General features: G+C 71.0%; 47 protein-coding genes, 1 tRNA gene and 2 pseudogenes (2 of these 50 running past the window's edge). 30 read left to right on the top strand and 20 right to left on the bottom strand.

Features of this window, described 5'->3' with window-relative positions; genetic code table 11:
• Positions 1–456: the beginning of an aminopeptidase P family protein gene (locus DDP54_RS03970; protein ID WP_109132342.1), read on the bottom strand. It extends 1,086 nt beyond the left edge of the window; only the first 456 of its 1,542 coding nucleotides appear in the window; its start codon is at positions 454–456; its stop codon lies beyond the left edge, outside the window.
• A gap of 108 nt (positions 457–564) precedes the next feature.
• On the opposite strand from DDP54_RS03970, the gene DDP54_RS03965 reads away from it, so the two are divergent.
• Positions 565–1,407: a PHP domain-containing protein gene (locus DDP54_RS03965; RefSeq protein ID WP_109130641.1), complete on the top strand. Its 843-nt coding sequence runs from the start codon at positions 565–567 to the stop codon at positions 1,405–1,407.
• Complete coding sequence (locus DDP54_RS03960) at positions 1,404–2,024, top strand: MarC family protein (protein WP_109130640.1); 621 nt, start codon at positions 1,404–1,406, stop codon at positions 2,022–2,024. The genes DDP54_RS03965 and DDP54_RS03960 overlap by 4 nt, the downstream gene beginning before the upstream one ends.
• A gap of 170 nt (positions 2,025–2,194) precedes the next feature.
• On the opposite strand, the gene DDP54_RS03955 is transcribed toward DDP54_RS03960, so the two are convergent.
• Complete coding sequence (locus tag DDP54_RS03955) at positions 2,195–3,928, bottom strand: DEAD/DEAH box helicase (RefSeq protein WP_109130639.1); 1,734 nt, start codon at positions 3,926–3,928, stop codon at positions 2,195–2,197.
• A gap of 204 nt (positions 3,929–4,132) precedes the next feature.
• Here DDP54_RS03955 and DDP54_RS03950 point away from each other — a divergent pair, with 204 nt between their 5' ends.
• A complete protein-coding gene (locus DDP54_RS03950; RefSeq protein WP_109130638.1) occupies positions 4,133–4,840 on the top strand; it encodes a ferritin-like fold-containing protein in 708 nt (235 codons plus the stop codon).
• Between the two features lie 147 nt (positions 4,841–4,987).
• On the opposite strand, the gene DDP54_RS03945 is transcribed toward DDP54_RS03950, so the two are convergent.
• Together DDP54_RS03945 and DDP54_RS03940 are read right to left on the bottom strand one after the other, a co-directional pair.
• Positions 4,988–5,212: a DUF3107 domain-containing protein gene (locus DDP54_RS03945; protein ID WP_109130637.1), complete on the bottom strand. Its 225-nt coding sequence runs from the start codon at positions 5,210–5,212 to the stop codon at positions 4,988–4,990.
• Between the two features lie 124 nt (positions 5,213–5,336).
• Positions 5,337–5,960 (bottom strand): TetR/AcrR family transcriptional regulator, encoded by a 624-nt coding sequence (locus DDP54_RS03940; protein ID WP_242448210.1) that lies wholly within the window; start codon positions 5,958–5,960, stop codon positions 5,337–5,339.
• An 86-nt stretch (positions 5,961–6,046) separates the two neighbouring features.
• Here DDP54_RS03940 and DDP54_RS03935 point away from each other — a divergent pair, with 86 nt between their 5' ends.
• From DDP54_RS03935 to DDP54_RS03925, 4 genes are read left to right on the top strand one after another with little or no spacing between them, the layout of a single operon-like run.
• Positions 6,047–7,072, top strand: a complete 1,026-nt coding sequence (locus DDP54_RS03935; protein WP_109130635.1) for a DUF3152 domain-containing protein — start codon at positions 6,047–6,049, stop codon at positions 7,070–7,072.
• A gap of 35 nt (positions 7,073–7,107) precedes the next feature.
• Positions 7,108–10,467 carry an ATP-dependent DNA helicase gene (locus tag DDP54_RS03930; RefSeq protein ID WP_347338494.1) on the top strand — a complete coding sequence of 1,120 codons (3,360 nt, stop codon included), beginning with the start codon at positions 7,108–7,110 and terminating at the stop codon, positions 10,465–10,467.
• Positions 10,464–11,159: a UvrD-helicase domain-containing protein gene (locus DDP54_RS18890; protein ID WP_347338493.1), complete on the top strand. Its 696-nt coding sequence runs from the start codon at positions 10,464–10,466 to the stop codon at positions 11,157–11,159. The genes DDP54_RS03930 and DDP54_RS18890 overlap by 4 nt, the downstream gene beginning before the upstream one ends.
• A complete protein-coding gene (locus DDP54_RS03925; RefSeq protein ID WP_197711312.1) occupies positions 11,078–13,936 on the top strand; it encodes an ATP-dependent DNA helicase in 2,859 nt (952 codons plus the stop codon). Before DDP54_RS18890 ends, DDP54_RS03925 begins: the two co-directional genes overlap by 82 nt.
• Positions 13,937–14,016: 80 nt before the next feature.
• On the opposite strand, the gene DDP54_RS03920 is transcribed toward DDP54_RS03925, so the two are convergent.
• Complete coding sequence (locus DDP54_RS03920) at positions 14,017–14,958, bottom strand: phosphotransferase (protein WP_109130634.1); 942 nt, start codon at positions 14,956–14,958, stop codon at positions 14,017–14,019.
• 87 nt (positions 14,959–15,045) lie between these two features.
• On the opposite strand from DDP54_RS03920, the gene nudC reads away from it, so the two are divergent.
• The gene (gene nudC, locus DDP54_RS03915) at positions 15,046–16,020 is read left to right on the top strand and encodes an NAD(+) diphosphatase (RefSeq protein WP_347338492.1); all 975 of its coding nucleotides are present in this window, start codon (positions 15,046–15,048) and stop codon (positions 16,018–16,020) included.
• 42 nt (positions 16,021–16,062) lie between these two features.
• On the opposite strand, the gene DDP54_RS03910 is transcribed toward nudC, so the two are convergent.
• Entirely contained in the window at positions 16,063–16,326 is a 264-nt protein-coding gene (locus DDP54_RS03910; protein ID WP_109130633.1) for a mycoredoxin, read from the bottom strand.
• A 125-nt stretch (positions 16,327–16,451) separates the two neighbouring features.
• Between DDP54_RS03910 and DDP54_RS03905 the strand changes: the two genes are divergently transcribed.
• On the top strand, positions 16,452–18,551 hold the full coding sequence (locus DDP54_RS03905; protein WP_109130632.1) for an ATP-dependent DNA helicase UvrD2: 2,100 nt from the start codon (positions 16,452–16,454) through the stop codon (positions 18,549–18,551).
• 534 nt (positions 18,552–19,085) lie between these two features.
• Positions 19,086–19,436 (top strand): WhiB family transcriptional regulator, encoded by a 351-nt coding sequence (locus DDP54_RS03900; RefSeq protein ID WP_277949580.1) that lies wholly within the window; start codon positions 19,086–19,088, stop codon positions 19,434–19,436.
• A gap of 27 nt (positions 19,437–19,463) precedes the next feature.
• On the opposite strand, the gene DDP54_RS03895 is transcribed toward DDP54_RS03900, so the two are convergent.
• Positions 19,464–20,510, bottom strand: a complete 1,047-nt coding sequence (locus DDP54_RS03895) for a ThiF family adenylyltransferase (protein WP_109130631.1) — start codon at positions 20,508–20,510, stop codon at positions 19,464–19,466.
• A 174-nt stretch (positions 20,511–20,684) separates the two neighbouring features.
• Between DDP54_RS03895 and DDP54_RS03890 the strand changes: the two genes are divergently transcribed.
• Positions 20,685–21,290, top strand: coding sequence for a M48 family metallopeptidase (locus DDP54_RS03890; RefSeq protein ID WP_242448426.1), 606 nt, complete (start codon positions 20,685–20,687; stop codon positions 21,288–21,290).
• Here the strand turns inward: DDP54_RS03890 and DDP54_RS03885 are convergent.
• Positions 21,276–22,697, bottom strand: a complete 1,422-nt coding sequence (locus DDP54_RS03885) for a zinc-dependent metalloprotease (RefSeq protein ID WP_109130629.1) — start codon at positions 22,695–22,697, stop codon at positions 21,276–21,278. The genes DDP54_RS03890 and DDP54_RS03885 overlap by 15 nt on opposite strands.
• 64 nt (positions 22,698–22,761) lie before the next feature.
• Between DDP54_RS03885 and DDP54_RS03880 the strand changes: the two genes are divergently transcribed.
• Together DDP54_RS03880 and DDP54_RS03875 are read left to right on the top strand one after the other, a co-directional pair.
• Positions 22,762–23,853 (top strand): nucleoside-diphosphate sugar epimerase, encoded by a 1,092-nt coding sequence (locus DDP54_RS03880; RefSeq protein WP_242448209.1) that lies wholly within the window; start codon positions 22,762–22,764, stop codon positions 23,851–23,853.
• A gap of 7 nt (positions 23,854–23,860) precedes the next feature.
• Positions 23,861–25,012 (top strand): S16 family serine protease, encoded by a 1,152-nt coding sequence (locus tag DDP54_RS03875; RefSeq protein WP_242448208.1) that lies wholly within the window; start codon positions 23,861–23,863, stop codon positions 25,010–25,012.
• Between the two features lie 34 nt (positions 25,013–25,046).
• Here DDP54_RS03875 and DDP54_RS03870 read toward each other — a convergent pair whose 3' ends face one another.
• The gene (locus DDP54_RS03870; protein WP_109130628.1) at positions 25,047–25,601 is read right to left on the bottom strand and encodes a PPA1309 family protein; all 555 of its coding nucleotides are present in this window, start codon (positions 25,599–25,601) and stop codon (positions 25,047–25,049) included.
• A 138-nt stretch (positions 25,602–25,739) separates the two neighbouring features.
• Between DDP54_RS03870 and DDP54_RS03865 the strand changes: the two genes are divergently transcribed.
• From DDP54_RS03865 to DDP54_RS18090, 3 genes are all read left to right on the top strand, one after another.
• Complete coding sequence (locus DDP54_RS03865) at positions 25,740–28,709, top strand: UPF0182 family protein (RefSeq protein ID WP_109130627.1); 2,970 nt, start codon at positions 25,740–25,742, stop codon at positions 28,707–28,709.
• A gap of 72 nt (positions 28,710–28,781) precedes the next feature.
• Positions 28,782–28,855, top strand: a tRNA-Met gene (locus DDP54_RS03860).
• 330 nt (positions 28,856–29,185) lie between these two features.
• Positions 29,186–29,482: a DUF1778 domain-containing protein gene (locus DDP54_RS18090; RefSeq protein WP_158274445.1), complete on the top strand. Its 297-nt coding sequence runs from the start codon at positions 29,186–29,188 to the stop codon at positions 29,480–29,482.
• Positions 29,483–29,567: 85 nt separating this feature from the next.
• Here DDP54_RS18090 and DDP54_RS03850 read toward each other — a convergent pair whose 3' ends face one another.
• From DDP54_RS03850 to mobF, 3 genes are all read right to left on the bottom strand, one after another.
• Positions 29,568–29,864, bottom strand: coding sequence for a hypothetical protein (locus tag DDP54_RS03850; protein ID WP_109130625.1), 297 nt, complete (start codon positions 29,862–29,864; stop codon positions 29,568–29,570).
• 147 nt (positions 29,865–30,011) lie between these two features.
• On the bottom strand, positions 30,012–30,230 hold the full coding sequence (locus DDP54_RS03845; protein ID WP_109130624.1) for a helix-turn-helix domain-containing protein: 219 nt from the start codon (positions 30,228–30,230) through the stop codon (positions 30,012–30,014).
• A 30-nt stretch (positions 30,231–30,260) separates the two neighbouring features.
• On the bottom strand, positions 30,261–33,263 hold the full coding sequence (mobF, locus tag DDP54_RS03840) for a MobF family relaxase (protein ID WP_242448207.1): 3,003 nt from the start codon (positions 33,261–33,263) through the stop codon (positions 30,261–30,263).
• A gap of 275 nt (positions 33,264–33,538) precedes the next feature.
• Here mobF and DDP54_RS18520 point away from each other — a divergent pair.
• Positions 33,539–33,953, top strand: a pseudogene (locus DDP54_RS18520) (transposase); the annotation flags it as partial.
• 210 nt (positions 33,954–34,163) lie between these two features.
• On the opposite strand, the gene DDP54_RS03830 reads toward DDP54_RS18520, so the two are convergent.
• On the bottom strand, positions 34,164–34,562 hold the full coding sequence (locus DDP54_RS03830; protein ID WP_109130622.1) for a hypothetical protein: 399 nt from the start codon (positions 34,560–34,562) through the stop codon (positions 34,164–34,166).
• Between the two features lie 657 nt (positions 34,563–35,219).
• Here DDP54_RS03830 and DDP54_RS03825 point away from each other — a divergent pair.
• The 4 genes and pseudogenes from DDP54_RS03825 to DDP54_RS03810 all read left to right on the top strand — a co-directional run bounded on the left by DDP54_RS03825 (position 35,220) and on the right by DDP54_RS03810 (position 39,310).
• On the top strand, positions 35,220–36,422 hold the full coding sequence (locus DDP54_RS03825) for a hypothetical protein (protein WP_109130621.1): 1,203 nt from the start codon (positions 35,220–35,222) through the stop codon (positions 36,420–36,422).
• A gap of 16 nt (positions 36,423–36,438) precedes the next feature.
• The gene (locus DDP54_RS03820) at positions 36,439–37,059 is read left to right on the top strand and encodes a hypothetical protein (RefSeq protein ID WP_109130620.1); all 621 of its coding nucleotides are present in this window, start codon (positions 36,439–36,441) and stop codon (positions 37,057–37,059) included.
• Between the two features lie 109 nt (positions 37,060–37,168).
• A pseudogene (locus tag DDP54_RS18515) lies at positions 37,169–37,360 on the top strand (IS1380 family transposase); the annotation flags it as partial.
• 351 nt (positions 37,361–37,711) lie between these two features.
• Positions 37,712–39,310, top strand: coding sequence for an IS1634 family transposase (locus tag DDP54_RS03810; protein ID WP_242448206.1), 1,599 nt, complete (start codon positions 37,712–37,714; stop codon positions 39,308–39,310).
• A gap of 26 nt (positions 39,311–39,336) precedes the next feature.
• Here the strand turns inward: DDP54_RS03810 and DDP54_RS18085 are convergent, their stop codons facing one another.
• A complete protein-coding gene (locus tag DDP54_RS18085; protein WP_158274444.1) occupies positions 39,337–39,480 on the bottom strand; it encodes a hypothetical protein in 144 nt (47 codons plus the stop codon).
• A 53-nt stretch (positions 39,481–39,533) separates the two neighbouring features.
• Between DDP54_RS18085 and DDP54_RS03805 the strand changes: the two genes are divergently transcribed.
• Positions 39,534–40,766 (top strand): IS256 family transposase, encoded by a 1,233-nt coding sequence (locus tag DDP54_RS03805; RefSeq protein ID WP_109130386.1) that lies wholly within the window; start codon positions 39,534–39,536, stop codon positions 40,764–40,766.
• A gap of 20 nt (positions 40,767–40,786) precedes the next feature.
• Positions 40,787–41,215: a hypothetical protein gene (locus DDP54_RS03800; protein ID WP_109130618.1), complete on the top strand. Its 429-nt coding sequence runs from the start codon at positions 40,787–40,789 to the stop codon at positions 41,213–41,215.
• Between the two features lie 57 nt (positions 41,216–41,272).
• Here DDP54_RS03800 and DDP54_RS18810 read toward each other — a convergent pair whose 3' ends face one another.
• Entirely contained in the window at positions 41,273–41,395 is a 123-nt protein-coding gene (locus DDP54_RS18810; RefSeq protein WP_277949579.1) for a relaxase domain-containing protein, read from the bottom strand.
• The gene (locus DDP54_RS03795) at positions 41,341–41,832 is read right to left on the bottom strand and encodes a relaxase domain-containing protein (protein ID WP_277949596.1); all 492 of its coding nucleotides are present in this window, start codon (positions 41,830–41,832) and stop codon (positions 41,341–41,343) included. Before DDP54_RS03795 ends, DDP54_RS18810 begins: the two co-directional genes overlap by 55 nt.
• Positions 41,833–42,144: 312 nt before the next feature.
• Here DDP54_RS03795 and DDP54_RS18510 point away from each other — a divergent pair, with 312 nt between their 5' ends.
• The gene (locus DDP54_RS18510; protein WP_109130617.1) at positions 42,145–42,654 is read left to right on the top strand and encodes a helix-turn-helix domain-containing protein; all 510 of its coding nucleotides are present in this window, start codon (positions 42,145–42,147) and stop codon (positions 42,652–42,654) included.
• Positions 42,651–43,019, top strand: coding sequence for a HepT-like ribonuclease domain-containing protein (locus DDP54_RS03785; protein ID WP_109130616.1), 369 nt, complete (start codon positions 42,651–42,653; stop codon positions 43,017–43,019). The genes DDP54_RS18510 and DDP54_RS03785 overlap by 4 nt, the downstream gene beginning before the upstream one ends.
• Before the next feature lie 200 nt (positions 43,020–43,219).
• Here DDP54_RS03785 and DDP54_RS03780 read toward each other — a convergent pair whose 3' ends face one another.
• Positions 43,220–43,549, bottom strand: coding sequence for a hypothetical protein (locus DDP54_RS03780; protein WP_109130615.1), 330 nt, complete (start codon positions 43,547–43,549; stop codon positions 43,220–43,222).
• A 154-nt stretch (positions 43,550–43,703) separates the two neighbouring features.
• On the opposite strand from DDP54_RS03780, the gene DDP54_RS03775 reads away from it, so the two are divergent.
• The 4 genes from DDP54_RS03775 (at position 43,704) to DDP54_RS03760 (ending at position 49,982) form a co-directional block, all read left to right on the top strand.
• Positions 43,704–45,119 (top strand): IS1380 family transposase, encoded by a 1,416-nt coding sequence (locus tag DDP54_RS03775; protein ID WP_109130614.1) that lies wholly within the window; start codon positions 43,704–43,706, stop codon positions 45,117–45,119.
• A 1,089-nt stretch (positions 45,120–46,208) separates the two neighbouring features.
• On the top strand, positions 46,209–46,823 hold the full coding sequence (locus DDP54_RS03770) for a hypothetical protein (RefSeq protein WP_109130613.1): 615 nt from the start codon (positions 46,209–46,211) through the stop codon (positions 46,821–46,823).
• A 166-nt stretch (positions 46,824–46,989) separates the two neighbouring features.
• On the top strand, positions 46,990–47,856 hold the full coding sequence (locus DDP54_RS03765; protein ID WP_109130612.1) for a DUF1837 domain-containing protein: 867 nt from the start codon (positions 46,990–46,992) through the stop codon (positions 47,854–47,856).
• A 14-nt stretch (positions 47,857–47,870) separates the two neighbouring features.
• Positions 47,871–49,982: a DEAD/DEAH box helicase gene (locus DDP54_RS03760; RefSeq protein WP_158274443.1), complete on the top strand. Its 2,112-nt coding sequence runs from the start codon at positions 47,871–47,873 to the stop codon at positions 49,980–49,982.
• Positions 49,983–50,149: 167 nt separating this feature from the next.
• Here the strand turns inward: DDP54_RS03760 and DDP54_RS03755 are convergent, their stop codons facing one another.
• Positions 50,150–51,274, bottom strand: coding sequence for a tyrosine-type recombinase/integrase (locus DDP54_RS03755; RefSeq protein WP_109130610.1), 1,125 nt, complete (start codon positions 51,272–51,274; stop codon positions 50,150–50,152).
• Positions 51,275–51,815: 541 nt separating this feature from the next.
• Positions 51,816–52,169, bottom strand: coding sequence for a hypothetical protein (locus DDP54_RS03750; protein ID WP_109130609.1), 354 nt, complete (start codon positions 52,167–52,169; stop codon positions 51,816–51,818).
• Positions 52,170–52,420: 251 nt separating this feature from the next.
• Here DDP54_RS03750 and DDP54_RS03745 point away from each other — a divergent pair, with 251 nt between their 5' ends.
• Positions 52,421–56,110: a PA14 domain-containing protein gene (locus DDP54_RS03745; RefSeq protein ID WP_109130608.1), complete on the top strand. Its 3,690-nt coding sequence runs from the start codon at positions 52,421–52,423 to the stop codon at positions 56,108–56,110.
• A gap of 133 nt (positions 56,111–56,243) precedes the next feature.
• Here the strand turns inward: DDP54_RS03745 and DDP54_RS03740 are convergent, their stop codons facing one another.
• On the bottom strand, positions 56,244–57,671 hold the 3' portion of the coding sequence (locus DDP54_RS03740; protein ID WP_197711310.1) for a sugar ABC transporter ATP-binding protein. Its footprint extends 114 nt past the window's final position; the window shows 1,428 of its 1,542 coding nt (coding positions 115–1,542); its start codon lies beyond the right edge, outside the window; its stop codon occupies positions 56,244–56,246.

Raw genomic sequence — 57,671 nt, 5'->3', positions numbered from 1 at the left:
GTCGGAGAAGAACTCCTCGGTGTCCCGCCCGGCCAGCGGGCGCATGTACAGGACGGCCTCGTGGGCGCCGTCGCTGCCGTCGCTGCCGTCGTCACCGGTCGCGGGGTCGAGGACGAGCACCGCATCCGGCTCCTGCTCGGAGCCGAGGCCCGTCAGGTGGGCGAACGCGGAGTGCGGACGGAACCGGTAGTCGGTGTCGTTCGAGCGCGTCTTGTACGTGCCGGCCGGGATGACGAGCCGCTCACCGGGGAACTGGGCCGAGAGCCGCGCACGGCGGTCGGCGGTCTGCGCGACGGCGGGCCCGGGGGAGCCCTCCGTGTCGGGGCGAGGTCCCCAGCCGGACGTGATGAAGCTCCTGAACGCCGCGGAGCTCGGTCGCTGCGAGCGGTTGTCGTTCCGGCTCGACAGGTCCTGGTTGTCGCCCTGGGTGGTCTCCGGTGTCACGTCCGTCGTCATGACCCCCATCTTCCCACCGGCTCGGGGGTCACCTGCCCCGCCCCCGGCGTCAGCCCTGCGGCCGCTGGGGTGCAGTCTCGACAGGTGGACGGGACCTAGGGTGGGTCAGTGCGCATCGACCTCCACACCCACTCGTCCGCGTCGGACGGGACCGAGAGTCCGGCCGAGGTGATGGCCGCAGCCGCACGCGCGGGTCTCGACGTCGTCGCGCTCACCGACCACGACACGACGTCGGGGTGGGACGAGGCGGCCGCCGCGGCCGTCGAGGTCGGCGTCGCGCTGGTCCGCGGCACCGAGGTGTCGGCCCGGCTGCACGGGGTGAGCATCCACCTGCTCGCCTACCTGCAGGACCCGACGCACCCCGACCTCATGGTCGAGCTCGAGCGGACCCGCGCGGCGCGGCTGTGTCGAGGCCGGGCGATGGTCGACCTGCTCGCCGCGGACTACCCCCTGACCTGGGACGACGTGCTCGCCCAGACGGCCCCGAACACCGTCGTCGGCCGGCCACATATCGCTGATGCGCTGGTCGCGGCAGGCCTTCTGCCGGACCGGAGCTCGGCGTTCGCCGGCGTGCTGTCCAGCCACGCGAAGTATTACGTCCCGTACTACGCGCCGTCGGGCATCGACGCGGTACGGGCGGTGCGTGCCGCGGGTGGCGTCCCGGTGTTCGCCCACCCGGGTGCCGAGGTCCGCGGCCGGATCGTGCCCGACGCGGCGTTCGAGGAGCTCGCCGACGCGGGGCTCGCCGGGATCGAGATCGACCACCGCGACCACACGCCCGCCCAGCGCACCCGGCTGCACGCCATCGCCGCGCGGCTCGGACTGCTCGTCACCGGGTCCAGCGACTACCACGGCGCCGGCAAGGAGAACCTGCTCGGGGAGAACCTGACCGCACCGGACGTCCTCGCGGCGATCGAGGAGCAGGGCGCGCTCGAGGTCGTGCGCGCATGAGCGGCGTCGACCTGCGGCTGCTCACCGAGGTCTTCATCACGCTGTTCGTGATCATGGACCCGCCCGGCACCGTGCCGATCTTCCTCGCGCTGACCGCCGCGATGACCCGCCGCCAGCGCATCCGCGCGTCCCGGCAGGCCATCGCTGTGGCCTTCGGAGTCATCGTCGCGTTCGCGACGTTCGGCCAGCAGCTGCTCAGCTACATGCACATCTCGCTCCCGGCCCTGCAGGCCTCGGGCGGGCTGCTCCTGCTGCTCGTCGCCATGGAGCTGCTGACCGGCAAGATGGAGGAGCCGCAGCCGTCCGGCAACGAGGGCGTCAACGTCGCCATGGTGCCGCTGGGCACACCCCTGCTCGCCGGACCCGGTGCGATCGTCGCCACGATGGTCTTCGTGCAGCGCTCCGACGGGTCGATGGGCAACTGGGTCGCCATCGGGCTCGGCGTCCTCGGCGTGCACATCTGCCTGTACCTGGCGATGCGGTTCGCCGGCGTGTTCCATCGCGTGCTCGGCGACTCCGGCACCACGCTGGTCACGCGGATCGCCGGTCTGCTGCTCGCCGCGATCGCCGTACAGCTCGTCGCCGATGCGGTGCGCGCCTTCATCGTGTCCGGCTGATCGTGTCCCGCTGACCGGTCCGGTTCACGTCGGCTGACTCGCACCGGCTGACGCGCACCGGCTGACGCGCACCGGCTGATGAACGACGGGCCGGTCGCCTGGGTCCATGAACCTCGGCGACCGGCCCGTCGGCCGATCTGCGTGCGCGAGCCCTCGACGGGCTCGGTGACCTACTCGGCGGACGCCGCCGACGTCGTGGTCGAGTCGCCCCCGCGCGTGCGGCGACGGTTGCGTGAACGGCGCGGACGGTCGTTCGACCCGGCCGTGTCCGGCCCGTTCGCGCCGGACGGCGCCTCCGGTGCGCGGGTGGCCCCGGCGGCCGGAGCGGCGTCGGCGTTGCGGGACGACGCGCCGTCGGTGGCAGACCGTGCACCGCGCGTACGGCCGCCATCACGGGAACCGCCGTCACGCGAACCGCCGTCACGGGAACCGCCGGAACGCTGGCCGCCGTCGCGCGAACCGCCGTCACGCGGGCCACGACCACGTCCGCCGTCGGTGTGGTGGTCGGACGAGCCGTGCCCGCCGCCCGTGGCGTGCCGCTTGCCCGTCTCGCCGAGGTCCTCGAGCACCTCGGCGTCGAGTCCGGCGCGCACCTGCTGCGCCTTCGGCAGGCGTCCCTTGGTGCCGACCGGGATGTTGAGCTCGGCGTACAGGTGCGGCGAGCTCGAGTACGTCTCGACGGGCTCCGGGATGCCGAGGTCGAGCGCCTTGTTGATCAGGCCCCAGCGCGGCATGTCGTCCCAGTCGACGAACGTCACCGCGGTGCCCTTGTGCCCCGCGCGACCGGTGCGGCCGGTGCGGTGCAGGTAGATCTTCTCGTCCTCGGTGCACTGGTAGTTGATGACGTGCGTGACGTCGTCGACGTCGATCCCGCGCGCCGCGACGTCGGTCGCCACGAGGACGTCGACCTTGCCGTTGCGGAACGCGCGCAGCGCCTGCTCACGGGCGCCCTGGCCGAGGTCACCGTGGATCGCGCCGGCCGCGAACCCGCGCTCGATCAGGTCGTCGGCCACCTTGGCGGCCGTGCGCTTGGTGCGGGCGAAGACGATCGTCAGGCCGCGACCCTCGGACTGCAGGATGCGCGCGAGGACCTCGACCTTGTCCATCGCGTGCGCGCGGTAGACGACCTGCTTGATGTTCTTGACGGTCTGGCCGCCGTCGTCGGGGTCGTTCGCCCGGATGTGCGTCGGCTGGGTCATGTAGCGGCGCGCCATCGCGACGACGGCACCCGGCATGGTCGCCGAGAACAGCATCGTGGTCCGCGCCGCGGGGGTCCGCGACAGCAGCTTCTCGACGTCGGGGAGGAACCCGAGGTCGAGCATCTCGTCGGCCTCGTCGAGCACGACGCAGCGTGCGTACGACAGGTCGAGGATGCCCTGGTTCTGCAGGTCGATCATGCGCCCGGGCGTCCCGACGACGACCTCGACGCCCTTGTTCAGCGCGTTGACCTGCGGCTCGTACGCACGGCCGCCGTAGAGCTGCACGATGCGCACCGACCGGTTGGTCGACGCGGTCGCGAGGTCGGTCGCGACCTGGACGGCGAGCTCGCGCGTCGGGACGACGACGAGGGCCTGCGGCTTGCCGGGCTGCGGCAGGTCGTCGAAGCCCTCCTCGCCGGGCGCGACCACGCGGTGCAGCAGCGGGACACCGAACCCGAGGGTCTTGCCGGTCCCGGTCTTGGCCTGGCCGATGATGTCGTGGCCCGCGAGCGCGACGGGCAGCGTCATCGCCTGGATCGGGAACGGGTGCGTGATGCCGGCGGCGGCGAGCGCCGCGACGATCTCGGGGCGGATGTCGAAGTCCGCGAAGGACGGGTTGGTGGCCTGCACGCTTGCTGCGGTGTCGGCGTCCGTGGCCTGCGAGCTGTCCGTCGCAGGGTCGAGGGTGGTGTCGGTCGTGGTCACAGAGGACTCTTCACTCGAGTGGTGACGAGCCGCGCGCTTCCTGCGGCACGTGGGCCGGGTCGGGAGCGGGCATCGTCACGCGGTTGGCCGGCAGCCGATCGTGAATGTCATTCGCGCGGTGCGCGAGGCGGTCGAGACGACCGGGCAACCGATGTACGGGCCCATCCTACCGGACGGTCCTCCGCGCGGCGGTAAGATCATCCGATGACCCAGACGGCGCAGTCAGGCACGTCCGGCACGTCCGGCTCTCCCGGGACGAGCGGCACGACCGCCGACGCGATCGAGCTGCTCGGGCTGGTCGCCCAGCTCCAGCTCGAGGCCTTCGCCCGCAGCGCCGAGGACTCGGCCGCCGCCCCGACCCTCGACGAGCGCCTCGCGCTGAGCAGGTTCGCCGCCGCCGCCGTCGAGCGCCGCGACCGTGTGATCGACCGGATCGTCGAGCTCGGTGGGGACCCGCTGGCCGCGATGGGCTGCTTCGACCACGTCCTCGACGACTTCGACCTGCGGACCTCACCGAGCACGTGGTGGGAGCGGCTGCTCACGTCGTACGTCGGCTACGGGGTCGCTGACGACTTCTGCCGGATCGCGGCCGCACGCCTCGACGAGACGTCTCGCGCGCTCGTCCTCGACGTGCTCGACGACCACAGCCACGCCGACCTCGCCGTCGCCGAGATCGCCGAGGCCGGCGCGGGCGACGACGTCCTGGTCGCACGTCTTGCCCTCTGGGGCCGACGACTCGGTGGCGAGGCGCTCGGTGTCGTCCAGGCGCTGCTCGGGTCACGTCCCGCGCTGCTGCGGATCGCCGCGGGCACCGACGTCTACGTCGAGGCGGGGGAGGCGTCGGGCAAGCTGTTCGGTGCGCTCACCGCCGAGCACACGCGTCGCATGGGGCGCCTGGGACTGACGGCCTGACGGCCCTGCTCGAGCTCTGCCGGCGCATCGTCGCAGTGCGCACGCTCATGGCGCGCGCACGGTGGTTGCGCGCACGCTGACTGCGCGCACGGCGACTGCGCGACCGCAGACCTGTACGGCCAGCGGCGCGCGTGCGCCGCAGACGCGTCAGATCGTGCCGAAGCCGACCCGTCCCTTGGTCTCTCCGCCGATCTCGACGTAGCCGATCGACGCCGTCGGGACGATGATGTGACGCCCGCGCGTGTCGACGAGCTCGAGCGCAGGCTTGCCGCCGAGGGCCGCGGCGACAGCCTCGGCGACCTGGTCGGGGGTCTGGTCGGACTCGACCACAAGCTCGCGGACCAGGTTCTGCACGCCGATGGTGATCTCCACTGAAACCGTCTCCTCAGAAGTTCTGGCCGGTGCGTCGCGGCGACGCCGGAACGTCCGATGGAGGACCACCCGATGCCTGCCCAGACCGACGCCGAGCCGGTCGGACCGGCTGGCCGGGTCAATCCTAGGCCGATCCCTCGTACTCGAAGTCCGGGCGCACGAGCCCCGCGATGCCCCGCCAGGCCAGGCGGGCCACGAGCTCAGAGGTGATGTCGGGCGTCGGGCCGCCCGAGGACCGGAACCGGTGCGTCGCCGCGGCCTGCGCCATCGCGGTCAGGGCGACGGCGAGCATGCTCGCGCTCTCGGGCGGGAGTCCCGTGACGTCGACCAGCACGGTGCCGATGCGGCGGGCGGCCTCGGTCGACGCGTGCTCGACCCGGGCACGGACGCCGACATCCTTCGTCACGTCGGACTCGAAGAGGAGCGCCGCGGACTCGCCCGCGCCTTCGACGAAGTCGACGTAGGCCCGCACGATCGCCGCCACGACGACGCGGCCCTCGCCCGGCTGGACCGGACCGGCCTCGAGGGGCTCGACAGCGGCGTCGATCGCTGCGAGCAGCTCGATGGCGCGCTGGTCCACGACCGCTCCGTACAGGTCGAGCTTCGACGGGAAGTGACGGTACAGCACGGGCTTGCTGACGGCGGCGCGATCAGCGATGTCGTCCATCGAGACGTGGTGGTAGCCCTCGGTCGAGAACAGCTCCTGAGCGACGCTGAGCACCTGCGCGCGGCGGTCGTCGCGAGACATGCGGGGTCCCCTGCCCCGTCCCTCCCGATCGTCTGTCATCAGGTGATGGTAGCCACGGTGGGTGCCCAGGATGCGATCATGGCTCGATGACATCCCGCCACCGGTCGGCTGCGCCTGCGCGCCCCGGTCGGCGCGCGAGCCGTCGCCGTGGTGCGGGTGTGCGGGCGACGGTCGTGCTCGTCGGGCTGGGGGCGTTCGTCGCCGGCGCCGGCGCCGGCACATGGGCCTCGCCCGACACCGGCGCGGGGGCGGCAGTCGTCGGGGTGTGGGGCGCGATCACGGGCTCCTCGCGGTTCTCGGCCGACCCGGCCGGTGTCCTCGAGAACGACGTCGACGGGACCGACGTCGGCGGTGCGGCCGCAGGCGGCGACTGGTTCACGGACAGTGCGGGGACACCGAGCGCGTCGCGCTCGCTCGTCGGTGGTCGGGGAACCGTGGCCGACTGGGCCGACGGCACGAACGAGGTGATCGCCGCGCCGGTGACCAGCTCCGGTGTCGACCCCCAGCTCGGTGCCGCCGCACTGCCGGCACTCGTGGACGGGTTGCTGGTGACGGACGTGAGCGCGGGACTCCTCTCGCTCGCTGTGCCCAGGAGCGCATCGGGCGAGCTCGTCGTGGTGCCTGGCGCCCAGGCGGCTCCCGGACCGGGGGCGGTGCGGACCGTGCGCATCGAGGTCGAGCGCGGGCTGGCCGTCGACCCGGGCCTGTTCGCGCTCACCGTGATGACCACGCTCAACGACCCTCGCGGGTGGGGGGCAGACGGCTCCGTCACCTTCGCCCGTACCGACGGGGACGCCGATCTGAGCGTCGTCCTGGCCTCGCCGCGGCTCGTCGACCGGCTGTGCGCGCCGCTCGCGACGGCCGGCAAGGTCTCCTGCGGGACGAGCGGTCGCGCGGTGCTGAACGTGCTCCGGTGGATCGAAGGCGCGGCCGGCTGGGACGGCGACAAGGTCGCCTACCGGCAGTACCTCGTCAACCACGAGGTCGGCCACCTGCTCGGGCACCGGCACGAGTACTGCGGCGGGCCGGGCAAGCTCGCACCCCTCATGCAGCAGCAGTCGGGCAGCACCGGGGCGTGCACGCCGAACGCGTGGCCGTTCCCGTCCGCCTGACCGGCGATGTGGGCGGCGCGTGATGTGATCGGGGCGTGAACCCGGGTCCCTCGTCGCACGCGCCGCTGCGGCTCGTGCGTCCTCGGCTCCTGGACCCCGTGGGCGCGGCTTCGGCGGGTGTGGCGTCGGTGGGTGTGGCGTCGGCAGGTGCGGCACAGGGCCACGACTCCGGCGCCGAGACCGGTGCGGTCACCCTCGACATGCCAGGCCCGGTGGGCGCGGCGCTGCTGCTCGACCCGGACCAGCAGGCTGTGGTGGACCGCGTCGCGGGCGGCGGTGACCGTGCGCTGCTCGTGCTCGGCGCCCCGGGGACGGGCAAGACGACGGTCGCGGTCGAGTCCGTCGAGGCCGCTGTGGCGCGCGGCGACCTCGCCCCGGAGGACGTTCTCGTCCTTGCGGCGAGCCGCCGGTCGGCCGCGGACCTCCGTGACCGGTTGTCCGCTCGGCTCCAGCTCACGTCCGGGCAGGCGATGGTGCGGACGGCGGCGTCGGCGGCGTTCGCCGTCCTGCGCGCCCGAGCCGGTCTGCTCGGAGAGCCCGCGCCGACGCTCATCTCCGGTCCCGAGCAGGACCTTCTCCTCGCCGAGCTGCTCGCTGGCCACGCCGAGGGGGACGGGGTGCCCGTCACGTGGCCGCAGGGCGTCCCCGTCGAGGCGTTGGGATTGCGGGCGTTCCGCGACGAGCTGCGTGACCTGCTCATGCGTGCCGCCGAGCGCGGGCTGACGCCGGTCGACCTCGCGGAGCTGGGCGAGCGCCACGGCCGCTCGGCGTGGGTCGCGGCGGCCGTCGTCTACCAGGAGTACCTCGACGTCACGGTGCTGCGTGCGGCGACCCCGGACGTCGGCGCGCGGTACGACCCGGCCGTGGTCGTCGAGGAGGCCGCCGAGGCACTCCTGGCGTGGGACGACGAGGTCGCCGGCGCGCCCCGACCGCGGTGGCGGCTCGTCGTGGTCGACGACCACCAGGAGAGCACCGCGGCCACCGCGCGCCTGCTGCGGGTGCTCGCCGAGGACGGCGCACGGCTCGTCCTCCTCGCGGACCCGGACGCGGCGGTGCAGACGTTCCGTGGCGCGAGCCCGGCGCTGGTCGGGCGCGCGGACGTCGAGGGCGACGGCCCGGGCGAGCTCGGCGCCGAGCGGCTCGTGCTCGGGACCGTCTGGCGGCACGGCACCCGGCTGCGCGAGGTCGTCACCGACGTCGCCGCGCGGGTCGGTGCGGTGGGTGCCGTGGCCCACCGTCGCGCGAGCGCCCCCGACCAGACCGACCCCGGCACTGCGCGGGTCGCCATCCTCCCGAGCGCCGCGCAGGAGGCGGCATACGTCGCCCACACGCTGCGGGCCGCGCACCTCGAGGACGGCACGCCGTGGGACCGCATGGCGGTCATCGCCCGATCGGGCGCGCAGGTGACGGCCCTGCGGCGCTCGTTGGCCGGGGCCAGCGTCCCGGTCACCGTGAGCGGGAGCGACGTCGCGCTCCGCGACGAGCCGGCGGTGCGACCGCTGCTCGAGGCGGTGCGGTGCGTGCTCGCCCCCCCGGCAGCGCGTGCGGGGTCGTCGCGTGCCGCTCTTGACGCCGACACCGCGGCCCGGCTCTTGTGCTCTCCGCTCGGCGGCCTCGACGCCGTGGGGCTGCGCCGCGTGCGACGGGCGTTGCGCGCGGAGGAGATCGCGGGCGGCGGGGGGCGTACGAGCGACACGCTGCTCGTCGAGGTGCTCGAGGACCCCGCGCGCGCAGCGAGCCTCCCGGCCACCGTGCGCCGCCCCGTGCTGCGGCTCGCGGAGCTCCTCGCCGCCGGACGCGCCGCCGCGGACGCCCCGACGGCCGACGCGCAGACCGTGCTGTGGTCACTGTGGGACGCCGCCGGGCTCTCGCCGGTCTGGCGACGCTCGGCGCTCGCGGGCGGGACGTCCGGCGCGCGCGCCGACCGGGACCTCGATGCGGTGCTTGCGCTGTTCCGCGCCGCCGAGACGTTCGTCGACCGCATGCCGCAGGCACCCCCGGGCGCCTTCGTGGACTGGGTGCTGTCCCAGGACCTCCCGGCCGACACGCTCGCGGCACGTGCGCACCGCGAGGCCGTCGCAGTGCTGACGCCCGCGGGCGCGGCAGGCCGGGAGTGGGACGTGGTCGTCGTCGCGGGGGTGCAGGAGGGCGTCTGGCCGGACCTGCGGCTGCGCGACTCGGTGCTCGGTGCGCAACAGCTCGTCGAGCTGCTCGCCGGGCGCGAGCCGGACGCGGGCCAGCTCGGGGCGGGTGCACGCGCCGCGGTGCTGAGCGACGAGCTGCGCTCCTTCACGGTCGCGGTCTCGCGGGCTCGTCGCAGCCTGCTCGTGACCGCGGTCGCCGACACCGACGCCCAGCCGTCCCCGTTCTGCGAGCTGGTCGAGCCGTGCGACGAGGACGTCGACCCGCGCCGGGCCCAGGCGCCGTCGCCGCTCGACCTGCGCGGACTGGTCGCGCTGCTGCGTTCGCGGCTCGAGCAGAGCGTGCTCGACGGATCTCCGGACAGCCGCGCCGCTGTGCTGCTCGCCCGGTTGGCACGTGAGGGCGTCGCCGGCGCGGACCCTGCCGGCTGGCACGGTCTCGCTGACCCGTCGAGCGACGCCCCGCTGTGGCGACCGGACGAGAAGGTGCCCGTCTCACCGTCGAAGGTCGAGGCCGCCGCGACGTGCGCGCTGCGCTGGGCGCTCGAGGCCGCCGGTGGCACGGCCGCGGCGAGCGCCGGCCAGTCGCTCGGGACGCTCGTCCACTCGATCGCGCAGTCACACCCGGCGGGTTCGCACGCGGAGCTGGCGGCCGAGCTCGACCGACGCTGGGGCGAGCTCGGGCTCGGGGCGGGCTGGCCCGCCGTCGTGGAGCGGCGCCGTGCCGAGCAGATGGTGCGCCGGCTCGCGGAGTACGTGCGCGACGCAGGTCGGCCGCTCGTCGTCGAGGGTGAGTTCCTGCTCGAGCTCGACCGAGCCGTCGTGCGCGGATCGGCGGACCGCATCGAGGTCGTGGACGAGGGCGGCCCGGACGAGCCCCCGACCGTGCGAGTGAGCGACCTGAAGACGGGGCGCCAGGCTCCGTCGCCGGCGCAGGCGCTCGAGAACCCGCAGCTGGGTGCGTACCAGCTCGCGGTCGACGCGGGCGCGTTCGCCGAGCTGCCGCCCGGCACCCGCAGTGCGGGCGCCCAGCTCGCCTTCGTCTCCGACGTCAACAAGGGACCGGCGCTGCGCACCCAGCCTGCGCTCGGACCCGAGGACGACGGCCCCAGCTGGGCGCGAACGCTCGTCGAGGACGTCGCGGGACGCATGGCCGCGTCGACGTTCACCGCGACCGTGAACCCCCTGTGCCCGCACTGCCCGGTCCGGCGCAGCTGCCCGGTGCGCGACGAGGGTGCGCAGGTGGTCGAGTGAACGAGGCGTTCACAGCCGTCGGCATCGCGACCCTGCTCGGCAAGCACCCGCCGACCGCCGAGCAGGTCGCCGTCATCGAGGCACCGCTGCACCCGTCACTCGTCGTCGCGGGAGCGGGTTCCGGCAAGACCGAGACGATGGCCGCCCGCGTCGTGTGGCTGATCGCGAACGGTCACGTCGCGCCCGAGCAGGTGCTCGGGCTGACGTTCACGCGCAAGGCCGCCGGCGAGCTCGGCGACCGTGTGCGGCACCGTCTGCGTCATCTCGCTCGCGCCGCCGCCCGCGACGGGCTCGTGCTGCCGGGACTCGTCGGCCTCGGCGGCGTACCCGGCGCCGGACCGGGGCTCCTCGATCTGGCTCGTCCGACCGTTGCGACCTACAACGCGTACGCGGCGTCCCTCGTCGCCGACCACGCGATGCGGCTCGGTGTGGAACCCACGTCGCGGCTGCTCGGTGAGGCGGCGCAGTGGCAGCTCGCGAGCGAGGTCGTCGAGTCGTGGACGGGCGACCTCAACACCGACTCGGCGGTCTCCACAGTCGTCGAGTCGGTCCTGACCCTCTCGGGGGCGCTCGACGAGCACCTGCTCACCCCCGGGCGGCACGGACGGGCATGGAGTCGATCATCGAGGCGATCCGGGCCACGCCCGCGGGCTCACCGCCGCGCGGGCCCTACGCGAAGGTGGTCGAGCTGACGCGCGTGCTCGAGGAGCGCACGCGCATCCTCGACCTCGTCGAGGACTACCGCGCGCGCAAGCGCGCCGCCGACGCGCTCGACTTCGGCGACCAGGTCGCGCTCGCGGCACGGCTCGCGCGCGAGGTCCCCGAGGTGGGTGCGGGCGAGCGGGCGCGGTTCCGGGTCGTGCTGCTCGACGAGTACCAGGACACCTCCTACGCGCAGCTGACGCTGCTGGCAGCGCTGTTCGGCGACGGCCACCCCGTGACGGCCGTCGGCGACCCGAACCAGTCGATCTACGGCTGGCGCGGCGCGAGCGCGGGCGGCCTCGAACGGTTCCCGGAGACGTTCCCGGTCCACGAGCACGCGCCCGACGGCGCGGTGAACCGCCGGCTCGCCGACGTCCATCTGCTGTCGACCTCGTGGCGCAACGACGCGGCGGTCCTCTCGGCGGCCAACCACGTCGCTGCACCGCTGCGCAAGGCCAGCACGCGCGTCGAGGTCCCGGAGCTCGTCACGCGGCCCGGTGCGGGGCTGGGACTCGTGCGCGCGCACGTCGCCGCGACGCTCGAGGAGGAGGCGGCGGCCGTCGCGCGGTTCCTCTCCGAGCGCTGGCGACCCGCGACCCCGGGGACCGAGCGGGTGAGCGCCGCCGTCCTGTGTCGCAAGCGGGCACAGTTCACCGTCCTGCGTCGAGCGCTGCGCGAGGCGGGGCTGCCCGTCGAGGTCGTCGGGCTCGGCGGTCTGCTCTCCACACCCGAGGTCGTCGACCTCGTGGCCGCGCTGCAGGCCGCCCACGACCCGTCCCGCGGGGACGCCCTCATGCGGCTGCTCACGGGTGCACGGACCCGCCTCGGCGCGGCAGACCTGCATGCGCTCGGCGCGTGGTCGGCCGAGCAGGCCGCGGGGCTCGGGCGACAGCACCGGCGGCAGGCCACAACGGGCGGTCCCGGCGAGGCCACGGTCCCGGTCCCGGTCGAGGGTGACGTCGTGGACGAGCGCAGCATCGTCGACGCCCTCGACGGGCTGCCCCCCTCAGGCTGGCACAGCCACTCGGGGCGCTCGCTGACCGAGACCGGCCGGGCGCGTCTGGTCGAGCTCGCCGAGCTGTTGCGAACCCTGCGCTCGCACACCTACCTGTCGCTGACCGAGCTCGTCGGGGAGGCCGAGCGGCTGCTCGGGCTGGACATCGAGGTGGCCGCACGCGCGGGCGCGACCGCGGGCCGGGCGCGGGCGCACCTGGATGCGGTCCGGGACGTCGCCGTGCAGTTCGCGGACGGCGCCGACAGCCCGACCCTCGGCGCGTTCCTCGCGTGGCTCGCGGCCGCTCAGTCCCACGAGAACGGCCTCGACCTGCCCGTCACCGAGCCGGACCCCGACGCGATCCAGCTCATCACCATCCACGCCGCCAAGGGCCTCGAGTGGGACGTCGTCGCGGTCGCAGGCCTCGTCGACGGCGGGTTGCCGGCCATCCGCACCGGCGGCAAGGGCGGCCCGTCGGACTCGGCGTGGCTCACCGGTCTCGGCCGGTTGCCCTACCCGTTGCGGGGCGACCGGGCCGACCTCCCCGCGTTCGCCTACGCGGGCGCGGACAACCCGAAGGACCTCGACCTCCGCCGCGGTGAGTTCCTCCTGGCTGCCGGCAGGCACCAGGTCGCGGAGGAGCGACGGCTCGCCTACGTCGCGATGACGAGGGCTCGTTCGGCGCTGCTGCTGACCGGCGCGTGGTGGGGCGACGGCACCGGTCCACGGCGGCCGTCCCTGTTCCTGACCGAGCTTGCCGACGGGGGCCTGGTGTCCGCCGCCGACTGGTCAGTCGAGCCGTCCGACGGCGAGTCGAACCCGCGGACGGGCGCCGAGACGCCGCCGCTGTGGCCCACCGACCCGTTCGGTGCCGCCGTGGACGGGGCGCCGCCCGCGCGGCGCACCGCTGTGGAGTCCGCTGCCGCGGCTGTCCGGACGGCGATGGCCGCGCCGCCGCCGACCGTGCCGCCGCCGACCGCGCTGCCGCGGGCCGGTACGGAGCCGGGAGCGATCGGCTCGGCCCCGTCGACCGGGGCCGCGCTGCCGGACTCCCCAGGTGAGCGCTGGGACCACCTGGCGGACGTGCTGCTCGACGAGCGCCGCCGCGCCGCGTCACCGTCGAACGACGTCGAGCTGCCCGCGCACCTGTCGGCGTCGGCGGTCGTCCGTCTCGCCGCCGACCCGCAGGCGTTCGCGCTCGCGCTGCGGCGGCCGGTCCCGCTCGAGCCGTCCCCGCAGGCCCGTCGCGGCACGGCGTTCCACGCCTGGGTCGAGGGGTGGTTCGGTGCGGCCTCGCTGGTCGACGTCGACGCGCTGCCGGGGGCCGACGACGACTCCGTCCGGGTCGATGCCGACCAGGGGGCGCTGCGTGCGGCCTTCCTGGCGACGCCCTGGGCCGACCGGACCCCGCTCGAGGTCGAGGTCGACATCGAGACGACGGTCGCGGGCTACGTCCTGCGTTCACGCGTCGACGCGGTGTTCCCCGACCCCGACCGGCCGGAGGTGCCGGGTGCGGTCGTCGTCGTCGACTGGAAGACGGGCGCGCCGCCGTCGGACCCGGTCCAGGTCGCGGCGCGGGAGCTTCAGCTCGCGGTGTACCGGCTGGCGTGGTCGCGGTGGAAGGGCACGCCGCTCGAGCACGTGGGTGCGGCGTTCTGCTACGTCGGCGTCGGCCGGACGGTCCGACCCGAGCGGCTGCTCGACGAGGACGAGATCACCGAGCTGCTGGCCGGTGCCGCGGAGCAGCGCACGGTGCCCGGCGCTGTCAGCTGACGGAACGGGTCAGCCGCGGGAGCCGGGGCGCCTGCGGGAGCCGGGGCGCCTGCGGGAGCCCGGTCAGCTGACGGAGCGGGTCAGCCGAGGGAGTGGGCCGGCTGGTCGGCGTCGTTGGTGTGCTCGTCCAGCTCGGCGAGCATCTGCACCGCGTCGTCGACCACGTCGTCGTTGCCCGAGCGCACGCCGTACAGGAGCCACCGGGCCAGGGCGAGCTCGCCCGCGAGCAGCGCGCGGTCGGTCAGGTGCGGGTCCAGCAGCTCGGTCCGGCGCAGCTGGTACGCCTCCATGATCGAGTCGACGGACTCCTGCGGTGCGGCCACCAGGAGCCAGGACAGGTCGTCGGCGGGGTCGGCCACCTTCGCGTCCCCCCAGCTGAGGATCCCGGTGACGGCGCCGCCGGCAGTCAGGACGTGCTCCGCCGTCAGGTCGCCGTGCACGAGCGTCGGGGAGAAGCGCCACAGCGAGACGTCCTCGAGCCGCTCCTCCCATCGCCGCAGGAGCCGCGGCGGGACCTTGCCCGTCCGGGCGGCCTCGTCGATCTCGGCCTGCCGGCGGTCGCGGTAGGCGGGCGCGTCGTACACCGGGAGGCCGGCGTTCTCGACGATCGCCGTCGGCAGCTCGTGGATCGCGGCGATGGCGCGCCCGAGCGATGCGGCGAGCCCGGGCCCGGGACCGAGCGCCTCGAGGCGGAGCGGGTGCCCGGGGACCTCGGGGTACACGACGGCTCGGCCACCCTCGGGCAGGTGGGCGAAGCCGGCGGCGCGTGGCACGTCGAACGGGAGCTTGCCCGCGTCGACCTCGGCGATGACACCGTCGAGCAGCGCGACCTCGGCCTCGAGGGCCGCACCGGCGCCTGCGTGGATCGGTGCGCGCACGACCCAGCGCTTGCGCACCGAGTCGATGACGACTGCGGTGTCGAACTCGGTGCCGGCGACCTGGGGTCGCCGGACGTCGAAGGCGTCGAGTCCCGGGACGGCGACGGTCGCCAGGGCAGCGAGAGCGAGCGGTGAACGGGGCACCGGCCCAGGATAGGCGCCGCTCCGGGGAAGGGCATGGAGGGCCCGGGCGTGTCTGCGATGTCCGAGTTCCGCGCGTACCGTGTCGGGGTGATCTCAGCCGAGCTCCCGCTGTCCCGGACGACGACGGACCGCGCAGCGGACCTGCGCGAACGCCCCGACCTGGTCGCGGCGCTGCTCACCGACCCGACGACGCTCGTGCTGATGGTGCACGACGGGTCGGTCGTGACCCGCGGGGACGAGAGCCCGGAGCTCGTCCTGCTCCCGCCCGGTCAGGCCGCGCTCCTCGCCCCCGGCGGCGAGCTGCCCGAGGGGTGGATCTTCCTGGGGGTCGACGACGTCGACCGGTTGCCCGGTGTGAGCCCCACCGAGACCCGGCCGGCGGGTGCGCCCGGCTATCTCGCGCGGCTCGTCCCCGATCTCGACGGTGCGGTGCTGCTCGGGGGGGACCGGTGGTCGTCGCTGCGTGAGGTCGGCGCGGTGCTGTCGGCACGGGACGCCGGGCTCGCCACCGCCGCGGTCGCTCTCGAGCGGTGGCACGTGCGTCATCCGCGCTGCCCGCGGTGCGGGGCGGCCACACGGTCGGAGCAGTCCGGCTGGGTACGCCGGTGCGTCGTCGACGCCTCGGAGCACTACCCGCGCAGCGACCCGGCGGTCATCATGGCGGTCGTCGACGAGGCGGACCGCATCCTGCTGGGGCACGGCGCGCTGTGGCCGGAGCACCGGTACTCGACGCTCGCGGGGTTCGTGGAGCCCGGCGAGTCGGTCGAGCACGCGATCAGGCGTGAGGTCCGCGAGGAGGTCGGCGTCATCGTGGGCGCCGTCGAGTACCGCGGCAGCCAACCGTGGCCGTTCCCCGGGTCGCTCATGCTCGGCTTCCGCGCGCAGGCCCTGTCGACCGAGGTCACGGTCGACGCGGTCGAGGTCACCGCGGCCCGCTGGTTCACCCGCATGGAGCTGCGCGCGGGGATCCGCTCGGGGTGGGTCGGGCTGCCGAACAACACCTCGATCGCGCACGCCCTCATCGAGGAGTGGTACGGCTCGGAGCTGCCCGACGCGATCTGACCGACCGCGTTCGTCGGTCGGCGTCGTCGGCCGGCCGGGAGGTCAGTTGGCGAGCCGCGCCCGCACGTCCGCGAGCGACGGGTTGGTCGCCGCCGAGCCGTCGGGGAACACGATGGTCGGCACCGTCTGGTTGCCGCCGTTGACCTGCTCCACGAACGCGGCCGCGTCGGGAAGCTCCTCGATGTTGATCTCGGTGTAGCCGATCCCCACGGAGTCGAGCTGTGACTTCAGCCGGCGGCAGTACCCGCACCAGGTCGTCGAGTACATCGTGATGGTGCCGGACTCGGGCAGCGTCTGCGTGGTCATGGGTCCCTCTCGCGCGTGGGTGGTCGCCGGGTCCAACGCGCGCCGGCCCGGATCCCTTCCCGCGGGGCCGTGACGGTGGGGCCGCGCGACCCGGATGTCAGCCGGGGCTGAGACAATCGCGGACGATGACTTCCGACGATCTCCTGGCCGCGCTCGACGAGGACCAGCGCGCTGTCGCGCTCGCACTGACGGGTCCCGTGTGCGTGCTCGCGGGCGCCGGGACGGGCAAGACGCGCGCCATCACGCACCGGATCGCGTACGGCGTGCGGACGGGGGTGTACCGCCCGACGACGGTCCTCGCGGTCACGTTCACGGCCCGCGCGGCCGGCGAGATGCGCACGCGTCTGCGTGAGCTCGGGGTGGCCGGGGTGCAGGCGCGCACGTTCCACGCCGCGGCGCTGCGTCAGCTGGGCTTCTTCTGGCCGAAGGTCGTCGGCGGGGCGCCCCCGCGGATCCTCGAGCACAAGGCGCCTGCGGTCGCCGATGCCGCGCACCGGCTGAACCTGCCGGTCGACCGGATCTCGGTGCGTGACCTCGCCTCGGAGATCGAGTGGGCCAAGGTCTCGCTCGTCACGTCCGACGACTACGTGCGGGCCAGCGCCGCGATCGATCGACCGGCCCCGGCGGGCTTCGACCGGCAGGCGGTCGCGCGCCTCATCGCGGCCTACGAGGAGGTCAAGACCGAGCGCGGGGTCATCGACTTCGAGGACGTGCTGCTGCTGCTCGCCGCGATGCTGGGGGAGCGCCGGGACGTCGCGGAGGAGGTCCGAGCCCAGTACCGGCACTTCGTGGTCGACGAGTACCAGGACGTGTCGCCGCTCCAGCAGCACCTGCTCGACCAGTGGCTCGGCGGGCGCGAGGAGCTGTGCGTCGTCGGCGACCCCAGCCAGACGATCTACTCGTTCACGGGCGCGACCCCGCACCACCTGCTGACGTTCACCACGGCGCACCCCGGTGCCCAGGTCGTGCGGCTCGTGCGTGACTACCGTTCGACGCCGCAGGTCGTCAGCCTCGCCAACAACCTGCTCGCGGGCGCCGAGCGGGAGTCCCGGATCCGGGGTACGCGCCGGACGGGTGCGAGCGCCCCGCTCGAGCTGATCGCGCAGCGGCCGGCCGGGCCGCCGGTGGGGTTCGCGGCGTACGACGACGACGAGTCGGAGGCCGCCGGGATCGCCGCCCGGATCGGGCAGCTCGTCGCCGCAGGCACCCGACCGAGCGAGATCGCCGTGCTGTACCGCACGAACGCGCAGTCGGAGGCGTTCGAGCAGGCGCTGGCCTCGGCGGGCGTCGGCTACCTCGTGCGCGGCGGCGAGCGGTTCTTCGCGCGCCGTGAGGTGCGCGACGCGCTCATGCTGCTGCGCGGTGCGGGTCGCGCGGTCGACCCGCTGACGCCGATGCCCGAGGTCGTCCGCGACGTCCTGATCTCCTCGGGCTGGTCCCACGAGCCGCCTGCGGCCCGCGGTGCCGCACGTGAGCGGTGGGAGTCGATGCAGGCCCTCGTCGCGCTCGCCGACGACCTCGCGACGGCCGCCGAGGCGGCGGGCGGACGCGCGAGCCTCGCCGACCTGGTCGCCGAGCTCGACGAACGCGCGTCCGCCCAGCACGCGCCGACGGTCGAGGGGGTCACGCTCGCGTCGCTGCACGCCGCGAAGGGGCTCGAGTGGGATGCGGTGTTCCTCGCCGGGATGAGCGAGGGCCTCATGCCGATCTCGCTCGCCGAGACGGACGGAGCGGTGGCCGAGGAGCGTCGCCTGCTCTACGTAGGGATCACCCGCGCACGGGAGCACCTCGAGCTGTCGTTCGCGCGGTCGCGCAACCCGGGCGGGCGGGCGTCGCGGCGTCGGACGCGCTTCCTCGACGGCCTGTGGCCGGGCGAGGAAGGACGGCCAGGTCGCGCGGGCGCCGGTGCCGGCCGGGCCGGCGGCGGTCGGCGGGGGACGGACGTGCAGGTGCCGACGGCGGCCCGGGACCTGACCACGGACGCGGACCTGGAGCTGTACGAGCGCCTGCGCGGCTGGCGGGCGGGGGTCGCGACGCAGACCTCGCGGCCCGCGTACACCGTGCTCGTCGACGCGACGCTCGCCGCGATCGCCCAGCTCAAGCCCGGGTCGATCGCCGAGCTCGCGCGGATCAACGGCATCGGCCCGGCAAAGCTGGACAAGTTCGGGCCCTCGGTTCTCGCGGTCGTCGCGGGCGGCGCCTCCGACGCCACGGACGAGCACTGAGCGTCCCGGTTGCGGCGGCCACGGCCGCCTGCCCCGAGCTCACGCAGCCGTCAACGAAGGCTCGCGAGATCTCGTGCGCTTAATTGGTTGTGCTGTCGGAACGGCCCGCCTTACGCTGTGACACGTCCTTGGTGAGAGGCCGCGCCGACACGGTGCAGGCCCGATGAAGAGAGGGGGTGCGAGTGATGAATCTGACGCTGAACGCAGCTGTCCAGGCGGCAGTCGTCGTTGCGGTTCCCACGCGCTCCCTCGCGCCCACCAGCGGGCTGTTCCAGGGGCGTCGTGCGCCCATCGCCGGCGGTCGCCTCATGACGGCATCTGGCCCGAGCTTCGGCTTCCGTGGCCTCGCCTCGACCGCATCCGACCCCGCACCAGGATCTTGATGGTCTGACCGACCAGATCCAGGCCGCGGAGTCCACTCGGATACCGCGGCCTTCGTCTTTCCCCCGATGTCTCGGGTGGGCGGCGCAGGTTCCCCGGCACTCCGGAACCGACGTGCACATCGCTCATCAGCAAGGACATCAGGAGGACCTCGTGCGGCTCACGACGCTGCTCGACACCGTGAACCAGGGCGGATCCGGCCCCTGGCCACCGACGGCCGTCACCACCACCGACGACCGTCAGAAGTTCGACCGGATGATCGCCGACCTCATCCCGTGCCGCTCGAACGACCCCGAGCTCTGGTTCGCGGAGCAGTCCGCCCAGGTCGAGCTCGCCAAGGCCCTGTGCCGCGAGTGCCCGCTCATGGCGGGCTGCCTGGCCGGTGCGATCGAACGGCAGGAGCCCTGGGGCGTGTGGGGCGGAGAGGTCTTCGTCGCGGGTGCAGTCGTCGCGACGAAGCGCGGACGGGGCAGGCCGCGCAAGGTCGTCGCCCCCGCTGCCTGATGCCGTCCGTGCCGCCGCGGCACGGCGTCAGGTCAGCGGGGTCGGCGCAGTCGGCGTCAGGGTGGTGCACCCGCAGCTCGGGTGCACCACCCAGGGGCGTCGTCGTGGCGCCACGTCCGGCAGCGTGACCTCGTAGGACGCGCCGCGGGTCGCGGGCGACCCGCCGTCGAGGTGGGCCAGGACCTCCGCGGCCGCCAGGGCGCCGCACAGCCCGGCGAGCACGCCGACCTCGCCGCGCAGCACCCCGACCCGCCCCTCGCGTCCCGCGAGCTGGGCGACGACCGTCGGCCAGCAGTCGTCGACGTCCGCCCGGTGCAGGTCCACGCACCGCAGGCAGGGCCCGGCTCCGGGCACGACGAGCGGGCCGACGAGCGCGTCGGCCTCCCGGACCACGACCGACAGGTGGGTCATCCCCGCGGTCATGAGCGCGAGCCCCGCGGCCGGGTCGGCGGCGTCGCGTTCGACCAGCACGACGACGTCCGGAAAGGTCCCGTCGACCGGCTCGGTCCGCACGTCGGGCGCCACGTCGCGCACCAGGCGGCTCGCGACGTGCACGCGGCTGGAGCCCACGTCCCCGAGGCGGTACCCGGCAGCGCCCACGTCGACCGAGGTCACGTGACCGTCGTCGTCCAGGAGCACCGTCCCCACCCCCGCAGCCGCGAGCGTGACGGCGACCGTCAGGCCGAGCGGCCCGAGACCGACGACGCCGACCGTGCGGCCGGCGCGCGCCCGCACGAGCGCTGCGCCGTCGCCGTCGTCGCGCAGCAGGCAACCCACGGCTGCGTCGGCACTGGCGGCGGTCCGCACCCGCGGCCGGCTGCTGGCCGGGGTGCGGCATGTGAGGCGAGCGGTCTGCAGGGCGTCGAGCAGCTCTGTGGCGCGTCCGGCGCTCACCCCGCAGGCGCGCGCCCGGTCCACCAGCGCGTCGAGCTCGGGGTCGTCGTCGAGCAGGCGGAGCAGGCGGACCTCGCCGGCCCCCAGACCGCCCAGGCGCACGGCCCAGCGGGCGTCCGTGCCGATCTGGACCTCGGAGTCGGACCGGCTCAGGACGCGGAGGCCCGGACGGAGTCGCATGGCGACCTTTCTTCGCAGAGGGCGTCGACGCCGCGAACACTGGCACGCCGCGCATCTCGCGTGTGCGCGTCCTCCACAGGCCGTGTCTCGGTGCCGTCTGCGATGTCGCAGGTCGCGCGACCCGCTAGCGTTCTGCGCGTGCAACCGTCACGGGACCCAGCGCGCGAACCTGAGGTGGAGGTCCGCCGATCGCGGAACCGGGTGCGGACCGTGACGGCGTTCCGTGAGGGTGACCGCACGGTCGTCGCCATCCCCGCGCGGTTCACGCGCGCCCAGGAGCGCGAGTGGGTCCGTCGCATGGTCACGCGGCTCGCCACCCAGGAGCAGCGCCGCCGCCCGTCCGACGACGAGCTCGTGACACGCGCCGCCGAGCTGTCCGCCCGCTACCTGGGCGGCAGGGCGAAGCCCTCGAGCGTCACGTGGTCGAGCAACCAGGGCCGCCGCTGGGGGTCGTGCACCTCGATCGACGGGACGATCCGCATCTCCGACCGGGTCCGCGGCATGCCGGCCTGGGTCCTCGACTACGTGCTGATGCACGAGCTCACGCACCTGATCCACGCCGGGCACGGTCCGGAGTTCTGGGCGACCCTCGCCGTCTACCCGCGCACGGAACGCGCTCGCGGGTTCCTCGAGGGTGTGGCGTTCGCACCCCAGGGGGCGAGCGAGCTGGACGACGAGGGCGTCGCGAGCGACGGGCGGGACGACGTCGTGATCGTGTCCGACGGTCCGGACGACGACGTCATCGCGTCCGACGAGCCGGACGACTCAGTCGGTCGCTGAGCCCGGGTCCTCGCCGAGGATCTCCGCGAGCGCACGGTCGATCTCCGACTGCGCGTCCTGCGTGGCGGTCCGACGCGCGGAGTAGCCCGCCGGGTCGTCGAGGTCCTCGGTCGTCGGGAGCAGGTCCGGGTGGTCCCACACGGAGTCTCGGGCGGTGGTCCCGCCGTCGAGGGCGATCTGTGCCCAGAGCGCCGCGGCCTCGCGCAGCCGGCGGGGACGCAGCTCGAGCCCGACGAGCGTCGCGAACGTCTGCTCGGCGGGTCCACCCGCTGCGCGGCGACGCCGGATCATCTCGCGCAGCGCGACGGCGTGCGGCAGGTGCGGCAGGGCCGCGGCGGCGCTGACCTCGTCGACCCAGCCCTCGACGAGAGCGAGGGAGGTCTCGAGGCGGTCGAGCACGGCCTGCTGCTCGGGCGTGGTGTGCGGGGCGAACACACCGCTCGACAGGGCGCCCTGGAGGGCGGCAGGGTCGGTGGGGTCGATCGCGTGCACCGCGTCCTCGAGCGACTCGAGGTCGATGGTGATGCCGCGGGCGTACGCGGCGACGCTGCCGAGCAGGTGACCGCGGAGCCAGCCGACGTGCGTGAACAGCCGGGCCAGGGCGGCCTCGCGCAGCGCGAGGAAGAGGCGCACCTCGTCCACGGGTGCGTCGAGGCCCTCGGCGAACGAGTCGACGTTGCTCGGCACGAGCGCCGTGGACGGCTCCTTGACGAGCGGCAGACCGATGTCGGTCAGACCGAACACCTCGCGGGAGAGCGTCCCGGCAGCCTGGCCGACCTGCATCCCGAACACGGCCGATCCGAGCTGGCGGATGAGCTGGGAGCGGTCGGCGCCCGCGGCGGGGAACCCGAGACCGGGGATCGCCGGAGCGTCGTCGGCCTCGAACTCCGGCAGGGTCTGGGCGAGCGCCCCGGCGAGCGCGGTGGACAGCGAGGCGGCGACCGGCTCCGTCAGGATCCGCCAGGCCGGCAGGGTCTGCTCGACCCACTCGGACCGGCTCAGCGCACGGACCGGACCGCCCGACGGCGGGAGGTCCGTCACGGCGTCGAGCCACAGCTCGGCGACGGAGAACGCCTCGGTGACCTGACGGGCCCGCGGTGCGGCGACGACCGGGTCGCCCTCGGCGACGGCTGCCTGCCGCGCGACGTCGTGCGCGACATCCCAGTTGACGGGACCGCTGCCGGACGCCGCGAGCAGGCGCTGGATCTGCTCGAGCACCTGGCCGAGCATGGCGGGGTCGTCCGGGAGGCCGGACGCGGCGGCCATGGCGGCCGGGTCCATGCCCTGTGCGCGCAGCTGGCGCAGGGCCTCGTCGGTGTCGGGGCCGAACATCTGGCGGAGCATCTGCTCCCATGCGGGCACGTCGTCTCCACCGGGGGTGGATCCGGCGGGGCGGTCGATGCTCATCGGCGAACTCCTGGGACGATGGGCCAAGAAGCTCCACGGTAACTACACGGGACAGGATCGACGGATGGCGCGCGGCCAGGTTCGCTCAGGGCGCAGGGGAGCGGGGGACCCGCACGGTGCCACTCCCGGCGGCACCGACCCGCGCGAGGTCGTCGTCGTCGGGCCGGGTTCGGTGGCTGCGGGCATCGGGGCCTGGTTCTCCGCGGCCGGCAAGAGACCGGTGCGCGTGCTCGACGACCTGCCGTCGAGCGGGTCCGAGGAGGCGCTCGCGGACATCGGGGCGCTGGTCGTCGTGCCGCACCGGGGTGACCTGGCGGCGTCGTGGGCCGTGCCGCCGGCCCGTCGTCGGGCGGAGGTCGTCGACCTGGTGGAGCGGGCTCTCGCGGCGGCACGGTCGGCGCGCGTGCCGCACGTCGTGGTCGTCACGTCGGCGATGGTCCACGGCGCGGCGCCCGACCGAGCCGTGATCACGGACGACGCAGCGGTCATGTCTCCGGTCGGCGGCCTGCCGGAGGGGGTCGTGGGCGACCTCCTCGCGGTCGAGGAGGTGCTCGCCCGGTTCGCGCGGCGCAGCCCGCCGCTGGTGACGGTGCTGCGGCCCGCGGCCCTCGTCGGGCCGGGGATCGACACGATCATGACGCGGCACTTCGAGGCGCCCCGCCTGCTGGCGGTGCGCGGGGTCGTCCGGCCCTGGCAGTTCGTGCACGTCGACGACCTGGCCGCGGCGGTCGCGCTCGTGCTCGATGCCGGGCTCGCCGGACCGTTTACCGTCGGCGTCCCCGGTCCGCTCTCGGCGCACGACGTCGAGGCAGCGGCGGGTCTGCGGCGCATCGAGCTCGCGGCCGCGACCGCGTTCGGCACGGCCGAGCGGCTGCACCGCGTGGGTGCGCTGCCGGCACCGAGCTCGGAGCTCGCGTACGCCGTGTACCCGTGGACCGTCGACTCCGGCGGGCTGCTCGCGGCGGGCTGGGAGCCGCAGCGGTCGAGCTCCGAGTGCCTCGACGTCCTGCTCGAGGGTGTGCAGGGCCGCATCGCGCTCGCGGGTCGGCGGGTCGGTGCACGGGACGCCGCGGCGCTCGGTGCGGCGGGCGCCGCCGTCGCGCTGATCGGGACCGCGGCCGTCTGGCGTCGGGCCCGCACCAGCCGTAGGGGATGATCGGGGCGTGGACGACACGACCCCCGCGCCCGACGACGCCGACCTGGTCGGCACCGGTGCGCTCGAGCCCGAGACCGTCGGGCTGTACGAGTCCGATGCCGCGGCGCCCCCCGGCGCGCGCTCGATGACCCTCTCGATCGCCATGCTGGTCGCCGCGGTGCTCTTCGCGGTCCTCGCCGTGGTGCCGGCCCCGTACGTGGTGAGCTCGCCCGGGCCGACGCGTGACACGTTGGGGGAGCAGGGCGGCACGCCGCTCATCTCGATCGCGGGCGCACCGACCTACCCCTCGACCGGGCAGCTGCGCCTCACGACGGTCTCGGCGACCGGCGGTCCGGGGTACCCGTCGACGGTGCTCGGCGTCGTGCGCGGCTGGTTCGACGGCTCGTCGGCGGTCCGCCCGGTCGAGGAGCTGTACCCGCCCGACGCGTCGAAGGACGACGTCGACAAGGCGAACCAGGTCCAGATGACGTCGTCGCAGGAGAACGCGACGGTCGCCGCGCTCGAGGAGCTCGGCTACGGCGTCCCGGCGACCCTCACGGTCGCGGGCACGACGACGGGCAGCGGCGCGGACGGGGTCCTCCTCGTGGACGACGTCCTCGTGTCGATGGACGGCACGGCCCTGACCTCGTTCACCCAGCTCACCGACACCCTCAAGGCGACTGCCGCGGGCGCGACCGTCCACCTCGGGGTCGAGCGCGCGGGCTCACCGACCGACGTCGACGTCGTGACGACCGCGCGCACGGGCGGCGGGGCGCAGCTCGGGGTCCTGATCAACCCCACGTTCACCCCGCCGATCGACGTGAAGATCAAGATCGACGACATCGGAGGGTCGAGCGCCGGCACCATGTTCGCGCTCGGGATCATCGACAAGCTCACGCCCGAGGACGAGGTCAACGGCAACGTCGTCGCGGGCACCGGAACCATGGACATCTCGGGTGAGGTCGGTCCGATCGGCGGGATCCGGCAGAAGCTCGTGGGCGCCCGCCGGGACGGCGCGACGTGGTTCCTCGCACCCGCTGACGACTGCGCGGAGGTCGTCGGCCACGTGCCCGACGGGCTGCGCGTCGTGCGCATCGCGACGCTGCACGAGGCACGCGAGGCGATCACTGCGATCGGCGCGGGCACAGCGGACTCGCTGCCGACCTGCACGGCGGGCTGAGCGGGCGCCTCGACCGAGCGCCGGTCGCGTTGGCTCAGACCAGCGTGGCCTGGACCGCCTCGACCAGGCCGGGGACGAGCGTGGCCCCCTGGCCGACCGCGTCGTCCGAGTCGTTGCTGCGCGTGCGCACCGCGCACCAGCTCGTGCCGTCGCGCAGCACGCCGACGGCGATCCGCACGTCCTGCCGGTCGGGGTGGGCGGCGAGGTAGGCGAGCGCCTCGTCCGGGTCAGCCGGCAGGTTCTCCTCCGCCGCGGGCGGCAGCACGACGCGCTCGACCGTGACGGCCGCGCCGTCGACGCCCTCGGGCCAGGAGAGCGCAGCGAGCAGCTCCTCGAGGTCGTTCGCTGGAGGCAGGCCCTCCTGCTCGATCGAGGTCAGGTGGTACGGGTCGCGACCGGCGACCGCGAGCACGTGCGGCGGGAGCTGGGCGGCAAGACCCGGCTCGACCACGAGCGCCTGGGCCGTGCGCACGAGCGCGAACACCCGCACCGGACCGTCCCAGCCGCCGGTCGCCACGTGCCGCTCGATCTCCCGCACGGCCTCGGCCAGGCCGGCTCGCGGGGACAGGGTCACGATCTCGTCGCTCATGAGGACATCGTCGCATCCCCGATGTGGGAACCTGGGTCCGCTACCGGTCGTTCACCGTACGTCGGTGCACTGCACCGGCGCCCATGACGACCGTGCCCGCGACCACCGGGGCGCCGCGATGACGAGGACCCTGACGACGTGAGCTTCGGAACACCGTCCGCCCGACCTGCCCGACCCCGCCCGGTGCGCCGACGCGGTCCGCTCGGCCCCACCGTGGCGGTGCTCGTCGCGGTGGTCGTCCTCGTGATGATCCTCGCGCAGGTCTGGACCGAGGTCCTGTGGTTCGACCAGCTCGGCTTCGTCGACGTCCTCAAGGTCGAGTGGGGCACCCAGGCGATCCTGTTCGTCCTCGGCTTCGTGCTCATGGCAGGCGGCGTCGGGGCGAGCCTGCGGGTCGCCTACCGGTCACGGCCGATCTACGCGCCGTCGACGCCCGAGCAGGCGAGCCTCGACCAGTACCGCGAGGCCATCGAGCCGCTGCGGCGCCTGGTGATGATCGTCGGGCCCGCGGTCCTCGGCCTGTTCGCCGGCGGGGCCGCCGCGCAGCAGTGGAGCACCGTGCAGCTGTGGCTGCACGCCGTCCATGTCGGCCAGAAGGACCCGCAGTACGGGCTCGACCTGTCGTTCTACATGTTCACGCTGCCCGGTCTGCGGTTCGTGGTGTCGCTGCTGATGGCCGTCGCCGTGCTCTCGACCATCGCCGCGCTCGCCACGCACTACTTGTACGGCGGCTTGCGGGTCGGTGGTACAGCCGCCCAGGGCCCGCGCACGACGCGGTCGGCGCGGATCCACCTGGCCGTCGTCGGCGCCGTGCTGATGATCCTCATCGGTGCGAACTACTGGCTCGACCGGTACTCGGTGCTCATGCGCAGCGGGGACAAGTTCGAGGGCGCGAGCTACACCGACGTCAGCGCGGTCATCCCGTCGAAGGCGATCCTGGCCGGCGTCGCGGTGTTCGTTGCCGCGCTGTTCGTGATCACCGCCGTGCGCGGCAACTGGCGGCTGCCGACCATCGGCATCGCGCTGATGGTCGTGTCCGCGGTCGCGGTCGGCGGCATCTACCCCGCCGTCGTGCAGCGGTTCAAGGTCGACCCCAACCAGCAGGACGCCGAGGCGCCGTACATCCAGCGCAACATCGACGCGACCCGCCAGGCGTTCGGGATCGCCGACGTCGAGGTCGCCAACTACGAGGCCAAGGTCACGGCCGAGGCGGGCGCGCTGCGCTCCGACGCCGAGACGACCGCGTCGATCCGGCTGCTCGACCCGCAGATCGTCAGCCCGTCGTTCAAGCAGCTGCAGCAGAACAAGGCCTACTACAACTTCACGGACTCGCTCTCGGTCGACCGCTACACGGTCAACAGCGAGAGCCGGGACACCGTCATCGCGGTCCGCGAGCTCGACCTCGCAGGCCTCAACGTCGACCAGCGCAACTGGGTCAACGACCACACGGTCTACACGCACGGGTTCGGCGTCGTGGCCGCCTACGGCAACACGACGGCGACCGGCGGCCAGCCCGAGTTCTGGGAGGGCGGCATCCCGTCGGCCGGGGAGATGGGCAAGTACGAGGAGCGCATCTACTTCAGCCCGAAGTCGCCCGACTACTCGATCGTCGGCGCGCCCGGCGGTTCCGCGAACTGGGAGCTCGACTACCCCGACGACGCCTCCGGCGGACAGGTCAACACGACCTTCCCGACGTCCACGACGTCCGCGGGCCCGAGCATCGGCAACCCGTTCAACCAGCTCCTCTACGCGCTGAAGTTCGGCTCGGAGCAGATCGTCTTCTCCAACCGTGTGACGAACGACTCGCAGATCCTCTACGACCGTGACCCCCGCACCCGCGTCGAGAAGGTCGCCCCGTACCTCACGCTCGACGGCCGCGTGTACCCGGCGGTCGTCGACGGCCGCGTCGTGTGGATCGTGGACGGCTACACGACGTCCGACGGCTACCCGTACGCCGCGTCCCGCTCGCTCGAGGCGGCCACGACCGACTCCGTCACCCAGACGTCGGCCACCATCGAGGCCCTCGCGCCGAAGACCGTCAACTACATCCGCAACTCGGTGAAGGCGACGGTCGACGCGTACGACGGCTCGGTCAAGCTCTACGCATGGGACACGGCAGACCCCGTGCTCAAGGCGTGGAACTCGATCTTCCCGACGTCGCTGCGGCCGGTGACCGAGATCAGCAGCCAGCTGATGAGCCACATCCGGTACCCGGAGGACCTGTTCAAGGTCCAGCGCAACCTGCTCACCCAGTACCACGTGACCACCGCGACCGACTTCTTCTCCGGTGGCGACTTCTGGGCCAACCCGACGGACCCGTCCGCCGAGGACCAGGCCCTGCCGCAGCCGCCGTACTACCTGACGCTCAAGATGCCCGGCCAGACCGCCGCCGCGTTCTCGCTGACGTCCACCTTCATCCCGGGTGGTACCAACCAGCGCAACGTCCTGACCGGCTTCCTCGCGGTCGACGCCGAGGCGGGCAACACCGCGGGCAAGCCCGCCGACGGGTACGGCACGATGCGACTCCTCGAGCTGCCCCGCAACTCGACGGTCCCCGGGCCGGGCCAGGTCAAGAACAACTTCGACGCGGATGCGACGGTCTCCTCGACCCTCAACCTGCTGACCCAGCAGAGCTCGCGCGTCGTGCGCGGCAACCTGCTCACCCTGCCCGTCGGCGGCGGCCTGCTGTACGTCCAGCCGGTCTACGTGCAGTCCTCGACCGGCACGAAGTTCCCGCTCCTGCAGCGTGTGCTCGTGGCGTTCGGGGACAACATCGGGTTCGCGCCGACGCTCAGCCTCGCGCTCGACCAGGTCTTCGGGGGCGACGCCGGCGCGGTCGCTGGTGACGCCGGAGTTGTCCCGCCGACCGGGACGGGTGCCACGCCGACTCCGACGCCGACCCCGAGTGCCACCGCGACACCCGCGCCGACGGTGAACCCCGACGCCCAGGCCGCCCTGACGGCGGCGCTCGCGGATGCCAAGCAGGCGATCCTCGACGGCCAGGCCGCGCTTGCCGCCAACGACTTCGCCGCCTACGGCGAGGCCCAGAAGCGGCTCGACGCCGCCATCAGCGCCGCGATCGCGGCGGAGCAGGCACTCGGCAAGTAGCGGTGCGTGGGGGCGGCCGGGTCGAGCCCGATTTGGCCGCCCTCCCACCGTGCCGTAGAGTGGTGGAACCGGCGCGGGGTGGAGCAGCTCGGTAGCTCGCTGGGCTCATAACCCAGAGGTCGTAGGTTCAAATCCTACCCCCGCTACTAGTAAGACAGCAGGTCAGAGGCCCTTTCTCCCTTCCGGGAGAGAGGGCCTCTGTCGTCGATGTGGGCAAAATGTGGGCAGACTCCGTCCACGATCCGGGCCGTACGCGGGCGGACGCTCGTGGATCTTCGGGATCCCCAGCGCGCTCTCCAACAGCACCGAGCCGTCGAGGCTGTGGTGTGCGATACGCAGATGGTGCGCCCGCCACCTGCCCGGACATCACAGTCAGGCGGCGCGCAGGGCACTCGGCGTACGGTCAGAGTACGTACATTGGTTCCTCGGCTCCGTGGATCGGTGCCGCCACTGCGTTCATGCCAGAGGGGATGACCATGACGAGCCGCACCGCAGCGTCGGTCGAACGAACAGCGCGCCTGAACATGCGGATCTCTCCTGAGGCCCTTGAGACCCTACGAGACGCGGCGGCGGCGCAGCAGCAAGACGTCACGTCCTTCGTCCTCGGCGCCGCGATGGAGCGTTCGCGGACCGTTCTGATGGAGCAGCGCGTGATGCAGCTGACCACGCGCGAGGCCGTGCAGGTCTTCGAGTCGCTCGACCGTGAAGCCCGCGTCATCCCTGAGCTCGCGGCCCTCATCCGCGAGGTCAAGCAGCAGCGGGTCAATGGCTAGTCCCCAGCCGCTACCGCTGCTCGCGTCTGACGCCGTGTCGACCTGCCAGGGGCAGTAGCAGTGGTCTTGTGCGAGCACCAAGCGGTCAGCGGGCGCTGTGCCGCCGGACGACGACTGTGATCGCGGCGAAGGCGGCGGCAAGCAGTAGGAGGGCGAGTCCGCGGACGAGCGCCTCGTGGGCTCCGTGGAGCAGGCTGTACATCCACTCCCACGACGCCCCATCGGGCGTTCCCGCGTTGCGCGCGAACATCTCCGTGACGTACCAGCGGTTGCCCCAGCGCACGAGGTCGGCGACCCCTGCGACGCCCAGGAGGACGGCGGCGACGGAGCTCCACTGAGCGGCGTTCGCGGCAACCAGACCGGTCGTCTTCTCTGCCGCCACGGTGGTCTCGCCTCCTGTGTCGTTTCCGGCCCTGCGATCTCCACACTCTGTCGCAACTTGCTCGACGGGATGGCCCGTTCTCGCTTCCGACTTCGCCAGTCACGACGCGGCCGGTATGCCGCACTCTCATAGGGGCCGTCGGCGCGGTCAGCGAGGCAGTTCCCGCTCTTCACGTCGACGCCTGTCGACGAAGTCCGTAAGGCAGTCGACGGGGATCCGGCGAAGCCGGCCGATGTGGACGGACTCGATTGCGCCACTCGCCATCAGCTCGTAGAGCATGCTGCGTCCGATCGACAACCGCTGGGCGGCCTCGACGATCGTGAGCATGACGGGCTGGGCGTCCTCGATCTGCGTCGTCTGGCTCATGGATGTCTCCTTCGGGTGGGGTGTGCTCGGTCACCTGCTGAGGACCGGTCCGTCGGGCGATGGAGCCCGGGGGTAGCTCGGACTGCTGAAGCCGGTGGACATGGCCGACCTCGGACGCGACTGTTCCGGGTGGAGCGGCGGGATGGGCGGTGGCTGGTTGGGGTGGTAGGCCTCCCAGGTCTCGGTAGCGCTCTGTTCGGCGCGTGAGGTGGCGAGGATGGTGCGGAGGATGTCGAGGGCCGATGGCGACGGCTGGGCTCGGTCGGGCAGGCACTCGTCGGCGGTGGGTTCGGTGATGACGTAGGCGCGGTTGAGGTCGCGGCCGCGAGACATCCCGACGTAGAGGTCTTCGCGGGCCATGCCCGGGGCGGCGATGGTGTGGGTCTGGTCGACGGTGATGCCTTGGGTGCGCGCGGTGGTGGTGGCGTAGCCGAGCTCGACGTGCTCGGCGACGTAGGCGGCGGGCAACAGGACGACGGCCCGGTCGTCGCGGCGACCGTGCGCGCTGGCGGGCCGGACGTGGAGGGACCCGTCGCGACCGATGGCGGCGACGTCCCAGAGGGCGCCGTTGCGGACGAACCCGTCGGGGGTGTGCAGGTGGCGGTGGTTGTGGCGGGTGACGACGCGGTCGCCAACCCCGGCGGTGAGTCCGTCGTGCAGCTCGACGCCCTGGCGGGTGACGGTCCCGGCGCGGATCCCAGCGGCCCTGGCGGCGTTGTTGAGGTCGCGGACGGTGTGGTTGTCGGCGGCCTGCAGGACGGCCGTGTGGCCCTGGGTTCGGGCGTCGGTCCAGCCGGTCAGGGCGGCGGCAAGCATCTGGTCGCGGGTGCCGCCGGTGATGGCACCGTGGGCGTCGTAGGTGTCCAGGACGCTCGGGTGGGCGCGGCGCAACTCGAGGCTGGCGCGGGCTTCCCACGGGTGGGTGAATCGCCACAGGGAAGTGAGTTCGGCGGTGGGTCCGCGGCGGGCGAGCATCGCGAACGCCCCGCCGGCGTCGACCGATCCGCGTTGCAGGTGGTCCCCGACCAGCAGGACCCTGGCGTCGGCGGCGCGGGCTTGGGCGACGAGCGCGGCCAGGGTGCGGGTGTCGGCCAGGGACGCCTCGTCGATGATGACCAGCTGCCCCGGAGCCAGCCGCCACCGGTCCTGTTCGGCCCGGGTGCGTGCCTGCAGCGCGCGAGCGTCCCGGAGAGCGAAGACGTCGGTGGCGATCGCTTCGGCCTGGACGGCGTGGGCGTAGGTGACGGCGCGACCGTGGGCGCCGGGTCCGACAGACTCATACAGCCACTTCGCGGTCGTCTGACACGCCACCCCCAGGGAGCGTTGCAGGGTGTGCGCGGCGGTCGCCGACGGGGCCAGGCCCAGCACGGGTCCGCAGGTGCTGCGCCACGTCACGGCGACCGCGGCCAGAGTGGTGGTCTTGCCTGACCCGGCGGGTCCGACGAGGGCGTCAAGCAGGTGCGGTGAGGTCAAGATCGCCTCGGCGGCGATGCGTTGGTCGCCGGTGAGGGTGTCCAGGGCCAGTCGTGTCCGCACCGAGGCGCTGGTCAGGTCGCCGAGCTGGCGGGGGAGGTGCGCGGGGGTGGTGGCGGCGTCGATGAGGGACTGTTCGGCGGCGAGGAGCTCGGTGGAGGTGAACAGGGACTCACCCATGCGGCGCCGGTCGGGGTCGCGGGTGTCGTCCAGGTGCACGCACGCCGCCTCGGCCGAGACGGTCAGGTCGTTGAGCAGGCGCAGGCGTTCGGTGGGGGAGGCCATCCGCAGCGGCTTCGATGCCCGGAGCGCGGCGGCGCCGAGGTTCCAGGTCGTCCAGATCGACCGTTTGGTGGAGACCTCCTCGACGACCTGCGCGACCATGGCGGCGCGGACCTCGGGGCCGACGTCGTGCGCGTGCAACGCCCGCCCGTAGGTGCCGGCCAGCGCCCGGGCTGCCAGGTCGACGGGCTCGAGGCCGGTCAGGGCGCGGGCCCGGTTCGCCCAGTCCGCCCGCAGGTCCCGCAGCGGGCGCACGACCTTGGGTGGGCGGGTTGCCCGGGCGAGGTGTTGGCGGGCGCGGGTCGTCTCGATGCGGGTCGGCTCGCGCCCGTGCTCGGCGGCGAAGGTGGCGGCCCAGTCGAGCTCGGCGCCGTGGATCTGCTCGGCGCGGGCGGAGAACAGGGCCAGCACGTCGTCGTCGATGCCGTCGACCTCGAACGCCGGGTTGCGCCGTGGCCCACGCTCGCGCCGGGAGAATCCGACGGGCAGGCGCCGGGCGAGCTCGTCGGCCAGCAGGGTGTCGTACAGCTCGGAGACCGTGACGGCCGCGGCGTAGACGGCCTTGCCGTCCAGGGACCGCCACAACCCGTCGGGGCCCTGGACCTTGTTGGCGAGCACGACATGCGTGTGCAGGTTCGGGTCGCCGGCCCGGGTGTCCCAGTGGTCGAACGCCGCCGCGACCATCCCGCGCGTGCCCACCTGCCGGCACCCGCCGTCACCGACCCGGGTCCGGACCACCGTGTGCTCGACGAACGCCAACGCCTGACCCAAGGCCGCCCGGTGTGCGGCGTAGACCGCCGCCCGGGTCGGGTCGTCGCCCAGGCCCCACAGCACCGACACCGACTTCAGCGCGGTGAACGTCAGATCGAACCCCACCACCGGGGCCTCGCCCGAGAAGCCCCGGCCGAGGGGTTCGCCGGTGACGGGGTCGTGGCCGTCGCGGAACACCGCCGCCATCGCCTCCTCGGTCACCCGGTCGCCGGCCCGGACCCGGTGGGCGGGCTCGATGCCCAGGGCGGCCAGGCCTGTCCCGCACCACCGCCCCGGCGGGTTACCGGTGGCCTCGTAGTACGCGGTGAGCGACGCACCAGGTTCCAGGCCGGCATCGCCCGCAGCGACCTGCCGGGTCAGGTAGGCGTACCCGTTACCCGCGACCAGCTTGTGCATCGACATCACCGCCAACACCTCCCACCGACCGGGCGCCGTCAACAGCAGGTAGGCGACGCAGCCCGCAACATCCAGCCCGCAGCCGCCGGTCCGCAGCGACGCCTCACCCATAGGGGTGTCCGCGATGGGCGCAACACCGGGCTGCAGGAGCGAGACCTGGCTGATCCGGCTCAGCTCGGCTACGCCCGGACGTCCCCGGAGTCGTGAGGCATCCGAGGCGCTATCTGGTGCGGCTGGGTCAACGGCAGGCCGGCAGGGCCGCGGCGGTGGAGGCTAGCCTCGGCCTTTCACGGCGATAGCGTGCCGCAGACGTGAAAAGTGCCCCTGACCTGCGATGATGTGTCTTGCTGAGGGACAGATCGTCGCGGATGAGGAGCACCTTCCAGGTGAAGAAGAGTACGGGGTTCTACCCGCGGCTGGTGGTCGATGCGCACGGCGGGTCGGCGGTCGGTCAGGCCGGTGGGGTGCTGCTGACCAGGGCGGTGCGTGCCTCGGGTCTGGACGTCGCGTTGAGCGCGGAGCTGGCCAGATGGCGCAAGCCGTCCGCGGTTCACGACCCCGCGAAGGTGCTGGTGGACCTCGCGGTGACCCTCGCCCTGGGTGGGGACACCTGCTCGGACATCGCAGTCGTGCGCTCTGAGCCGGCGTTCTTCGGACGGGTCGCCTCGGACGCGACGGTCTCGCGCACGATCACTGCGCTCGCTGGTGACGTGGCCAGAGTGCTGCCCGCGATCGACCGGGCCCGGGGCGACGGCCCGAGCCAGAGTCTGGAGCGCGGCAGGGGCGAACGCCCCAGACCACGCCCGCGACGCCCGCTCGCCCTTGACGTCAGACGTGCGCGCTCAGCGAGGCGCGTTGGACTCGGCGCGGGATGCGTCGACGTGCGCCAGTTGGCGCACCCACTGTGGGCTGTTCTTGCCCTGACGCTCGTCGGTGACGAGGCGCAGTCGCGCCGCCTCCCGCTGCACCTTCGGGTCGCGCAGGACCGCGCGGCGGGCGTTCGTGTGGATCTCAGGGACTGGCTGTGTCTGTGCCACCGGTGATCTCCTCGCTCGTCGCAGCTTCGTCGTCTGATCCATCTTCGCTCATCGGGTCGTCGTTCTCTAGGGCCGGTTCCCATGCCGCGACGAGCAGATCCTGCTCGTCGGCGCCGGCGAGGTCGCTGCCGGCCAAGTAGGTCAGGACGGAGTAGCCGCGTGCGACTTTCGCCGGGTCGTCGGACAGGGTGAGTTCGAGCGCCCATTGTGCGCGCTTCCACCACTGCTCCCGCCGGTCGGTGTCGCGCCGCTGGCGAACGGTGCCGATCCCGACGATCAGGGCGACGAGCGCGGCCGCGCCCGTCGCGATCGGGCCGAGGTTCGCGAGAACATCAAGCCACCCTGATGAGCTCGCGCCAGTCGCGGTGATCACCTCACCAGTCTGCCCGACAGGCTCAATGCCGTGGTGCAATCTCGGGCCAAGGCCGCGGCTCTGGACGAGGGAACGGCGCCGGCCGTGCGCACTCCCCCGAAGCTGGTCCCTGCGTGCTCATGCGTTGTCCACTTGTTGCGGAAGCAACGGCGACCTCCCCCCCTCTTGAGGCGACGGGTTGCGGGGCCCCAGGTGTTGCTGCGGCAGCCTGGGGCTGCTTCATGTCTGGGGTCGGTCTAGCGCACCCACGCCAGAGCGCCGACGGCTCGGGGAGTCCTCGGCAAGAGCCGAGTAGGGTCCCACCCCGGCCTCGCCGGCGACACGCCCGTGCGGGGCTCTTCAGCGATCTGCTCTGTGTGGGGTTCGCACCGCGGATTCGCCTGGTGCTGGACGAATGCCCAGGTCAGTGGGCCATTCGGGGGATTCTTGACTCTCAGGGCCCGCACAGGGTCGACCGCGTCTAGCGTGGCGAATGCCGGCGAAGGGTGGGGGCGCCATCGTCGGCCACCAGGTGGGCTGCCCCCACCGAAGGGGGCTCCAACGATGCGTCTACGTCCACTCATCGCAGCGATTGCCGGAGCGGCGGTCGCGCTCGTCGGGTTAGCCGGTCCGTCCTCGGCGAGCGTCTCGCCGTATGACACGGTCACGGCGTCGAGCATGAACAACCTCGTGACGGCCATGGAGTCGTACGCGATGTTCGACGGCAACGACCTGTACACCGGGGTCACCGCCGCCTCGCTGTCGGACTGGGGCTGGACTCCGGGCGCGTCAACGGCGTTGCAGATCACCATCGAGGGCGATGGGCAGTCATGGCACGCGATCGGCCAGGACACCCACACCGGCACCCGCCAATACACCTATACCTCAGCCACCGCGATCAACGGCGTCGGCCCCGGTGGGGTTGCCGTCTCCAGCCCGCAGCCGCTCGTAGTGCCGGCCACCGCTGGCGTGACGATCCATGATGTCGGGGATCAGCTGGATGCTGATGCCTTGACGGCTCTGCTCGTGTCAGGTGGCGTCACGCTGCAGCAGGTGTGTGACGAGACGTTGTTCTTCCCCGCACCAAACACCCTCCAACCGCCGTCGTCGCTGAGCGACGCCACGCGGACGTGCGAGACCGGCGTGGCCTCCGGCGCCTCCCTGCGGGACGTTCTGAACGCGATCATCAGCATCGGCGGCCTTTCCGTTGTGGCCGCGATCGCGATCGCGACCGTCGGAGATGGCACCCACCCAGCCGCCGCGCCACCGTGGGTTGGTACGCCGGAGGGCCCGCAGACACCGCGACCCGTTCCGCTGCCGCTGCCGAACAGCGTCTGGAAGATCACGAACGCGGCCGGCCGGTTCGCTGCCCAGAACAAGATGGACCCGCAGACCGCGGCGGTGGCGGTGCAGCAGTGCATGGCCTATGTGGCCAATGCCTTCGCCGGGCTTGACCCGTACGACCAGTGCTCCAAGTCGCAGATCTTCATGCCGGGTCAGCTCGACGCCAAACAGGCGACCCAGCACGACACCGAAGCTCTGGCTCAGAACCCGGCCTGGGTCCAGCAGAACTACCGCGCTGGCGCCAACAACCCGAGTCCGAGGGGCTGGTACTCCTCGGATCCGATTTGTGTCACCGCAAACCAGGCCGGGCTCGACTGCGACGAGTTCCCCTACTACGCGACCCTCCAGGGCGGCGGCCTTGCTGTTCCTCGTCCATCCCTGAAGGGCGTCGATCCCACCCAGAACCGTCTTCTGGGCACCCGATACAGCTCGTTCCTGGCAGACTGCAAGGTGAACGAGGGGGACCCGTTCCTGGTCATCCCGATCCCCTCCACAGCACCGACCGTGCCCACGCTCGAGGTGTGCAACGGCCACTGACAGTAAGGAGTAGCAGATGACGGGCGTCGAGGTCACGCAAGCGCTGGTCGGGTTCGAGGACCGCCTGCGTGGCCTCGGCGTGCCCGTCGTTGACCGGCTCCGCCCCGGCCTCAGCCCAGAGCAAGTTGGGCAGATCAGCGCCGAGTTCGACGTGCGGCTCTCCGAAGATGCCGCCGCGTTGTGGATGTGGCACGACGGGGATCGCGAGAACTACCGAGACGACCCAACGGCACCCAGCCTCACACCTTTCAAAGTGTTCTGTGGGCTGCGCTCGGCTCTAGAACGTAGCGCCTTCATGCACAAAGTCACATGGACCGACGCGTTCGAGGATCCCCAGCCGTGGGGCCCGGAGTGGGACGCGCACTTCCGGACCCAATACGTCATCCTCCTGGAAGCCGGCGCCAATCCACTCACGATGGACTGCACCGACCCGGCCGCGCAGGACTCACCGACGGGCATCTATGCCTCTGACGAGGGTCTCGGCGCCACGATCTCCCTGGCCGAACGCATCAGCTGGTGGCACTGGGCCATCGACAACGGCCACTGGCTCCTCACCCCCGACAAGAAGTGGGACATCGATTGGACCCGAGCACCCGGCCAGCTCGTCGGGCTACACGTGCGCGACAACGCGTCCTAGCCTCGGCCTTTCACGGCGATAGCGTGCCGGAGGCGTGAAAAGTGCCCCTGACCTGCGATGATGTGTCTTGCTGAGGGACAGATCGTCGCGGATGAGGAGCACCTTCCAGGTGAAGAAGAGTACGGGGTTCTACCCGCGGCCGGTGGTCGATGCGCACGGCGGGTCGGCGGTCGGTCAGGCCGGTGGGGTGCTGCTGACCAGGGCGGTGCGCGCCTCGGGTCTGGACGTTGCGTTGAGCGCGGAGCTGGCCAGATGGCGCAAGCCGTCCGCGGTTCACGACCCCGCGAAGGTGCTTGCAAATGGGACACTCCTCTTCACGACCTTTGTCGCCGCTCTAGGTCCGCTACGTGGGAAAGCGTCCTTTCTGGACGCACCCACCGCTTCCGCGTTCCTGTTTCTCTCCTTCGCATTGCTAGTCGTCAATCCGTTGTACTACGCGACCGCCCGAGCGAATACGGACCTCGTCTTCCGCGCAATTCGAGTAGTACGCCGATTTTCGTCGAGGCGCCAGCGCCGCGCAATCACGTCCTACCGGGCCTGACTCGTGCCACGTTCGGTCCTCGAGGGTGGGCGCGGGTCGCTGACCTGCTGTTTCGTTGTGCGCTCGGGTGCGATGTGGTCACTAAGAACCTCGTCGTGCAAGCCTTCGGGGGTGGTCTCGCGGTTCGTGCGCAAGGTCCGCACCGCTTCGGGAGCGGTCGCGGTCCAGATCGTCACGCGCCGGGGCCGGCAGGTCGAACAGGTCGAGCACGTCGGGTCAGCGCATAGCGATGCCGAGCTCGCGTTGCTGCTGGCCGTAGCGCGTGAGCGGCTGTCCCCAGGCCAAGACGCCCTGGACCTCGGGGACCTGTTGGTGGTCCCGGCGCGGATGGACGACGTCGCGGACTGGACCGCCGAACCGGAACTGCTCCTGCAGCCGGCGACGCCGGCGGCCGGTGGGCGTCCTGCGGCCGTCGCCGCAGGTGGGCGGGTCGTGGGGACCTCCGCGGACCTGTTGTGGAAGGTCCTGACCAGCGAATACACCCGGCTGGGGTTCGACGTCCTGGGCGATGACGGGTTCCGGGCGATGGTCCTGGCACGGATCGTGGAGCCGACCTCCAAGGCCGAGGTCGTCCGCGTCCTGGACGAACTCGACGCACCGGCGGTCAGCCTGCGCACGTTGTTCCGGTCGCTGGCCCGGTGCCAGGCCCAGGACTACCGCGACACGTTGGCCAGGGCCGCGTGGGCGCACTCGGTCCGCACCACCGGGACATCGGTCCTGATCTTGTACGACGTGACGACGCTGCACTTCGAGCGGCCGGACGAGGACGAGCTGCGCAGGGTCGGGATGAGCAAGGAGCACCGCGTGGACCCCCAGGTTCAGGTCGGGCTGCTGGTCGACCCGGGCGGGTTCCCGCTCGAGGTGCACCTGTTCGAGGGCAGCAAGGCCGAGACGACCACTCTGATCCCCGTACTGACCGCGTTCGGCAAGCGGCACGACGTCACGGACCTGGTCGTCGTCGCCGACGCCGGGATGCTCTCGGCGGGCAACCTGAACGCCCTGGAGGACGCCGGGTTCTGCTTCATCGTCGGCTCGCGGATCACCCGGGCCCCCTACGACCTGGCCGATCACTTCGAACGGCACGGCAACTACTTCACCGACGGGCAGGTCCTGGAATCGACCCGGGACATGGGCACCGGCAAGGCGGCCCGGGCCCGGCGGGTGGTCTACCAGTGGAAGTTCGCCCGCGAGCAGCACGACAACAAGGCCATCAACGCGATGATCGACCGGGCCGAGAAGATCGCCGACGGCCGCGCCCCGTTGAAGAAGGCCCGGTTCCTCAAGATCACCGGAGCCACCAAGGAACTCGACCAGGCCACCATCGACCGGGCCCGCCAGTTGGCGGGCCTCAAGGGCTACGTCACCAACCTGCCGACCGCCACGATGGACGGCGCGGCGGTCATCGCGGCCTACCACGACCTATGGCACGTCGAGCAGTCGTTCCGCATGACCAAGTCCGACCTACGAGCCCGGCCCGTGTTCCACCACCAACGCGACGCCATCGAAGCCCACCTGACGGTGGTGTTCGCCGCCCTGGCCGTCGCCCGCCATCTGCAAGACCTCACCGGCATGAGCATCAAGAAGATCGTCCAGGCCCTGCGCACCGCACGCTCAGCAACCATCGAGATCAACGGCCAACGCCTCACCCTCGACCCCGACCTCACCGAGACCGCCCGCGCCATCCTCAACCGACTCGAAACCGGTCACTAAGGCAAGTGGCACGAGTCGGGCCGGGCTCAACTTGCGGTCCACCAAGGCGCGATGGCCGTTGCTGAAGAGCGGGTCAACACTGCCATCGCCCAGGCGCGGAGGGTGGCGTCCCGTGAGGTGGTGTAGTTCTCGATCTTCTTCGTCGTGGTGACCACGACGGAGAAGGCCATCGTGCGATGGTCGGTGAGACCGGACTAGGGAACTCACGGAAGGACATCGCACGATGGCTATGGACCAGTCTGCCCTGCTCGACCTGCTCGCCGCATTGAAGGACACCGACGTCAGCGACCGGATCCGGACCGCGACCGAGCACCTGTATCAAGAGCTGATCGACGCCGAGGCGACCGCGGTGATCGGCGCCGGCCCCTGGCAGCGCACGCAGGCCCGCACGGCGTTGCGCAACGGGTCGCGGGACCGGGTGTTGACGACCACGGCCGGGGACCTGGACCTGCGGATCCCCAAGCTGCGCACCGGGTCGTTCTTCCCGTCCTTGCTCGAGCGGCGCCGCCGGGTCGACCAGGCACTGTTCGCGGTCGTGATGGAGGCCTACCTGCACGGGGTCAGCACCAGGAAGGTCGACGACCTGGTCAGGGCCCTGGGGGCCGACACCGGGATCTCCAAGAGTGAGGTCTCCCGGATCTGCGCGGGCCTGGACGAGGAGGTCTCGGCGTTCCGTGACCGGTCCCTGGCCGACGCGGGGTTCCCCTACGTGTTCCTGGACGCGACGTACTGCAAGGCCAGGGTCGGGCGCCGGGTGGTGTCCCAGGCCGTGGTCATCGCCACCGGGGTCCGCGCCGACGGGCACCGTGAGGTCCTCGGCTTCGACGTCGGAGACTCCGAGAACGGCGCCTTCTGGACCAGCTTCCTGCGCTCGCTCAAGGCCCGCGGGCTGGGCGGTGTGGCGCTGGTCATCTCCGACGCCCACGAGGGCCTGAAGACCGCGATCGCCTCGGTCCTGCTCGGCTCGTCCTGGCAACGCTGCCGGGTCCACTTCACCCGCAACGTCCTCGACGCGGTGTCCAAGACGAACGCCGAGATGGTCGCCGCCGCGATCCGCACGATCTTCGCCCAACCCGACGCCGCCCACGTCGCCGAGCAGTTCGAAGTCATCGCGACCATGCTGACCCGCTCCCACCCGAAGGTCGGGCACATGCTCACCGACGCCCGCGAGGACCTGCTCGCCTTCACCGCGTTCCCCGCCAGCCACTGGAAGAAGATCTGGTCGACCAACCCCCTGGAACGACTGAACAAGGAGGTCAAACGCCGCACCGACGTCGTGGGGGTCTTCCCCAACCCCGCCGCCCTGCTGCGCCTGGCCGGCGCCGTCCTGGTCGAGGCCCACGACGAATGGGCCGCCACCGACCGCCGCTACCTATCCGAGAACTCCATGGCCCAACTCGCCACCATGACCCTGACGACCCAGGAGGTGGACCACACCGAACTCCTCACGGCATGATCTGAGCACTGACCCGCACGGTGTCGAGAAACTCCACCACTCAGCGGGACGTCACCGCGCGGAGGGCTGCAGCCGAGGTCGGGCTGTTGGACATGACCGCTACTGAGTGGCGAACGTCCGTTATCGCCGACGAACCTTCCACTGAAGGCGCGTACGAGGAACTGCAGATTAGCAATTTGGCGAGGCTTGTCGACGACTACGACAGGCAGCCATCGATCGAGATTGCGAGTCGCTTGCGACGAATCCGCGTCTGGATGGCGCACCGGAACCTTGCGAGCCTTCGTCGAATAGGAGCGGAGCTCAACCATCTGGAGGCCATACTGAATGCCGCCGAGGCACACATTGAGGCGGGCCGACTTGATCCTAGCGAGATCGAGTTCGTTGAAGAGAACATCAAGCGCGCCGGAGAGGACTTCATCGTAATGTGGCCGATTCGGTCCAAGGCCTGATCGCGGCGCGTCCACGACACTCGCTTCGCTGGGACCGCCAAGCACGGCGTGCTGGCGCTACTGGGTGCATTGACGATTGGTGGGGTCGCCGGCCCGGGTGTCCCAGTGGTCGAACGCCGCAGCGATCATCCCGCGCGTGGCCACCTGCCGGCACCCGCCGTCACCGACCCGGGTCCGCACCACCGTGTGCTCGACGAACGCCAACGCCTGCCCAAGGCCGCCCGGTGCGCCGCGTAGACGGCCGCGCGGGTCGGGTCGTCGCCCAGGCCCCACAGCACCGAGACGGACTTCAGCGCCGTGAACGTCAGATCGAACCCCACCACCGGGCTCTCGCCCCCGAAGCCCCGACCGAGGGGTTCGCCGGTGATGGGGTCGTGGCCGTCGCGGAACGCCGCGGCCATGGCCTCCTCGGTCACCCGGTCACCCGGCCGGACCCGGTGGGCCGGCTCGATGCCCAGGGCGGCCAGGCCCGCCCCGCACCACTGCCCGGGCGGTTTGCCGGTGGCCTCGTAGTACGCGGTGAGCGACGCACCCGGCTCCAGGCCGGCATCGCCTGCAGCGACCTGGCGGGTCAGGTAGGCATGCCTGTCACCCGCGACCAGCTTGTGCATCGACATCACCGCCAACACCTCCCCCGACTGGGCGCCGTCACGACTGGGCGCCGTCAACAGCAGGTAGGCGCGGATGCCCGCAACATGCACAGTCCGCGGTCGGCAGTCCCGCAGCGATGCCTCACCCATAGGGGTGTCGGGGGAGGGCGCAAGACCGGGCTGGGGGCCCGGCGGGCTCGTCCGGCTCGGCTCGGTTCCGCGCGACCGTTCCCGGTCGTCTACGACCTACGGATCGACGCTCACTCGTGGGCGAGCAGGTCCAGGACGCGTCGACTGACCCCACTGGCCAGGTGATACCTGTAGCAGTATGATGGCCCTGTGGATGCCGCAACGTTGATCCGGACAACGCGCGAGGGCGCTGGTCTGAGCCAGGACGCCCTGGCGGCCCGCGCCGGCACGTCGCAGCCGGCGGTGTCGAGGTACGAGTCGGGTGCGAGCTCGCCGTCGGTGGAGACGCTCGACCGACTCCTGGCGGCGATGGGATCCCGGCTCGAGCTGGTTGCCGAGGTCTCGCCGCGCCGCCTGGACGTGCGCACGCCGCGGATGGCCAAGCTGCGGCTCAACCGGGACCGGATCCGCCGGGCAGCCCACCGCCACGGGGCGTCGAACGTCCGCGTGTTCGGTTCGGTGGCCCGGGGGCAGGATCGGCCCGAGTCCGACATCGACCTGCTGGTCGACCTCGCCGTCCGCACGAGGGGGCTGTTCCCCATCGCGGCCTTGCAGGACGAGCTCTCGGCGATGCTGGGGGAGCGGGTCGACGTCGTGCCGCAGGACGCGCTGGCCCCGCACGTCGCGCAGAACGCTCTGGCCGAGGCGGTGCCACTGTGAGCCGCACCGACGACCAGCGGCTGCGCGACATCGTCGAGTCCATCGACGCCGTCGACCGCGACGACGCACTCCTGCGCGCCCACCCCCAAGACGCCGCAGTGGAGCTGGTCGCACTCGACGCGATCCACTACCGCGTCTTCACGATCGGCGAGGCAGTCAAGGCCCTCTCGCCGGGTCTGCGCGATGCCCACCCCGAGGTCCCGTGGTCGGATATCGCCCGCATGCGCGACCTCATCGGACACCACTACTACAAACTCGACCCGCAGATCGTCCGCGCCACCATTGGCGACCCCATCGCCCGGCTGCGCGCCGCGTGCGAGGCGATCGTGGCTGCGAACTCGGCCTCCGGAGAGCAAGCCGAGTAGCTGCCCTGCCAGGCGACCGAGCGCACGGCGATGACGCCGACACGAGGCGACGGCTGGTAGCGACCGATCCAGGTCGCCTCCCTTCGCGGTTGACAGGCTCGCGCCGCCACTCGTGACCGACGGGTGGCCGATGGGTCCGCCCACGCTCACTCCGCGGCGCTGTGGCCGACCGCGGTCAGCCCGTAACAGCGCGGTCGTACTCAGGTGGTGTTCGCCGAGGCAGGTTGCAGCTCGACCTTGCCGTCGCCACGGATCACGATCTGCTGTTCTGGGCACACCGGCCCGGGGACCACCACCGCCGGACCAGAGGCAACCTTGACTGTCACATCGCCCGGAGTGCAGCCGTAGTCGAGAAGGACCGTTCCGCCCGTCGCCGGGACGATGGCCTCGGTGTCCCCGGTGATGACGGTCACCTCGGTGGAACTCTCGTTGCTGATGCTCAGGTCACCGGCGTCGTTGTACGTCACCAAGGTCACGGCCAGGGCCACGGCGATGAGCCCGCGCAAGACGAGCCAAGTGCGACCCTTCATGGCAACTCCCGAACGGGCTGACCGACCGGACGTCTCCGACGCTAGCCTGGAGATTTCACGGCGCGGTCGTGGCGTAGACGAGGAAAGTGCTCCTGACCTGGGATGATGTGTCTTGCGAGGGACAGATCAGACCAGTTCGAGGAGCACCTTCCAGGTGAACGCTATCGGGTTCTACCCGCGTGTCCGAGTCGATGCTGCGCCGGTGGCCGCGGCCGGATCGGCCGGCGGGGTGCTGCTGACCCAGACGGTGCGGGCCGCGGGTCTGGACGTCGCGCTGTCGCAGGCGTTGGACCGGTGGCGCTCACCGTTCGCGGTGCACGACCCCGCGAAGGTCCTGACTGATCTCGCGGTGGCGCTGGTGCTGGGCGGGGACTGCCTGGCCGACGCCGCGCTGCTGCGCGGCGAGGCAGAGCTGTTCGGGTCGGTGGCCTCCGAGGCGACGGTCTCCCGGGCGGTGGCGGCGCTGGGGGTCGATGCGGACAAGGTCCTGGCCCAGATCGCCCGGGCCAGGAAGCAGGCCCGGGCCGCGGTCTGGGCCGCGGCCGGCGAGCACGCCCCGACGCACCAGATCAGCGCTGCCGCGCCGTTGGTGATCGACCTGGACGCCACGCTGATCACCGCCCACTCGGAGAAGGATCAAGCCGCCCCGACGTTCAAGCGGGGCTTCGGGTTCCACCCGCTGTGCGCGTTCGCCGACCACGGCGCCGAGGGAACCGGCGAGCTGCTGGCGATGAGCCTGCGGGCGGGCAACGCGGGCTCGAACACCGCCGCGGACCACATCGAGGTCACCCGCGCCGCGCTGGCCGCTGTCCCCGGGATCAACCCCTCCCGCCCAGGTCGCAAGGTCCTGATCCGCACCGACGGCGGTGGCGGGACGAAGGACTACGTCACCTGGCTGGCCGGCCGCGGGGTCTCCTACTCGATCGGGTGGACCCTGCCGTGGGCCCACATGCAGGGCATCTACGCCCAGATCCCCCCGGCGGCCTGGACGGCGGCCCTCAACGGCGACGGTGCGGCCCGCGACGGCGCGGACGTCGCCGACATCACCGACCTGCTCGCCGCCGGCGGCCACCTGGGCGGATGGCCGGCCCACATGCGCGTGATCGTGCGCCGCGAACGACCCCACCCCGGAGCCGGGGTGTCCCAGGGGCGCCTGGACGACGCGGGCGGCTACCGGCTGACCGCGTTCGTCACGAACACCACGACCGGGCAGCTGCAGGACCTGGAGCTGCGGCACCGCCGCCGCGCCCGCTGCGAGGACCGGATCCGCGCCGCCAAAGACACAGGACTGCGGAACCTGCCGCTGAAGAACTTCGGCGCCAACCAGATCTGGTGCGCGATCGTGGCACTGGCCTCGGACCTGACGGCCTGGACCCAGCTGCTCGCGTTCGCCACCACCGCGGCCCGCCGCTGGGAACCCAAACGCCTACGAACCCGGCTCCTGCACGTGCCCGCGACGCTGGCCCGGCACGCCCGCACCCTGATCCTGCACGTCAAGGACACCCACCCCTGGGCCGAGGTCCTGACCACCGGTCACCAACGACTGACCGCCCTACCCGCCCCGCCCTGAGCCGTCGACCTCGTCTCTGACCGCCACCAGCACCCGCACGACCGGCCGGAACCGGCGCCCACCGCGACGACACGCGGCCCTTCGTCGCACCCCGATGCCACAATCAGCACCGAACGCCGACAACGACGCCGCGCTCCAGACCGACCGAGCTCCATGAAAGATCCGGGCTAGTGGCAGGGCGCAATTTCACGCCGGGAATCACCCACCCAACACGGAATCCACACAGTGCCGCCGAACCAGGGGGCGTCGTGCGAGGTCGGCGATGTCAGCGACGGCAATGCCGTGCCGTCCGCCATCGTCTGCGGGAGTCTTCGGGACCGTAGGACGCCCAGCCCTTCGGGATTCGGTGATCGAACGCCGGGAGATAGTAGGGCTGCTGTGGCACGTCGGTCGGTCTCCGAGGGAAAGGCCAGCAGGCCAACGCATGGTGCCATATTCGCCTGACAAGGCTCGCCATCGCTCACGCCTCCGATACTCAGGCCGCCCTGGTGCAGTGTGTCTCGCCTCGACCCGGTGTTGCGAGCCGAGACGTCACCGCTCCGATTCCGGAGCCGTCGCGGGCGTGCCGTAACCACGAACCTGCTACGGACCGCCGTCGAGGCCGTAACCGGTGTAGGCGTCGGCCCGGTCTTCAGGTGGACCTCCATGGTGCACGGCCCCTCGGGCTGTCGCTGCCGTTCAGCGAGCGGAGCGAGAGCTGAAGTGCCGACTTGCATCGGAGCGCGGGTGCCGGCGGTCAGACGGCGACGAGAGCCCTCGGCGTGCGGCAGGTGCCCGTCCGTCGATCGACGCTTGGCAACCGATGACAGACCAATGACGGGCGGCGGACTCCTCTTGCACGCAGTCCGAATGACGCATGCGCCCCAACGTCCCGAGGCGACTCTTGATGCCAGGCACGAGCCACGGCACCGCCAGCCGAGTCGACCGAACCCGTGCCCCGGGACGGCCGAGTCACTGGCGGTTCAAGGTCAGGCAGCACACCAAAGACCGCTCGCGACTTTCTCGCTTGCAGTCTTCCGCACCTGCAGCCACAGGTAGGCCACCGCTGGGGTCCACACGCACTGGCACCTGCTTCGCTAGGTTCAACGCATGGATGGCAGTTCGTGGGTTGCTCTTGCCGGGATCGGCGCTGGGCTCAGCGGCACGGTCTTCACCCAAGTGTGGCAGCGCCGGGGAGAACGCGAGCGCGCCGTCGAGTCGCGCGAGGTCCGCGTCGGGGAGAGATGGTTGGAACTGCGCAGGGATGTGTACCTCCGATTCCTCGCAGGCGCTGACGACTGTGCAGAGCACCAGCGCGCTCGATGGCACTATCTGCGGTACGGGACTGACGGTTCACGTCCTATCGACACCGAGGAAGTCGCACAGTACGACGGGCCGATGGCCATTGCAGAAGGCCTAACCCGCTGTGCGGAAGCGCTCGCGGAGATGCGTCTGTTCGCACCTGCGGATGTCGTCACCGCGGCGAGCCTCTTCGTGGAACTGACGAGAGCGATTGAGTACTTCGGCTCCATGCAGGCCGTGAACGTTCGGTACGACCGTGCCGCTCTCGATGCGCTGCGTGAGAGTTCGGATGTGGACGAGGAAGGGCAGCGCAGATCTCAGGCTGCCACGGAGCTTCTGGCAGCGATGAGGAAGGACCTGGGCGCAGACGCGGCTGACATAGACGGCCTGGGACCGGTGTCCCCGACCATCTACGGATGCTGACCCTCGCTGCCTGAGGCTAGCTGGACGCCATGTCGGCGATCGCCCGCGGCGGTCGTGCACGGGCAGACCGCCATCGAGGTTCCAAGCGGCCGACTTCAGAATTCTCGGCGACACGCGCTCGGAGACCCAAGAATTCCTGGCGCAGGCTGCGAGCATCACCTCGACAATGCCGAACACGGGGGCCGCAATGCAGAGTGTTCTCAGAGTCCGTGTCCAGGATCTTGGACTGGATCCCTCGCTGACAGTCCTCTGCGCTGGCTACGAACAGTCGGCGTGGAGGGCTCCTGCACTCGTCGACGACCTCTTCCAGCGTCACCTTGCGTCCTTCGCGCTGAGCTACACCGAGTACAACAGCATCGATGGCGAGAACGCCGCCCGGTCGCTCAAACGCGCTGCTCAGATGGTGTACTCGACGGACAAGTATCGACGTCGTGGCGAGTTCGGCGAGCTTATCCTCCACGCGGCGCTCATCGACTTCTTCGGTGCACAGCCGGCGGTAAGCAAGATCTACTACAAGGATAGTGACAATGACACGGTCAAAGGGTTTGACTCTGTGCACATTGTCGAAGCGTCGGAGACGATCGAGATATGGCTTGGCGAGGCGAAGTTCTACAAGGACCCCTCGTCGGCGATCTCAGAGGCGATAGCTTCGCTGAACGATCATCTCGCGAGCAAGTTCCTCAGGCGCGAGTTCGTAGCAATCACAAACAAGCTTGATCGGTCGTGGCCGCATTCGGAAGCGGTGCATCAAATGCTTGACGACGCGAGGAGTCTGGACGAGATATCGGAGAGCCTCGTTATGCCCGTGCTCGTGACGTATGACAGCGGCGCGGTCAACGCCTGGAATCAGATATGTCCAGAGTACGTCGCAGAACTCGAGGAGGAAGCTCGCGCGATCTGGGATCGCTTTGACACCGACAAGATCGCCAGTCGCATGAAGATTGCCATTCAACTCATTCTGGTCCCTCTTAGGAGCAAGGACGATTTTCTCACACTGATGCATCAGAAGCTCGACGCGTATCAGGCGCTCTAGAGGAGGGTATGGTCGTGGAGGTCTTTGCGGAATTGAAGGCGATTGCTGCTCTATCCCGCGCCGAGGATGGGCGGGCCGCTGGTCGCGACCGTCTCATTCGATTTCTCGACTCGTATGGTTCCTCCGGGCCCGAGTTGCCAGTCGTCGACTCCCTCTGCGCGCACTATGGGTTGTTCCCGTACATGTCCGCGAGTTCAAGAGAGGGTACATCCGAAGCGCTCGCGCTCGAGTTCCACTCCCCGGAGAGTCTTGCGGAAGAGGGATTCACATTTCACGCGATGCAGCAGCACGTATTCTCTCGCCTCATGGACGGCGAGAGCCTTATACTCTCAGCGCCGACCTCGTTCGGCAAGTCGGCGATTCTGGATGCGTTGGTCGCAAGTAACCATTGGTCGCAGATTGTGCTGATCGTTCCAACCATTGCTCTCATCGACGAGACACGACGGAGACTCGCGCGCTTTCGAGGCAACTACACAATCATCACTCACGCGAGTCAGTCGCTCGGCGATCGAAATGTATTCGTTCTGACGCAGGAACGTTTCCTTGAGTTCGACCAGTTGCCTGATGTAGACTTCTTCGTGATCGATGAGTTCTACAAGTTAGGCTCTAGCGAGCCTTTCGGTCAGCGTCGGTCGCTTCTGAATATCGCCTGGAAGCGGCTCCGTGCGACGGGGGCGCAGTACTATCTAATTGGACCCAATGTAGACAGCCTCGATGAGGCTATTGGCGAGGATCTCCGGACACAATTGGTTACTACCGATTTCCGAACGGTTGCGGTCGACGTTGACGATCGCTCAGCAGTGCCAGATCAACTCGATGACCTTCTCGGGCTCGTCGACGACGGTGGTCTACCTGGCTCGACTCTCTTCTTCACGGGTTCACCTGAGAAGGCAGAGCATCTGGCATTGGCCATTGGCGACATAAGCGGTCCGCTGCCCGGCGATGGCTTGGCTGCGCTGGTGGCCGACTGGATCTCGTCCAACTATGACGACGCGTGGAATGTTCCAGTAGCGCTCGCTCGCGGCGTCGGTGTACATACGGGCCCGCTGCCGCGGAGCATACAAAGAATCATGGTTCGCTTGTTCAACGAAGGGCACATCGCACACCTTGTCTGCACTTCGACACTCATTGAGGGCGTCAATACGGCCGCACGCAATGTCGTAGTCTTCGAAAAGAAGATCGACGGCCAGCTCCTTGACTTCTTCACGTTCAGCAACATCAGGGGTCGCGCGGGTAGGATGTTCCGGCACTTTGTCGGGCACGTGGTGACGTACACGACGCCTCCCGCGGCCGTGGAGACTGTCGTTGACATTCCGATCGAGTCTCAGTCACGAATGGCTTCGCTCGCCACACTGATTCAGCTTCAGCCCTACGAGCTCGACGACGACGCCCTGGAGAGGGCTCACCACGTCTTTGAGCAGACCTCGCTTAGTGTGGCGACTATTCGCAAGAATCGCGGCCTTGACCCAGACTTGCAGATCCAGGCGGCCGAGGAATTGAGGGAATCACGCGATCTGATCGCTCGACTGGGCTGGAGCGGTATCCCTGACTCCGCTGAGTTTCGTCAGACGCTGAAGTTGGCGTTCGATACCCTCCTCGAGGGCCGGCAGCGTCGTGGCATCAATTTCGACATGATGTGGGGCCAGCTTCAGAACGCAAGAGTAAATGGATGGAACTTCGGTTCCATGGTTGATCAACAATCGAGATATGCCCGTCCCGGCATGGATCGAAGCGACGTCATTCGGGAGGTTCTGAAGTTCCAACGCAACTGGATGGGCTTTACCATCCCCTCAATGCTCAGGGGTATGCAGAGCATTCAGAACGAAGTGGCGGGTAGTCTTGGCGAGCGTGGGTCGAACTACGAGTTTGCATTGCGTCAGATAGAGTCTCTCTATCTCCCAAATGGAATTGTGGATCTTGAAGAGTATGGCGTCCCCACTCCCTTGGGTGCGAAGCTGTCCGCTATGGGTCTGCGAGGTGACGGAGTTGCGGAGTTGCTCGATTCGCTAATGCGATTAGCCTCGGATGCTAGCTTTGTTTCGCAGTTGAGCATGGTGGAGCAGTGGATTCTCAAGGATGTGGTCGTGGGTCACGCGGGACCATCCCACCCGTTCGCCCACTCGTAGATTCCAACGACTGCGGCACGGCTTTCAGTCACGAAGCGTAGTTGCTACGCGTCGGCTTTGCGTTTCGAGACAAAGCCTGCGAGGCGCAAGTGTCCGCGGTCACGACGCGTTGATGTGGTCTCGCGCATGGGCGTGGTTTAGCGATGCAAATTTGCTGTTGTGAACGGTCACTGGCGCACTCTCCCGCGTACGGACTCGAACGCCGCCAGCGCCTTGTCGTCCGCGTCCGGCAGCGTGTGCAGGTACTTCTGCGTCGTCATGATCTGCGAGTGCCCCATGCGCTCCATGACCGCCACGAGATCGGCGCCGCCGGCCAGCAGCCACGATGCGTGGGCGTGTCGGAGGTCGTGCATGCGGAGCGGGAAGTCGATACCTGCCTCGTTGACGGCGGGGTGCCAGTAGCGAGTGTTGAAGGTGGCGCGGGACAGGGGAGTGCCGCCGGCGATGTCGCGTGAGGGGAACAGCAGGTCGTCGCGGCTGAGGCCGAGTGCGGCGATCCGAGCCGCGAGGGTGTCGAGGAGATCCTGCGAGATCCGCAAGGTCCGAGGCTCGTCGTCCTTCGGGTACGGCTTGAACAGCATGCGTTCGCCGGTGGGGGAGTCCTTGCGGGAGATCTCGACGATGGTCTCCTCGACGGTCACCGTGCGCCGGAGGAAGTCGATGTGCCGCGGTCGCAGCGCCACGAGCTCGCCCCAGCGCAGCCCGGTCTCGATGTCGGTGAGCACCATCGCCTTGAACCGGTCGGGCATCGCGGCGAGGAGGCGGTCGAACTCGTCGGGCGTAAGGGTGCGGTACTTCTTCGCGATGACCTTCGGCAGCTCGGTGGCCTCGCACGGGTTGAACGCCAGGATCCGGTCGCGCACCGCTCGGGCGAAGACGGAGTGCAGCATCACGTGGTACTTCAAGACCGACCGCGGCGACAGTCCCTTGCTGACGGCATAGGAGACCCACGCCTGAACCGTCGAGGGCATGATGCGGGCCAGCGGCATGTGCCCGAAGAACGGCACGAAGTGGATGCGCAGGTAGGACCGGTACCCGGCGCGCGTGGAGACCTCGAGGTGCCGCGACGGCAGCCAGACCTCCTCGGCGTACTGCTGGAAGGTGACGGTGCCGGCGCGGGGGTCCAGCCAGGTGCCGTCGAGGACGGTGCCCTCGGCGCGGTTCGCGGCCTTGAGGGCCTGACGGTGCGATGGGAACGTGCCGACCGTGCGCTTGGCGCCGAACGGGTCGCGGTACCTACCCTGGTAGTGCAGGGATCCGTCGGATGCCCGGCGCTTGGTCACCCAGGCCATCGCTGATCCACCTCCTGAAACAATGGAGAAATGTGGGCAGAATGTGGGCAGACGTCGACGAATCTGCCTGGACATCGGCGAACATCGATGGATCGAAAGTGCCACCTGACCTGCCCTGACGTCCGCATCCAGGCTAGCAGGAGGGCTGCGGAACGCAACCCGAATTCCACTCATAACCCAGAGGTCGTAGGTTCAATCCGCTCCCCGATTTCCCCCTTGGCGAAAATGGTCGCTTTCGAACCGCGGCGTTCTACGTCGACCTTCCGAGATCGCGCCAGGAACGCCACGTACGTTCGAAGTCGGGCATGGTGCCGGGATCGCAGGCGGCGGTGGACGACATCTACGCCGCGTGGGCGAGCAAGGCAGTCACCGGCGTCGAACCTTCGGCGCTCGCCGCCACGTCGCGACGACGGTCAGCCAGACCCTTCCGTGCGTCGCACCGATGCGCGCCCGCGAGCCCGGCGCGAGGCGTGACACGGCCGCAGCGCCACCCGGTCGATCGGCTCATCGGTCGCGCACCTCCATCGCCTGCTCCTCGCGGTCAGGTAGCTGACAGGCCGGCCGAGACGACGAGCATGGCGCCGATGAGTCCCCCGCTGGCCAGAAGATGCAGGAGCGCGCACAGGGCCGCCAGCACCGGTTCGGTCCGTCGGCCCCGGTCCGCCGTCCGCCATGCTCGCCATGCCCACCACAGCGCCACCCCGTGCGGGACGGGCAGGACCAGTAGCCCGATGAACGCCTCGTCGCGGCTCGTGGCCAGCGCTGCGGCTGCGATCAGCGCGGTGATGCCCCAGCCGGCGAGCAGGTACTGCCAGGCGCGGCGGACGGCGTGGCGGGAGCGTCCGGGCTGACCCCATACGACGGCCGCCGGTGCGGCGACCGCACGGTCCGTCATCGCTGGTCCGCCGAGGTCACGACCATCTCGTCCTCCGTGCCGCAGGTGAATGCCGGGAGCGTGCGCTACGGACTCTCGCACATGGAGCACGACGTCGGCGGCTTGCGCGCCCGGTTGTCGGCGTCGGGTCCTTCCGGCGACCGAGTGCGTCAGCCGCCCGCTCGCCTCGCCCTCTAGACGATCACGGGTCGATCATGTCTTAATACAACTTCGGTCAGTTCCGATCAGAGTCGATCAACCAGGGAGTCCTGATGCCGAAGAGCTCGGCCCGGCCACGCGCGTTCGCCCTCGCGGTAGCCCTTGCCTTGATAGGCCTGTCGCCGGGGGGTGGTGCAGCAACGGCAGCCGAGCCGCCGGCTCCGGCGGTCCAGGCGAGCCCGGCGGCCCACGGGCTGGTCGGCGAGTACTTCTCGCAGACCACCAACGGCGCCCACGACTTCGGCACCTCGGGAGGCACCGAGCTGTCGGCACAGGTGAACTTCACCGACCTGCGCCCGCTCTTCCAGGCGCGCGTGGGCAAGCAGGAGTGGACGAGCGCTCGCTGGACCGGGCAGATCGAGGCCCCGGCCACGGGCGACTTCACGTTCTACGCCATGGGCGACAACGGCTTCCGCCTCTGGGTCGACGGAGCCCTGGTCATCGACCACTGGGTCGCGGACTGGGACAACGAGCAGCACTCCGTGGCGCTGCCGCTCGTCGCGGGGGAGAAGCACGACTTCCGCCTCGAGTACTTCCAGGACTTCGGCGGCGCGAACATGTACCTGCGCTGGTCGGGCCCCGGGATCGACAAGCAGCTGGTGCCGCAGTCCGCGTTCACCGTCACGACCCCGACGTCCACGACGGACGGTCTGCGCGGGGAGTACTACCGCTCTTCGGCTGCGGGCCGGCACGACTTCGCCCAGCTGGGGCTGGCGACGCTCGAGCCCAACATCGACTTCGCTGACCTCGTGCCGGTCTTCCGCGACTACACGAACCAGACGGAGAACACGACCGCCCGCTGGACCGGTCTGATCCAGGCTCCGGCCACGGGGGACTTCACGTTCTACGCGATCGGCGACAACGGCTTCCGGCTGTGGATCGACGACAAGCCGGTCATCGACCACTGGGTCGGGGACTGGGACAAGGAGCAGACCTCGGCCGTCGTCCACCTCGAGGCAGGCGTCCAGCACGTCTTCCGCATGGAGCTCTTCCAGGACATCGGCGGCGCGAACCTCTTCCTGCGCTGGTCCGGCCCGGGCATCGACAAGTCCATCGTGCCGACGTCGGCCTTCACCCCGCCGCCCGGCTTCGAGATCTACCCGGTCGACCTGACGCTCGACACCGCGGGTCGTCAGCTCCGCGCCGACTTCGACCAGCCGGTCACCGACCTGGCGACGTCCGCTGCGCACCTGGCGGTCTCCGTCGACACGACGCCGTACCCGGTCGCGTCCGTCGCGCTCGACCCCGCCGACGCCTCGATCGTCGTCATCACGCTGCAGGACGAGGTCTACGCGAACCAGCGTGTCCGCTTCTCGTACGACGGCACCGGTGGCCTCGCGGTCGGTGGCGCCCTCGTCCCGAGCATCACGCGCAACGCCACGAACGCCTCGACGCTGCGCATGCAGACGCAGTGGGCCGACGACGTCGACCCGAACCACCCGCTGCCCGAGTACCCGCGCCCGCAGCAGGTGCGCACCCAGTGGCTCAACCTCAACGGTCCGTGGGAGTTCGCCGGTGCGACCGCCGGCCAGCAGCCGCCGTTCGGGACGACGCTCGCCGAGAAGATCATCGTGCCGTACCCCGTCGAGTCCCAGCTCTCGGGCCTCGAGCGCCACGAGGACCACATGTTCTACCGCAGGCTCGTGACCGTCCCGGCAGGCTGGAAGATCGGCACCGGTCAGCGGCTCAAGCTCAACTTCGGGGCCGTCGACTACGACGCGACCGTCTACGTGAACGGCACCCAGGTCGCCTCGCACCGCGGTGGCTACACGGCCTTCTCAGCGGACATCACCGACGCCCTCACCGCGTCGGGCCCGCAGGAGATCGTCGTGGCGGTCACGGACACCACCGGCGACAACCAGGGCATCGGCAAGCAGAGCACCAACCCGGGCGGCATCGTCTACACGCCGTCCTCGGGCATCTGGCAGACGGTCTGGATGGAGCCGGTCCCCGACCGGGCCATCGACGACCTGGTCCTCACGCCTGACATCACGACGGGCACGCTCACGGTGACCGCCCACTCGTCGACGGCGCGCGCGGGGGCCACGGTGGTCATCCACGCGTACGACGCCCTCGGCAACAACGCGGGCGCCATCGAGGGGCCGGTCAACACGCCTCTCGCCGTTCCCGTCAAGAAGCAGCACCTGTGGACGCCTGACGACCCGTACCTGTACAAGCTGCAGGTCGTCCTCAAGGACGGGAAGGTCAAGGACACCGTCGACAGCTACTTCGCGATGCGCTCCATCGCCGTCGAGCAGGTCGGCGACTACCAGAAGCTCGTCCTGAACGGGAAGCCGATCTTCTCGCTCGCCATGCTGGACCAGGGCTTCTGGCCCGACGGGCTGTACACCGCTCCGACCGACGCGGCCCTGCGCTGGGACCTGCAGGCCCAGAAGGACCTCGGCTTCAACGCGGTCCGCAAGCACATCAAGGTCGAACCGGCCCGCTGGTACCAGCACGCCGACGAGATCGGGATGCTCGTGTGGCAGGACTTCGTCTCCGGCAACTGGCAGACCGACCAGGCGAAGCAGGACTTCGTCGCCCAGGGCAAGGAGATGATGGACCAGCTCCACAACCACCCGTCGGTCATCGGCTACGTGGTGTTCAACGAGGGCTGGGGCGAGTGGGACCGCACCGCGACGGGCAACATCGTCAAGGACGTCATGGCCTACGACCCGTCCCGGGTGATCAACGCCCACAGCGGCGTCAACTGCTGCAACTCCAAGGGTGACTCCGGCGCCGGGGACATCATCGACCACCACGACTACAACAACACCGACCCGGCGCTGCCGGACGCGACCCGCGCCGCCATGGACGGCGAGCACGGTGGCTTCACGCTCAGGACCCCCGGACACATGTACCCGGGGACCCCGCTGGCCATCTACAGCGGCGTCGAGAGCAAGGCCCTGCTGACGCGGCGCTACGTGGAGAACACGGAGACGTTCTACCTCTGGCAGGCCGCCCACGAGCTGTCGGGCTCGGTGTACACCCAGGTCACCGACCTGGAGCACGAGATCAACGGCATGTGGACCTATGACCGCAAGGCGCTGAAGGTCGACGCGGCGCAGGTCGTGGCGATCAACAAGAAGGTCATCGCCGCTGGTGCCAGCGCAGGTCAGCCCGTCACCTACCCCGGTCAGGGCTGCTGGGCGCTCGACGAGGGCACCGGCACCACGGGCGCCGACGGGTGCGGGACCAGCACCCTGACGACGTCGGGCGGCTCCACGTGGGTCAGCGGCGTGCACGGGACGGCGCTGGACTTCAACGGTGTCGACGGGTTCGCGGAGACCGAGGCCCCCGTGATCGACACCACGAAGGACTACACGGTGGCCGCGTGGGTGCGGCTCGACGCCCTGCCGGGCAACTACGCCACCGCCCTCAGCCAGGACGGGCGGGCGCAGGCCAACCCGTTCTACCTGCAGTACGGCCAGGGTGGCTTCGCGTTCAGCCTGCCGGGCGAGGTCCGGGCACGCCTCGCGATCACCCCGGAGCTGGGCCGGTGGTACCACCTGGTGGGCGTCCGCAACCAGGCCACCGACGAGGTGAAGCTCTACGTCGATGGCCAGCCGGCAGGGACGACGGTCGGAGGGGTCGACGGGGTCAGCACGGGTTCGTTGTCCATCGGCCGGGCCAAGTGGGCCGGCCAGGACGGCGACTTCTGGAATGGCGCGATCGATGACGTCAAGGTCTTCGACCGGGTGCTGAGCGACACGGAGATCGCCCAGCTCGCCGCGACGGCCTGACGGGCTGACCACCTGACCGATCGGTCGCGGTCAGCGACCGGTCGGTCAGCAGCGGCACACCTCGGAACCCGGGGTGTGCCGCTCCTCGGCGCGGTCGGGCATGCCATCCGTCAGGGCAGGCTGCGCCGCGCTCTCAGGCGCGGGACTCGCCGGCGATCGAGCGGATCAGCTCGTCCTCGGTCAGCCGGTCGCCGCCGAGCAGGTCGATCACGTGGCCGTCCTTGAGGACGACGATCCGGTCCGACCCCTCGACCAGCTCCTCGGTCTCCGACGAGATCAGGAGGACGGCCAGGCCCCCGGCGGCGAGCTTGTCGATGGCGATGCGGACCTCGATCTTCGCGCCCACGTCGATGCCCCGGGTCGGCTCGTCGAGGATCAGCACCTTGGGGCTCAGGCACAGCAGCCGCGCGAGCATGACCTTCTGCTGGTTGCCCCCCGACAGGGTCCCGGCCTTCTGGTCGGGCGACGAGGCCTGGATGTTCAGGTGCTTCATGAGGTCGCCGACGAGGGCGTCGATCCGCCCGGCCGAGAGGAAGCCGTGCCGGGACAGGCGCGGGAGGGCGCCGAGCACGATGTTGTCGCGGATCGACAGGTTGGGCAGGATCCCCTCGAGGATGCGGTCCTCAGGGAGGAGGGCGACCCCCGCTGCGATGGAGGCGGACGGAGAGCCGGGGGTGATCGCCTCACCGTCGACGACGACCTGTCCCGAGTCCAGCCGTTGCGCGCCCAGCACCGCCTTGCCGGTCTCGCTGCGTCCGGCACCGAGCAGGCCGCCGAGACCGACGACCTCCCCTGGGCGCACCGCGAGGGACACGTCCCGGAGAACGCCGTGGCGCGAGATCTTCTCGATGCTGAGCACGGGCGCCTCCTCGGAGAGGTCCGTGCTGTTGTCGGAGGCGGCGTGCCGACGTGTCTGGGGGAGGAGCTCGCGCCCGAGCATGGCGGCGACGAGCTGAGGACCGGGCAGCTCGGCCAGCGGCCCGGAGTGGACGACGTGGCCGTCGCGCAGGACGCTCACCGAGTCGCAGAGCCGGTAGAGCTCGTCCAGCCGGTGGCTCACGTAGACGATCGCGACCCCCGCAGCACGGAGCTGCTCGATGACGCCGAACAGCGTCTCCACCTCGCGCGCCTCGAGCGACGCCGTCGGCTCGTCCATGATGACGACGCTGGCGTCGGACGCGGCGGCGCGTGCGACGGCGATCATCTGCTGCGTCACCCTGCCGAGCCTGCCGAGCGGCGCCTCGACGTCGGCGTCGATCCCGTAGGCCGCCAGCGCCGCCCGCGCCCCGCGGTGCATCTCCTTCAGGTCGATGAGCCCGAGGTGGGTGCGCGGCTCGCGGCCGAGGTAGAGGTTGCGTGCCGCGCTCTGCGTCGGCACGAGGTTGAACTCCTGGTAGATCGTCGCGATGCCGGCTGCCTGTGCCGCTCCCGGCCCTCGGAAGCTCGTCCGACGTCCCCTGATGAGGACCTCGCCGGAGTCCTGCCGGTAGACGCCGGTGAGGATCTTGATCAGGGTCGACTTGCCCGCCCCGTTCTCCCCGACAAGGGCGTGGACCTCGCC

The sequence above is a fragment of the Cellulomonas sp. WB94 genome (genome assembly GCF_003115775.1).
Classification (GTDB): Bacteria; Actinomycetota; Actinomycetes; order Actinomycetales; family Cellulomonadaceae; genus Cellulomonas_A.
This window is presented reverse-complemented; position numbering and strand designations above follow the sequence as displayed.

Excerpts from the sequence above, each read along its gene's own strand:
- DDP54_RS03960 (WP_109130640.1), top strand. The coding sequence starts at position 1,404 with ATGAGCGGCGTCGACCTGCGGCTGCTCACCGAGGTCTTCATCACGCTG.
- DDP54_RS03950 (WP_109130638.1), top strand. The coding sequence starts at position 4,133 with ATGACCCAGACGGCGCAGTCAGGCACGTCCGGCACGTCCGGCTCTCCC.
- DDP54_RS03940 (WP_242448210.1), bottom strand. The coding sequence starts at position 5,960 with ATGTCTCGCGACGACCGCCGCGCGCAGGTGCTCAGCGTCGCTCAGGAG.
- DDP54_RS03935 (WP_109130635.1), top strand. The coding sequence starts at position 6,047 with ATGACATCCCGCCACCGGTCGGCTGCGCCTGCGCGCCCCGGTCGGCGC.
- DDP54_RS03925 (WP_197711312.1), top strand. The coding sequence starts at position 11,078 with ATGGAGTCGATCATCGAGGCGATCCGGGCCACGCCCGCGGGCTCACCG.
- DDP54_RS03910 (WP_109130633.1), bottom strand. The coding sequence starts at position 16,326 with ATGACCACGCAGACGCTGCCCGAGTCCGGCACCATCACGATGTACTCG.
- DDP54_RS03905 (WP_109130632.1), top strand. The coding sequence starts at position 16,452 with ATGACTTCCGACGATCTCCTGGCCGCGCTCGACGAGGACCAGCGCGCT.
- DDP54_RS03895 (WP_109130631.1), bottom strand. The coding sequence starts at position 20,510 with ATGCGACTCCGTCCGGGCCTCCGCGTCCTGAGCCGGTCCGACTCCGAG.
- DDP54_RS03885 (WP_109130629.1), bottom strand. The coding sequence starts at position 22,697 with ATGAGCATCGACCGCCCCGCCGGATCCACCCCCGGTGGAGACGACGTG.
- DDP54_RS03880 (WP_242448209.1), top strand. The coding sequence starts at position 22,762 with ATGGCGCGCGGCCAGGTTCGCTCAGGGCGCAGGGGAGCGGGGGACCCG.
- DDP54_RS03870 (WP_109130628.1), bottom strand. The coding sequence starts at position 25,601 with ATGAGCGACGAGATCGTGACCCTGTCCCCGCGAGCCGGCCTGGCCGAG.
- DDP54_RS18090 (WP_158274445.1), top strand. The coding sequence starts at position 29,186 with ATGACGAGCCGCACCGCAGCGTCGGTCGAACGAACAGCGCGCCTGAAC.
- DDP54_RS03845 (WP_109130624.1), bottom strand. The coding sequence starts at position 30,230 with ATGAGCCAGACGACGCAGATCGAGGACGCCCAGCCCGTCATGCTCACG.
- mobF (WP_242448207.1), bottom strand. The coding sequence starts at position 33,263 with ATGGGTGAGGCGTCGCTGCGGACCGGCGGCTGCGGGCTGGATGTTGCG.
- DDP54_RS03825 (WP_109130621.1), top strand. The coding sequence starts at position 35,220 with ATGAACAACCTCGTGACGGCCATGGAGTCGTACGCGATGTTCGACGGC.
- DDP54_RS03820 (WP_109130620.1), top strand. The coding sequence starts at position 36,439 with ATGACGGGCGTCGAGGTCACGCAAGCGCTGGTCGGGTTCGAGGACCGC.
- DDP54_RS18085 (WP_158274444.1), bottom strand. The coding sequence starts at position 39,480 with ATGGCCTTCTCCGTCGTGGTCACCACGACGAAGAAGATCGAGAACTAC.
- DDP54_RS03805 (WP_109130386.1), top strand. The coding sequence starts at position 39,534 with ATGGCTATGGACCAGTCTGCCCTGCTCGACCTGCTCGCCGCATTGAAG.
- DDP54_RS03795 (WP_277949596.1), bottom strand. The coding sequence starts at position 41,832 with ATGTCGATGCACAAGCTGGTCGCGGGTGACAGGCATGCCTACCTGACC.
- DDP54_RS03780 (WP_109130615.1), bottom strand. The coding sequence starts at position 43,549 with ATGAAGGGTCGCACTTGGCTCGTCTTGCGCGGGCTCATCGCCGTGGCC.
- DDP54_RS03770 (WP_109130613.1), top strand. The coding sequence starts at position 46,209 with ATGGATGGCAGTTCGTGGGTTGCTCTTGCCGGGATCGGCGCTGGGCTC.
- DDP54_RS03765 (WP_109130612.1), top strand. The coding sequence starts at position 46,990 with ATGCCGAACACGGGGGCCGCAATGCAGAGTGTTCTCAGAGTCCGTGTC.
- DDP54_RS03755 (WP_109130610.1), bottom strand. The coding sequence starts at position 51,274 with ATGGCCTGGGTGACCAAGCGCCGGGCATCCGACGGATCCCTGCACTAC.
- DDP54_RS03750 (WP_109130609.1), bottom strand. The coding sequence starts at position 52,169 with ATGACGGACCGTGCGGTCGCCGCACCGGCGGCCGTCGTATGGGGTCAG.
- DDP54_RS03745 (WP_109130608.1), top strand. The coding sequence starts at position 52,421 with ATGCCGAAGAGCTCGGCCCGGCCACGCGCGTTCGCCCTCGCGGTAGCC.